The 43,538-nt window shown below is 45.7% G+C and carries 35 protein-coding genes, 12 tRNA genes, 1 rRNA gene and 2 riboswitches (1 of these 50 only partly in view); of the genes, 37 read left to right on the top strand and 11 right to left on the bottom strand.

Translation table 11 applies throughout. The features are described from left to right. The 24 genes from rrf to AC58QM_RS15100 all read left to right on the top strand — a co-directional run. A 5S ribosomal RNA gene (rrf, locus tag AC58QM_RS15215) occupies positions 1 to 111 on the top strand; the annotation flags it as partial. A gap of 5 nt (positions 112 to 116) precedes the next feature. Then, positions 117 to 192: transfer RNA gene (locus AC58QM_RS15210), tRNA-Asn, on the top strand. Positions 193 to 221: 29 nt separating this feature from the next. Beyond that, positions 222 to 313: transfer RNA gene (locus AC58QM_RS15205), tRNA-Ser, on the top strand. Positions 314 to 347: 34 nt separating this feature from the next. Next, a tRNA-Glu gene (locus tag AC58QM_RS15200) sits at positions 348 to 422 on the top strand. Positions 423 to 439: 17 nt separating this feature from the next. Next, positions 440 to 515: transfer RNA gene (locus tag AC58QM_RS15195), tRNA-Val, on the top strand. Between the two features lie 71 nt (positions 516 to 586). After that, a tRNA-Met gene (locus AC58QM_RS15190) sits at positions 587 to 663 on the top strand. A 31-nt stretch (positions 664 to 694) separates the two neighbouring features. Beyond that, positions 695 to 771 (top strand) — tRNA-Asp (locus AC58QM_RS15185). 19 nt (positions 772 to 790) lie between these two features. Next, positions 791 to 866: transfer RNA gene (locus AC58QM_RS15180), tRNA-Lys, on the top strand. Between the two features lie 19 nt (positions 867 to 885). Then, positions 886 to 965, top strand: a tRNA-Leu gene (locus tag AC58QM_RS15175). 154 nt (positions 966 to 1,119) lie between these two features. Next, positions 1,120 to 1,371, top strand: a complete 252-nt coding sequence (locus AC58QM_RS15170; RefSeq protein WP_497285286.1) for a DUF1450 domain-containing protein — start codon at positions 1,120 to 1,122, stop codon at positions 1,369 to 1,371. A 113-nt stretch (positions 1,372 to 1,484) separates the two neighbouring features. Then, positions 1,485 to 1,994, top strand: coding sequence for a ferritin (locus tag AC58QM_RS15165; RefSeq protein ID WP_056620645.1), 510 nt, complete (start codon positions 1,485 to 1,487; stop codon positions 1,992 to 1,994). 135 nt (positions 1,995 to 2,129) lie between these two features. Further along, positions 2,130 to 2,756: a GyrI-like domain-containing protein gene (locus AC58QM_RS15160; protein WP_497285283.1), complete on the top strand. Its 627-nt coding sequence runs from the start codon at positions 2,130 to 2,132 to the stop codon at positions 2,754 to 2,756. 51 nt (positions 2,757 to 2,807) lie between these two features. Further along, positions 2,808 to 3,263 carry an SH3 domain-containing protein gene (locus AC58QM_RS15155; RefSeq protein WP_497285281.1) on the top strand — a complete coding sequence of 152 codons (456 nt, stop codon included), beginning with the start codon at positions 2,808 to 2,810 and terminating at the stop codon, positions 3,261 to 3,263. A 26-nt stretch (positions 3,264 to 3,289) separates the two neighbouring features. Continuing rightward, a complete protein-coding gene (locus AC58QM_RS15150; protein ID WP_497285279.1) occupies positions 3,290 to 3,988 on the top strand; it encodes an AIM24 family protein in 699 nt (232 codons plus the stop codon). Between the two features lie 102 nt (positions 3,989 to 4,090). Further along, positions 4,091 to 4,165 (top strand) — tRNA-Gly (locus AC58QM_RS15145). Positions 4,166 to 4,171: 6 nt separating this feature from the next. Continuing rightward, a tRNA-Arg gene (locus AC58QM_RS15140) sits at positions 4,172 to 4,248 on the top strand. Positions 4,249 to 4,268: 20 nt separating this feature from the next. Further along, positions 4,269 to 4,345, top strand: a tRNA-Pro gene (locus tag AC58QM_RS15135). 18 nt (positions 4,346 to 4,363) lie between these two features. Further along, positions 4,364 to 4,434, top strand: a tRNA-Gly gene (locus tag AC58QM_RS15130). Between the two features lie 552 nt (positions 4,435 to 4,986). Further along, on the top strand, positions 4,987 to 5,931 hold the full coding sequence (locus tag AC58QM_RS15125; RefSeq protein WP_497285277.1) for an acetylxylan esterase: 945 nt from the start codon (positions 4,987 to 4,989) through the stop codon (positions 5,929 to 5,931). 178 nt (positions 5,932 to 6,109) lie between these two features. After that, a complete protein-coding gene (locus AC58QM_RS15120; RefSeq protein WP_497285275.1) occupies positions 6,110 to 6,631 on the top strand; it encodes a GNAT family N-acetyltransferase in 522 nt (173 codons plus the stop codon). A gap of 121 nt (positions 6,632 to 6,752) precedes the next feature. Continuing rightward, positions 6,753 to 6,920: riboswitch (cyclic di-AMP (ydaO/yuaA leader) on the top strand. A gap of 3 nt (positions 6,921 to 6,923) precedes the next feature. Then, positions 6,924 to 7,817 (top strand): C40 family peptidase, encoded by an 894-nt coding sequence (locus AC58QM_RS15115; RefSeq protein WP_497285274.1) that lies wholly within the window; start codon positions 6,924 to 6,926, stop codon positions 7,815 to 7,817. A gap of 185 nt (positions 7,818 to 8,002) precedes the next feature. Further along, positions 8,003 to 8,662 carry a hypothetical protein gene (locus tag AC58QM_RS15110; RefSeq protein ID WP_497285272.1) on the top strand — a complete coding sequence of 220 codons (660 nt, stop codon included), beginning with the start codon at positions 8,003 to 8,005 and terminating at the stop codon, positions 8,660 to 8,662. A 178-nt stretch (positions 8,663 to 8,840) separates the two neighbouring features. Next, the gene (yyaC, locus tag AC58QM_RS15105) at positions 8,841 to 9,374 is read left to right on the top strand and encodes a spore protease YyaC (protein WP_497285270.1); all 534 of its coding nucleotides are present in this window, start codon (positions 8,841 to 8,843) and stop codon (positions 9,372 to 9,374) included. A 68-nt stretch (positions 9,375 to 9,442) separates the two neighbouring features. Further along, positions 9,443 to 11,470: an ABC transporter ATP-binding protein gene (locus AC58QM_RS15100; RefSeq protein WP_497285268.1), complete on the top strand. Its 2,028-nt coding sequence runs from the start codon at positions 9,443 to 9,445 to the stop codon at positions 11,468 to 11,470. Between the two features lie 177 nt (positions 11,471 to 11,647). Here AC58QM_RS15100 and AC58QM_RS15095 read toward each other — a convergent pair whose 3' ends face one another. After that, positions 11,648 to 12,313 carry a CcdC protein domain-containing protein gene (locus AC58QM_RS15095; protein ID WP_497285266.1) on the bottom strand — a complete coding sequence of 222 codons (666 nt, stop codon included), beginning with the start codon at positions 12,311 to 12,313 and terminating at the stop codon, positions 11,648 to 11,650. A gap of 66 nt (positions 12,314 to 12,379) precedes the next feature. Here AC58QM_RS15095 and AC58QM_RS15090 point away from each other — a divergent pair, with 66 nt between their 5' ends. The 4 genes from AC58QM_RS15090 (at position 12,380) to AC58QM_RS15075 (ending at position 14,365) form a co-directional block, all read left to right on the top strand. After that, positions 12,380 to 12,676, top strand: a complete 297-nt coding sequence (locus AC58QM_RS15090; RefSeq protein WP_497285264.1) for a hypothetical protein — start codon at positions 12,380 to 12,382, stop codon at positions 12,674 to 12,676. Next, positions 12,670 to 13,305: an HAD-IA family hydrolase gene (locus AC58QM_RS15085; protein WP_310499540.1), complete on the top strand. Its 636-nt coding sequence runs from the start codon at positions 12,670 to 12,672 to the stop codon at positions 13,303 to 13,305. The genes AC58QM_RS15090 and AC58QM_RS15085 overlap by 7 nt, the downstream gene beginning before the upstream one ends. A 152-nt stretch (positions 13,306 to 13,457) precedes the next feature. Continuing rightward, entirely contained in the window at positions 13,458 to 13,934 is a 477-nt protein-coding gene (lspA, locus tag AC58QM_RS15080; RefSeq protein WP_497285262.1) for a signal peptidase II, read from the top strand. Between the two features lie 95 nt (positions 13,935 to 14,029). Next, positions 14,030 to 14,365, top strand: coding sequence for a hypothetical protein (locus AC58QM_RS15075; RefSeq protein ID WP_497285260.1), 336 nt, complete (start codon positions 14,030 to 14,032; stop codon positions 14,363 to 14,365). Between the two features lie 139 nt (positions 14,366 to 14,504). Here the strand turns inward: AC58QM_RS15075 and AC58QM_RS15070 are convergent, their stop codons facing one another. Then, positions 14,505 to 16,655, bottom strand: coding sequence for a DNA topoisomerase III (locus AC58QM_RS15070; RefSeq protein ID WP_497285258.1), 2,151 nt, complete (start codon positions 16,653 to 16,655; stop codon positions 14,505 to 14,507). 175 nt (positions 16,656 to 16,830) lie between these two features. On the opposite strand from AC58QM_RS15070, the gene AC58QM_RS15065 reads away from it, so the two are divergent. From AC58QM_RS15065 to AC58QM_RS15050, 4 genes are all read left to right on the top strand, one after another. Further along, a complete protein-coding gene (locus tag AC58QM_RS15065) occupies positions 16,831 to 18,453 on the top strand; it encodes a sensor domain-containing diguanylate cyclase (protein WP_497285256.1) in 1,623 nt (540 codons plus the stop codon). Positions 18,454 to 18,474: 21 nt separating this feature from the next. Further along, positions 18,475 to 19,158, top strand: coding sequence for an NAD(P)H-binding protein (locus tag AC58QM_RS15060; protein WP_497285254.1), 684 nt, complete (start codon positions 18,475 to 18,477; stop codon positions 19,156 to 19,158). Between the two features lie 160 nt (positions 19,159 to 19,318). Then, complete coding sequence (locus AC58QM_RS15055; RefSeq protein WP_497285252.1) at positions 19,319 to 19,612, top strand: Dabb family protein; 294 nt, start codon at positions 19,319 to 19,321, stop codon at positions 19,610 to 19,612. Between the two features lie 119 nt (positions 19,613 to 19,731). After that, a complete protein-coding gene (locus AC58QM_RS15050) occupies positions 19,732 to 21,303 on the top strand; it encodes a choice-of-anchor I domain-containing protein (RefSeq protein WP_497285250.1) in 1,572 nt (523 codons plus the stop codon). 65 nt (positions 21,304 to 21,368) lie between these two features. On the opposite strand, the gene AC58QM_RS15045 is transcribed toward AC58QM_RS15050, so the two are convergent. After that, complete coding sequence (locus AC58QM_RS15045) at positions 21,369 to 22,235, bottom strand: AraC family transcriptional regulator (protein ID WP_497285248.1); 867 nt, start codon at positions 22,233 to 22,235, stop codon at positions 21,369 to 21,371. Positions 22,236 to 22,380: 145 nt separating this feature from the next. Here AC58QM_RS15045 and AC58QM_RS15040 point away from each other — a divergent pair, with 145 nt between their 5' ends. After that, positions 22,381 to 23,679 (top strand): alpha-glucosidase/alpha-galactosidase, encoded by a 1,299-nt coding sequence (locus AC58QM_RS15040; protein ID WP_497285246.1) that lies wholly within the window; start codon positions 22,381 to 22,383, stop codon positions 23,677 to 23,679. A gap of 505 nt (positions 23,680 to 24,184) precedes the next feature. Here AC58QM_RS15040 and AC58QM_RS15035 read toward each other — a convergent pair. From AC58QM_RS15035 to AC58QM_RS15015, 5 genes are all read right to left on the bottom strand, one after another. After that, positions 24,185 to 24,502, bottom strand: a complete 318-nt coding sequence (locus AC58QM_RS15035) for a dehydrogenase (protein ID WP_310499531.1) — start codon at positions 24,500 to 24,502, stop codon at positions 24,185 to 24,187. Between the two features lie 71 nt (positions 24,503 to 24,573). Continuing rightward, positions 24,574 to 26,763 (bottom strand): MMPL family transporter, encoded by a 2,190-nt coding sequence (locus AC58QM_RS15030; protein ID WP_497285244.1) that lies wholly within the window; start codon positions 26,761 to 26,763, stop codon positions 24,574 to 24,576. Positions 26,764 to 26,836: 73 nt separating this feature from the next. Next, a complete protein-coding gene (locus AC58QM_RS15025; RefSeq protein ID WP_497285242.1) occupies positions 26,837 to 28,216 on the bottom strand; it encodes a sensor histidine kinase in 1,380 nt (459 codons plus the stop codon). After that, positions 28,213 to 28,893: a response regulator transcription factor gene (locus AC58QM_RS15020; RefSeq protein WP_497285240.1), complete on the bottom strand. Its 681-nt coding sequence runs from the start codon at positions 28,891 to 28,893 to the stop codon at positions 28,213 to 28,215. Before AC58QM_RS15020 ends, AC58QM_RS15025 begins: the two co-directional genes overlap by 4 nt. A 151-nt stretch (positions 28,894 to 29,044) precedes the next feature. Continuing rightward, on the bottom strand, positions 29,045 to 29,491 hold the full coding sequence (locus AC58QM_RS15015; RefSeq protein ID WP_497285239.1) for a cupredoxin domain-containing protein: 447 nt from the start codon (positions 29,489 to 29,491) through the stop codon (positions 29,045 to 29,047). Positions 29,492 to 29,805: 314 nt separating this feature from the next. Here AC58QM_RS15015 and uptA point away from each other — a divergent pair, with 314 nt between their 5' ends. The 4 genes from uptA (at position 29,806) to AC58QM_RS14995 (ending at position 39,339) form a co-directional block, all read left to right on the top strand. Further along, complete coding sequence (uptA, locus tag AC58QM_RS15010; RefSeq protein ID WP_497285237.1) at positions 29,806 to 30,405, top strand: undecaprenyl phosphate transporter UptA; 600 nt, start codon at positions 29,806 to 29,808, stop codon at positions 30,403 to 30,405. 78 nt (positions 30,406 to 30,483) lie between these two features. Then, positions 30,484 to 31,050 carry a thioredoxin family protein gene (locus AC58QM_RS15005; protein ID WP_056618420.1) on the top strand — a complete coding sequence of 189 codons (567 nt, stop codon included), beginning with the start codon at positions 30,484 to 30,486 and terminating at the stop codon, positions 31,048 to 31,050. Between the two features lie 21 nt (positions 31,051 to 31,071). After that, on the top strand, positions 31,072 to 31,695 hold the full coding sequence (locus AC58QM_RS15000) for an MBL fold metallo-hydrolase (protein WP_497285235.1): 624 nt from the start codon (positions 31,072 to 31,074) through the stop codon (positions 31,693 to 31,695). A 733-nt stretch (positions 31,696 to 32,428) separates the two neighbouring features. Further along, positions 32,429 to 32,631: riboswitch (cobalamin riboswitch) on the top strand. A gap of 162 nt (positions 32,632 to 32,793) precedes the next feature. Continuing rightward, a complete protein-coding gene (locus tag AC58QM_RS14995; protein ID WP_497285233.1) occupies positions 32,794 to 39,339 on the top strand; it encodes a DUF4430 domain-containing protein in 6,546 nt (2,181 codons plus the stop codon). Between the two features lie 57 nt (positions 39,340 to 39,396). Here AC58QM_RS14995 and AC58QM_RS14990 read toward each other — a convergent pair whose 3' ends face one another. The 3 genes in view from AC58QM_RS14990 to AC58QM_RS14980 are tightly spaced (each overlapping or abutting the next) and all read right to left on the bottom strand, a layout consistent with a single transcriptional unit that may run on beyond the window. After that, entirely contained in the window at positions 39,397 to 41,877 is a 2,481-nt protein-coding gene (locus AC58QM_RS14990; RefSeq protein WP_497285231.1) for an ATP-binding cassette domain-containing protein, read from the bottom strand. Further along, positions 41,850 to 42,740 (bottom strand): energy-coupling factor transporter transmembrane component T, encoded by an 891-nt coding sequence (locus AC58QM_RS14985; protein WP_497285229.1) that lies wholly within the window; start codon positions 42,738 to 42,740, stop codon positions 41,850 to 41,852. The genes AC58QM_RS14990 and AC58QM_RS14985 overlap by 28 nt, the downstream gene beginning before the upstream one ends. Further along, on the bottom strand, positions 42,737 to 43,538 hold the 3' portion of the coding sequence (locus tag AC58QM_RS14980) for a DUF4430 domain-containing protein (protein WP_497285228.1). The gene runs 113 nt beyond the window's last position; 802 of the gene's 915 nt are visible here — the last part of the coding sequence; its start codon lies beyond the right edge, outside the window — the gene reads right to left on this strand; its stop codon occupies positions 42,737 to 42,739. Before AC58QM_RS14980 ends, AC58QM_RS14985 begins: the two co-directional genes overlap by 4 nt.

The raw sequence follows: 43,538 nt of genomic DNA, 5'->3' as shown, positions 1-43,538 counted from the left end.
GATGATGGCGGAAGGGATCCACGCGTTCCCATCTCGAACACGACCGTTAAGCCTTCCAGCGTCGATGGTACTTGAACCGCAGGGTTCTGGGAGAGTAGAACGTTGCCAAGCATTGTTCCCTGATAGCTCAGTTGGTAGAGCACTCGACTGTTAATCGAGTTGTCACAGGTTCGAGTCCTGTTCGGGGAGCCATTTATTTTTCAAAAACCAGGCCTTTTTATGGAGAGGTGTCCGAGCTGGCCGAAGGAGCACGATTGGAAATCGTGTAGGCGTCACAAGCGTCTCGAGGGTTCGAATCCCTCTCTCTCCGCCATAAGAACTTTCATTGTAGAATTGCCTGTTTACGAGGCCCGTTGGTCAAGTGGTTAAGACACCTCCCTTTCACGGAGGTAACAGGGGTTCGAGTCCCCTACGGGTCACCATTTATTCTTAATCCCATGGAGGCTTAGCTCAGCTGGGAGAGCATCTGCCTTACAAGCAGAGGGTCGGCGGTTCGATCCCGTCAGCCTCCACCATTTATTTTATCAGATGAGATTCGGATGTCTTGAGTTTCTCTGGGAATAATAAAATATCATGCTAGTAACGTCGCGGGGTGGAGCAGCCCGGTAGCTCGTCGGGCTCATAACCCGAAGGCCGCAGGTTCAAATCCTGCCCCCGCAACCAACCTCTTACCAAGAGGAGTATTACATAGTGTGGAGCTGTGGTGTAGTGGCCTAACATGCCTGCCTGTCACGCAGGAGATCGCGGGTTCGAATCCCGTCAGCTCCGCCATTTTTTTATTACAAGCCATGAGTCATTAGCTCAGTTGGTAGAGCACCTGACTTTTAATCAGGGTGTCGTAGGTTCGAATCCTACATGACTCACCATTTGCCTTATTTACAGCATGCGCGTATGGCGGAATTGGCAGACGCACTAGACTTAGGATCTAGCGGGCGACCGTGGGGGTTCAAGTCCCTCTACGCGCATCCAAACAAAAAGAGCTTTCTTTTATCCTTTAACGAGGATCGAAGAAAGCTCTTTTTTTCGTACAAAGATGTCTAATTTTTGGTTGACATTGATTATTATTATCACTAATATCAAGAGTAGTGATATACGCGAAATGGCGGGAGGAGATCGCATTTGAAAACGATTAAATACTGCTGCAGAAATGAGAAATTCGGATCCAAACAAATATATAAATCCATAAAGAATGAATTTCCTGATTTGAAGCAGAAGAAGAAAGACTGCCTTGGCAATTGCAGACATTGCAAGAAAGAGTGTATTGCGATGATCGGGAAGAAGAAACTACTTTGCGCGGAGTCACCTGATCATTTGTATGCTCAGTTAAAGGAAATCATCTCGGCATCTAAAGCCAAAAGCGTGATGGCTTGAACATAGATCTATTAAAATTATTACTTCCGTTTGTATTTCTATGCACAATTCTGGTAATCTTGTATGTATGGGGAATACGCAAGAGATAACCATACAGAAAGGTGTGTGCACAGATGTTAAACGATACACTAACAGAAGCGCTAAACGAACAGATGAATTATGAGTTTTACTCCGCGCATGTCTACTTGGCTATTGCTGGTTATTGCGCTGCGGAAAGCTTGGATGGGTTTTCGAACTTTTTTAAAGTACAAGCAGAAGAAGAGAAATTCCATGCAATGAAAATTTTCAAGTTTATTAATGACCGTGGGAAAAAGGTCAGCTTTGCTGGCATGAATACACCGGTGAACCAGTACGAATCGATTTTGGATGCATTTGAGCATGCTTATCTGCATGAGCAAGAAGTAACGAAACGTATCTATCACCTGTCTGACTTAGCGTTGAACGATCGAGAGCATGCGACGATGCAGTTTTTGAAATGGTTCATTGATGAGCAGGTAGAGGAAGAAGCGATGTTCGACAGCATTATTAATAAATTGAAACGCATTGACAAAGATAGCAATGCCTTCTATATGTTGGATGCCGAATTTGCACAACGCTCGTTTACCCCACCAGCTGCGGAATAATTACATATCCTTTTCAAGAGACAAAAACTTACCTGTTTCGCATATTGTTGCGAGAGGTAAGTTTTTTCTGTTTGTTGACATAGAGGTGTCAGGGTTTATTAAGTATACTAAAAAGAAAAAGAGAGGAAGTTCATCATGGATAAATTAGATTTAGCTAAAACCTATAAAACTTACTATACGGCTCCGACCAAGCCTCAAGTTGTTGAATTTGAACCTATTTCTTATGTCACGATCGTAGGGAAAGGGGACCCCAATGGTACGGCCTTCGCTAGCGCAACAGAAGCGCTTTATACGGTCGCTTATGGTGTTAAGGGCTATTGTAAGAAGGCTGAGCAAGATTTTACTGTACCGAAGTTAGAAGGGCAGTGGTGGGTGGATGGTGATCCTAGAACAGCATTAGAGGTGCCAAGAGAGGATTGGCATTGGAAGCTGTTGATTCGGATGCCTGTGTTTGTAACGGCGGAGCTCGTGGAAGAAGCACGTAGTGCTGCATTAGCGAAGAAGAAGGAGCTTAAGGTTATTGCGGATGTAAGATATGAAACTTTGCATGAGGGACTCTGTGTCCAGATGCTGCACGTAGGCCCGTATGCGACAGAACCAGAAACACTGGCACAGATGGAGCATTTCATTTCACAAGAGCATCTCAGCTACCGTGGACTCCATCATGAGATTTACTTATCAGATCCGAGGAAGATTGATCCTGCCAAAATGAAAACGATATTACGGTATCCAGTTCAAGCGATAGAAGTGGTGAAGGGGTGATTTTTGCTGTAAAATAGAAGATAATGTCGAGAACGGTGGGAGTGAGTACGGATGCGCATACGTAAAATGGCTGCAATTGGACAAGCTGTGGTTGTCCTCGTGATCTTATTAGGTTTGCTGTATCCGGCACCTGCCGCCCACGCTTCTTGGTTAGATCGGATCAAAGATATTTATCAATTACCAAGCAACGTAGAGCAGATTCAGAAGGATTACGACGCTACGAAGCAGCAATTAGAAGAACAGAAGGACAAGCTATCGGAGGCTGTCAGACAATCTAAAGAAATTGAAGAACGACTTTTGAGCCAGAATGAAGCGCTTAAGAAGGACAACGAGCAATTGCAGGAACGCTTGAAGGCCATGGAACAAGTTGCCTTAGACAAAGATAAGCGTAATCGTAAAATTACCTACATGGTCATTACGGCAGCGGCATTAGTAGTAGGCTATTTCTTGATTGGACGTGTATTTCGTTTCTTCGTATGGCAGAGAAGGAAGCGTGGCATGCGCTAGCAGGAGCGGCAAGGGGGTTGTGTGGTTTGGAGATTATCTATGAAAATGCAAGCTCACAAGCCAGGATGGCTACGCTGCAGCTTATAAAGGGAGAGGCTGTGCATATTCTGCACCCGAACCAAATTGTTGCATTTCAGGGTAGGCCAGAGCAGCGTGAGGATGCACTAATGAAGCTTCCTAGCATGTATAGGAAGAAGCGGTTAATCCAATCACGCATACTCGGTCCTGGGCGTGTGCTAATGGGGTTGCCAGAAGCGTATAGTTTGGCTGTTGTACCTTTGGAAGCGGATGACGATCTATTGTTTGAATTTCGACATGTGCTGTTCTATACGGAAGGTGTGACGTTTACAACGCATCTACAGAGTGTGAAGAACACGTTGATCACGCAAGATTTAGTTAAAATGCAGTTTCACGGCCCTGGTAATCTAGGTTTACTAACAGCTGGCCCTATCCATCACATGGCCCTAGATCCTGTTGAGCCCTTGTATGTTGATGTCCATTGTCTTGTAGCCTACCCGCGGCAGGCTAAGCTGCGCCTCTGTGTATACGGCAACACACTGGCGAGCCAACATATGAATTATCACTGGGAGATAACGGGGCATGGTCACGTACTCATGCAGCCTTGTAAGCCTGATCCCAAATTGGATGAGCATATGAAATCAGATAGTTTGCTGCGGCGCATAGCGCGAGAAGTTCTACCATTTGGCGGCGTTTTCATAAAATAATAAAAAAATATTAAAAATAGTTGCATTTGTTTTGAATACCTGATATATTATTCCTTGTCGCCTCAGAGAAACACTTGTTGAGCGAAAGAGAAATGATACCGTGCGGAAGTGGCTCAGCGGTAGAGCATCGCCTTGCCAAGGCGAGGGTCGCGGGTTCGATCCCCGTCTTCCGCTCCAATATTTGCGCCCTTAGCTCAGCTGGATAGAGTATTTGACTACGAATCAAAAGGTCGGGAGTTCGAATCTCTCAGGGCGCGCCATTTATACTTTATTCACACTTCGGGACGTAGCTCAGCTTGGTAGAGCACCTGCTTTGGGAGCAGGGGGTCGCATGTTCAAATCGTGTCGTCCCGACCACTTCGTTATTTTTAATATGCGGGCGTAGTTTAATGGTAGAACTTCAGCCTTCCAAGCTGATCGCGCGGGTTCGATTCCCGCCGCCCGCTTACGAGCAAGAGAAAAGGCCACCTTCGGGTGGTCTTTTTTTGTTTATATGAATTTTCGAGTAGCGAAGTATTCCCTTTTTAATGATTACACGTGGGTTATGGCGTGAGGTGTTGCTCCTTGCGCTGGTGCAGGCACAAGCATCGGAGTTAGCCATAGGAATTCCTGCCCAATAGATTAACTGGATTTTCTGCAGCTAATTCAAGTGAAATCATCTCATTTTGCAAATTAACTGGATTTCCTCCCGTTATTTCAGGCGAAATTCGCCTAATGGGACATTCCTAACAAAATTAGATGTAGATAATCCAGTTAATCTCCACAAGGGCTAGTTTTACACGGATATAGATGTAGATAATCCAGTTAATCCCCAAGAGCTACCCAATCTGGGAACTCAAGAATCGAGGCACGCCACCGTGCAAGAATGAAGGCGCAGACGGGTAGAGCGCGCAGGGGTTCGAATATCAACGAAGGAAGAACTAATCTTCAAATTTCCGATAGTCATACTCGTATATCTAGGTTAAAATGGGAAAAACATGAAAAGGGGACTTACCGAAATGAACGCAATTGAAAATCGTATTCAAGGGCTACATAATTATCATTCGGAGTTAACGGCGCCCACTGATCTGGCTGCATTCTGGGAGCGCGCTTACGCGGAAGCTACAGAAGGAGCGTCGTATACAAGAGAGTCGGTGCCATCAAATTTTGTACAAGCAGAAGTGAATAAGATCGTTTTGCGAGGTGCTGCGGAAACACCGATCCATGCTTGGTTGTTACTGCCTGCAGAGAGCAAGTCTAAGAAGGTGCCTTGTATTGTTACATTCCCGGGCTATACAGGCTCCAAGGGAAGACCAGAGGATCATGCAGCCTGGTTGCTTATGGGCTATGCGGTACTTGCGGTTGATGTACGCGGGCAAGGCGGCGATAGTGGTAATCTGCTGCCACAGGAGACAGGCATGACGAAGGGATGGATTTCACAGGGGATTCTCGATGCGGAGACGAGCTATTATCGAGCGGTTGCGATCGATTCCTTACGTGCTGTGCAATGTGCGTTAGAGCAGCCAGAGATCGACAGTGAGCGAGTATTCGTAAATGGTGGAAGCCAAGGCGGAGGGATTGCCTTACTCGTTACTGCGCTTGAGAAGCGCATTCGGGCAACCATTGCCCATGTACCGAATCATTGTCACATGGATCTAGGCTTGTTGAATTCGGTTAGCTCACTCAGCGAAGCGGCTGATCTGGTTACCCGGTTCCCAGAATATCTGCCTAATGTACTGAAAACGGTTTCTTACTTCGATATCATGAACCTAGGTGATCGTATTATGCAGCCTGTTCACATTTCGGTAGGATTGAAGGATACGTGTTGCTTACCAGAAGCGATATTTGCTGCCTATAACCGAATTGAATCCCCAAACAAATCGATTAAAGTGTATCCCTTCATGGGGCATGCGACACCTCCTGGGTCCCATGCAGCGGCACATGCCTTTTTCTCAAAATGGTAAGGACTGAAACAAGTGTCGAGTAAAGATGACTATACCCTACCTTTTCCGAGATCTTATTGATCCGAAAGGTAGGGTTTTTGTCCATGTGAACTGAGGTGTCGTTCATCTAGCTCCATAGGGAAGTAAGAAACGGCCCAGTTGGATAACCTAAAACCAACATGAAGGGAGGTGCTGACAGATGGTCAATGAGGATTCGTTTGAAGAGGTATTCGAGCTGATGAATGCCGCTTTTCCAGAAACGGAAATAAGAACGTATGAGGGTCAGCGGGCGCTTTTACCTCATCCTAGTTACAGAATCGATGTTGAGAGAGATGCCCAGGGGCAATTGCTCGGCTTTTTGGCCAGTTGGAACTTTAGCACATTTCGATTTGTAGAACATATTGCTGTCAATGTTGCCATAAGAGGTGGTGGGATTGGTAAGCGAATGCTGATGAAGTACATAAGTAGTGCAAGCACGCCAATTGTACTTGAAGTAGAGCTTCCAACTACCTCAGATGCGACGCGGAGAATTGAATTCTATAAGCGCTGTGGTTTTCATTTGAACCTTTTTTCTTATGCACAGCCTCCACTGCGAGAAGGGCAAGCCATGCTTCCTCTCAACATCATGAGTTATCCGAGTCCTTTAACTGAAAGTGAGTTTAATCCCTGTAAGGAGATCCTGTTTACAGAGGTGTACAGGCAGCCAGTAGGCTACGTCTGAAGCATTTTGAAGACAGTTACTCTGAAAAGAGTAGCTGTTTTTTGTGCTTTTCGGCCTAAAAGGAAACACTTACCATCGTGCAAAAGTTGTCAAGCTAAAACGAACTGTGCTAGTCTAACATAGACAAAAAATGCCGAATCTCGGAGCATCGAAAGCTCCGGTACGGGGGACTTCTTTATTTGGGGTGAATGAATGCTCAGTTAGTCTAGTTTTAGGCTAATGGGGCTTACTAGGGAAAACCTCTTCCCGAACCCGTCAACTAACCTCGGAGGCTTCAAGGAGGCACAACGTTTTGAAACTTTTTACTAAAAGCTTTATTTGTTCATGCGCTATTTTAGGCGCAGCCATTACACTGTTCGCCGCGCCATCCGCGCATGCGGCAACGGATTCTTCTTCGGTGAAGGTTCAAGTTAACGATGACTTGGTGCAGTTCCCAGAAGTACAGCCTTTTATTGATAAGGCAGGTACACTCCAAGTGCCACTTCGCGTGTTGTCGGAGAAGTTAGGTTATCAAGTGGATTGGGCGAAGCAAGGCGATGAAGTTGTCGTCACACTCATGAACAAAGAGCAATCCATTCAACTTACTACTGACGAAGAGAAAGCGATCGTGAACAGTAAGTTAGTTGAACTAGAGAGCAGTCCTACGTTGCTTGAGGGAAGTACCTATGTTCCACTACGTTTCATTACAGAGACGTTTGGCTCTGAGATTGCGTGGAACGATGCGAATAAAATCGCCATCGTAGAACAAGACGGTAAAACTCATAAGCCAGCATGGATTGCACCCCCACCCGCAGCCCTAGCAGCTCCAGTGGCCAAGGTCGTTCAGTCATCCGTTTCAGCTCAAATTATTCAAGCTGCAACGACTTTTAAGGGGACGCCTTATCGATGGGGAGGAACGACACCCAAGGGCTTCGATTGCTCTGGATTCGTTCGTTATGTATACGAGGCCAAAGGCATTGAGCTGCCACGCACCTCCGTGCAAATGTACGATCAAGCAGGGACAAGAGTGACGGATTTGAAAGCGGGAGATCTTGTTTTCTTTGCTTCAGGTATTGTCAATCATGTGGGCATTTACATCGGAAATAATCAATTCATTTCCTCAACAACATCCGTTGGTGTGACGGTTGATAGTCTCGCTAGCTCCTATTGGGGCTCAAGATATGTAGGTGCAAAACGCGTACTATAAGACAGTTACTCAATATGGTATATGCAGGGTGAATAAGAGCGTATGTTCGCTGTGTCTTTCGCAAATGAAAGCATAGCGGCGGATGCTCTTTTTTTTGCGCGAAAATCTGCGATTTTTATCGAAATTTTGAGGATTATAGCCTATAATGAGAAAATGGTTGGAAGAAAGTAGGTGACGCGTACGACATGCAAGTTAGTGTCTGGAAAAGCTGGTTTCATAAAATTAAAATGTCGGGTCGAACAGATCGCATGTACAACGTGGAAACAGGTCCTGCCATTCCGGAAGACATTCGGGTCGTGATTAAGCAATTTTTTCATACGTATAACCATTTCAAAGGGGCAAGGCAATTCCAAACGGATACTTTTATTAAAGAAGTATTCTATGCAACGAAACAAGATCCGAAGGATCACCGCTCGATAGATGAGATGGAAAATTATATCCAGAGCAAGAACGTCAACCGTTTACGACTGAAATCGTATGTGATTGATGAATATCTGCGAATTGGTGAAAAGGTATGTATGATTGGTGTGACGCGGGAATTTAGCAATGCGCATCGAAATCGTGTGCTTTATTTTATCGTACAGGAAGAAGGCGCTTGGCGGTTTCATCATATCGTGAGATCACATCATGGGAAAATTATCGAGAAGTTTCAGGTGAAAGAACAGGTTGGATTTGTAGTTGGGGATGATAAGGTAGCGTTGCTCTTTCTAACACATGCAGATTCAGCGGATGCTTCCACGTTTATGTTGGGGGATTATGTACATACGGAAGGCTATTTGGAAGTGGAACAAGAGGTAAGCGGTCAGCTCTATTATCGGATTGTTCGGATGAATCGCGTACATTAAGAAGGTATAAGTCAGGATACAAGCGGCATGAATAGGCTTTGCTCTGTCGAGTAACGCTTATTTGGTGTGCGTGCAATTGGCGGTAGGCAAGTGGACAGGGTGCATCACCTTATGAAACAATAGAACTATCATTCATCAGGTAAAGATTATGTGCAACATGCTTGGAAGGGAGGCAAAGATGGAGAATGAACCATTGGAACTGCAGGCGCAGTTTTGGAAAAAGGTTAATGGTGAACAGTTAGGGCAGCTTCTGCAACAGATCGCGTTGAGCACGGAGTTGAAGCCAAGTGAGTTGGCTTTTGTGTGTATCGGGACCGATCGTTCAACTGGCGATTCACTAGGTCCACTCGTTGGCAGCAAGCTTGCAGAGCTAGGTTATCCGCATGTTATTGGTACGTTAGCGGCACCGTGTGATGCCAGTAACTTGGCAATTCGCTTGCAGGAAATTCCACCGAATGTCGTGGTGATTGCAATAGATGCTTGTTTGGGACAAAAATTAAGTGTGGGCTTATACCAGTTGTCGAACCAGCCGTTGGCACCGGGGAAATCAGTTGGTAAGGTGTTACCAGCTATTGGTGACTATACGATTGCTGCGATCGTGAATGTCGATGGACCAAGGCAGTATAATGTGCTGCAAACGACTTCGTTATATCATGTATTGCGAATGGCAGATGAAGTAGTTCGTGCAATAGCCTATGCAATTCCTTTGTAGCTGAGGGCAGCAAAGAGGAGAAAGATCGGAGTGATATGTGAGTGATAGGACCAGGAGGACCAGGGGGAATGGGGCGGCTGTCCGACCGGAATCGACCCAAGGCCAAGTTGAAGGATGTATCGATACGAAGGATTTTGCTATTGTTCAAAAGGTATTGGGGACAAATTATGGTGATTATTGGCTTGGCGCTGCTTGCGGCAGTGATTGGGCTTATTCCACCACTCGTTATGAAAGAAATTATTGATACAGCGATCCCGCAAGGGCGTGTAAAACTGCTGTCGGTTATGGCACTGCTGATGATTCTGTTGCCTGTGCTTAGCGGTGTGCTTGGCGTATGGCAAAACCATCTGAATACCAAAGTAACCCAAGGGGTTATTCGGGATTTAGGACAGTCTTTGTTTGTTAATTTGCAGCGGCAGTCGATGGCGTTCTTCACAGACGCGCGCTCAGGCGAAATTGTGCAGCGGATCACTGGCGATGTGCAATCGGTACAGAGTGTGGTGACATCCATTGTGGTCTCCTCCATCACGCAGATTGTTATCGTATTCACGACGATAGGCATTTTGTTTGCGCTAGATTGGAAGTTGGCGATCATTTCGGTATTGATATTGCCGCTTTTTGTGCTGCCTGTAAAAAAGGTTTCCCAGGTAAGGAAAGTTTTGCGGCTTGAAACGCAAAAAGTGCGCTCGGAAATCACCTCGCAGCTGAATGAGAACTTCGGTATTTCGGGTGCGTTGTTGACGCGGATTTTTGGCAGAGAAAAGCAGCAAGAGCAAGAATTTACGAAGATGAATCAAAAGGTGATGGACCTCGAGCTGCGCCTCAATTTAGTCGGCCGTTGGTTTGGGATGGCTACGAATACGCTTGGGCCGTTAGGCACGGCCATTATCTATATCTATGGCGGATACTCCGTTATCAACGGGGATATGACCTTAGGATCGATCGTCGCGTTTACGGCGTATTTGGGAAGGTTGTACATGCCTGTAGGCACACTGCTGAATCTGCAAGTTGAGGTCGCGACGGCACTTGGTGTATTTCAACGGATCTTTGAGTATCAGGACATGGTGCCTGATGTCATGGATGCCGAGGGAGCACGCCAGTTAGGAACGGTTGCAGGGCGCGTGAGTTATAAGCAGGTGTCTTTTGCTTATAAGTCGGGGGAACCGCGTGGTAAGGGAAGTGTGGGGGAGCTAGAAGTAGGGAAGCGTAGGAAGCCGGCGGAAGTTGGCGAGCAGGGTAGAGCGGAAGAATTCGCAGTCGGGCTCAGCGAGAAAGTGGAGGAGAGAAGAGCAGAGCAGAAGGGAAGATTGGAAGAGCGAAGTGCAGAGATGAGAGGAAGGGCCGTGGAGCTGGGCGGAGTTGGCGAGAGAGGGAAGTCGGTGCAGTATGCACTGCGCGACGTCACCTTTGAGGCGCAGCCTGGTGAGATGGTCGCGCTCGTGGGACCAAGCGGCGCTGGGAAGTCGACGCTGATCGGAATGATCGCGCGGCTGTACGACCCGACAGCCGGCGTTGTCGAGGTCGACGGCGTCAACGTCCGCGACGTGGGGTTAGCGTCGCTGCGCGCGCAGATCGCGTATGTGACGCAGGAGTCTTTTCTGTTCCACGCGACGATTGGCGACAACCTGCGCTTTGCGCGGGAGGACGCTACGCGTGAAGAGATGGAGGCCGCTTGTCGGCAGGCCTACATCCACGATTTCATCGTGTCGCTCCCCGAAGGGTACGACACGATGGTCGGAGAGCGCGGCCACCGGCTCTCCGGTGGCGAGCGTCAGCGGATCGCGATTGCTCGCGCGATCCTGAAGCGCCCGCGCATCCTCATCCTCGATGAGGCGACGTCGCACTTGGACTCGGAATCCGAGTCCTATGTGCAGGCGGCGCTCGAGGAGCTGATGCAAGGGCGCACGACGCTCGTGATCGCGCACCGGCTCTCCACGGTGCTGGCCGCCGATCACATTCTGGTGATCGAAGCGGGCAGTGTCGTGGAGCGAGGCACGCATAGCGAGCTGCTCGCACTGGAAGGGCTGTACGCACGGCTGTACAGCACGCAGTTCGCCAAGGCTGCCGAGGAGGCAGCGAAGGGCGGCTTAGCGTAGTCGCGGAAACGTAGGGAATAAGGCCCGAAAGGGACCTTATTCCAGTGCAAACCACGCACAGCGTGGAAATAGCGCCCCAAAAGGGCGCTAAAACCGAGCGCCGCCCGCTGAACGGGCGACTACACAAAAAAGGGATATTCCCCGGTCAATGGACCAGAGGGAATATCCCTTTCTTTGTTACTCCACCCGAACGTTCACCTGAGGAGCGGGAGCTCCCGTGGGTTCCGCCAACGCTGCGGGATCCAGTTTGGTTTCCTCGCGCAGTAAGTAGCCGAAAAACAAAACGTAGTAGGACACGATGATGAAGAAAACGCCAGCGGTGACAGGGTCCTTTGTAAACTGAGAGAAATCAGCGGGTGTAAAGGTAGTCGTTGAACCTGTCGACAGGGCAACAGCTGCGTAGCGGTACGCGATGCGGCCTAGGAAGAGAACGAGCACGGTGACTTCAACCCAGAGATGGGTGCGATAATACCAGCCATCGCTCCGATGCTCGAAGCGGGTATGGCGGATTGCCGTCCGCCCAAGCAACGCACCGCCAGCAAGTCCGATCAGATAGCCGATGAAATGGATGGGGTGCACGAAGCCCAAGAGGAAAATGATAACCCCGAGGAGGCTAAACAAGGACAGACGAAAGATGAGTCTGCCACGGGAAAGCTTTTGAAAGCCAATGGTGCGCTTCGCCCGTCGATAAATAAAAAAACCAAAGATAAGAAACGGAATCACATAATGCAAAGAGTCCTGCAGGGGAAGCACCTCCAAACCTGTCATTGTATATGTCCATATTGTAGCAAATTTGGACGGCCCATCGTGAGAAATGTTATTCCGTTTACAAAATGTTGTCATACACTTAATAGTAGTTCGATAAACTTACTATTACACACTCTAAGTGCCGCAAGGAGTTGACGGTAAATGGCTCTGATCACTCATGTTAATGTATGTAACGCAGTTAATGAAATTTACTGTTGTCTTCGTAATAAAATCGTGAAACTGGACGCACAGCAAAAGGAGCAATTTTGCAGTGGTTGTAAAATGTTCGCAGGTGGTGCAGCGGGCTACGAGCTAGGCGTTTCTTGTGTGTGGGAGGACATGCGAACCGTAAGTAATCCGCATGTGGTCTTAGATCCCGCCCAAGAGTTTAAACATAATCAAATTCGCCAAGTGCCGCCCGAGGGTCCGGCCTTATTTGTATATACACCCAGATGGTAAAACATATCCTATTTGATTTTGACGGGACACTTGTCGATTCTAGGGCGCTTTTGGTTAAGCTTTACAATGAAATGGCCATCCAACATCGTTTTCGCCCAATCCGCGAACAGGACTTAGGCCCTTTACGCTCGATGTCGATTTCTGAACGCGTAGATCGCTTAGGGGTGCCTGTGCTCCAAATTCCTAAGCTGATGGTGGCAGGGCGACAACTGTATCACGAGAATATTCGATCCCTGCAGATTGTTCCTGGTATGAAAGAGGTTGTTGCGAAGCTTTCCGCACAAGGCGTCAAGAGCTCGATTCTTTCTTCCAATTCAGAAGCAAATATCCGGCTGTTTTTGCGAAAGAATAAGCTGGAGGGTGCATTTAAGGAGATCATTTCAGCGAAGCATATTTTCGGCAAGCATCACTCCATTCGCAAAGTAATGAAGCAGTGGGGAACCACGCCTACGCGCATGATTTATGTTGGCGATGAAATACGAGATATTGAATCCTGTAAGAAGTTAGGTGTGCCAATCGTAGCTGTGACATGGGGATATGATTCTCCTCAGCTGCTGCACAGCGGAAATCCAGACTATATGGCCAACACGCCTGGGGAGCTATACCGCACGTTAATGAGTCTAACTTGAGGGACAACAGTATCGATAGGCAGGGGGCCGCCACAGGATGACTGGGGGGGCTTTTTATGTTGACCTTAAGGGGGAAAACGTAGAATTAACAGTTGTCCGTTCTTTTCAAGTAAAATAAGAGAGCAAGGCGAAGGAAGGAATGGGGGTTTAGCATGTTATTTTATTCAATTATTATAGTAATTACAGCCGTCGATCAATTGTCTAAGTATTGGATACGCTCCGTGATGACGGTGGGTGAATCTATGCCATTTTATAAAGATATAATCACATTTACGTATTATCAAAATAGCGGGGCAGCTGGCAGTTCGCTGCAGGGGTGGGCTCCTATACTCGGCGTTCTGGCCGTTCTCATTGTCGCAGGAATTTGGTGGTATCGTAAAAAAGGGGGCTTTCCAGGCTCGTTAAAACAAAGTGCAGCTGCCTTTCTTGTTGGTGGAGCCATTGGTAACGGAATTGAACGTCTGCTATTCGGGAAAGTCACCGACTTCATCGTTTTTCACTCCGGAAATGGCATTATGAATCTAGCTGATCTTGCCATTAATTTGGGTGTTGTGCTGTATGTGGTGGATATGCTTTGGGCACAGCGGGGCAAATGGAAGGGGAATCGGAAGAATCCGCAAATTTCATAGGTATTTATACCCTTGTATGTAAGGGTTGATATGGAACTTAAGAACTATTTGTGGTATCCTTCAAGAAGAAGTATGTTATTTGGAGGGATGGTCACATGAAACCGGATCGACAACTACTTGTTGATGAGTTTTTTGCGATGATTCGAAAGTTGAACCGAACGGGTTCCGATATTATGCATGTGAGAGAATTTTTCTGGCGATCGTCTGAAATTCGCGGGCTCATTCCGCCAACTGTTGAGTTTATGACGGTTCTCAAAGCATATAATGCGGTGCTTTTTCACGAGTTTCGTAAATCATTAGTGCCCCATACAAGCATGCATATCTTAGCCAATGTACATATGGAAGCAGGAGATGCGCTGGTTAGCTTGGGGATCACAACATTAGAAGATCTTGAATTAGCGGTTAAAGGCAAGATATTAACCAAAACTTAACATAGTTACAAACATGCCGATACCGGTGCTTAGAGGAAACATAATTTTAGAACTCAGTCGCTCATCCTCGAAGTACGCAATAGAAGCATTCTCATAGTGCAAAAGCCCAAGCGAAGTCGCTTGGGCTTTATGCTTGGTATTAGTCGTCTTTCTTCTGCTGAAGGGCTGCAAGCAGCTTGTCTGCGAGTGAGTTCCCAACGCCGGCAGAATCGGAGAATTGCTCGATCAACTGGCGATTGGCCTTGGCTGTAGCCTTGCGACCGCCGCCTCCCTTAGAATCGCCATCAATTTTCTCAACGACATTGCAGGGACGGCATTGAAAATATTTGCCTGCTTTACCCGTGTGAATTTCCATCTTCTTATGGCACTGTGGGCATCTATGATTCGTTAATTGTCCGTCAGCTTCACGCTTATAGGAGCATTCCCGACTGGAGCAAACCAGATAACGTCCTCGTTTGCTTTTGACTTCCTGAAGGAACTCACCGCAGTCGGGGCATTTGCTGCCGGTCAAATTATGCGGCTTGTACGCAGCCGAGCTGTGTTTGACCTCGTCGACCAGCTCGGCTGCTTTCTTGCGAATGCCGCTGAGAAAGGCTTCCATGCTCCCTTTGCCTTTGGAGATGCGTTCAAGTTCCTGTTCCCAGCGTGCCGTAAGCTCAGGTGAACGCAGCTCTTCGGAAGCAAGCTCGATGAGCTGTGTGCCTTTGCCAGTAGGAATGAGCAAGGAACCTTGGCGCTCGATCGTATCAGAGGACACAAGTTTCTCAATGATGTCTGCGCGAGTCGCAGGTGTACCGAGACCGAATTTTTCCATCTGCGATAGCAGAGAAGCTTCATTATGGCGAGAAGGCGGCTTCGTTTGGCGGCTAACTTGGCGAACGTTGCGAGCGGTAACGGTGTCTTTCTCAGAAGCTTCTGGCAGCAATTGTCCGGAATCTTCCTCGGAATCATTGTCTTCGCGATCAGGATCGCTGAAATCGGTGGCACCATAAACCTCTTTCCAGCCTGCTTGTTTAACGACCTTGCCTGAAGCGTAGAGCTTCTCACCAGCGATATCGATGGTTAATTTCGTTTCATCGTAGCGACAAGGACCGCTGAATAAGGCTAAGAAGCGGCGAAGAATCAAATCATAGAGTCGACGTTCATCTGCACTTAGCGTTGCAAGTGAAATGGCTTCACCTGTTGGGATAATGGCATGGTGATCGCTGACTTTGGAGTCGTCGACAATCCGTTTCGTGATGGTTAGTGGCTTACGGATAAAAGGTGCCGCAAGCGCCGCATAAGGACCGATAGCAGCACCTTTCAAACGGCCGAGCAAAGTTGGAACCATATCTGAGGTCAGATAACGCGAATCAGTCCTCGGATAGGTAACTAGCTTATATTGCTCGTAAAGCCGTTGTAGAACATTGGACGTCTGTTTAGCAGAGAAGCCAAATTTTCGGTTCGCATCACGCTGCAGCTCTGTCAGATCATAAGCCAGCGGATGAGGGATCTGCTTCTCGGTTTTATTTATCTGCACGATGCGGCCGTTGTGGCCTTGCAGCTTGGCTTTCAAGCTATCTGCGCGCTCGCGGTCCCATATGCGCGAGTCGCCGGTCTTCGGGTCCCGCCACTGGGCGCGGAAGGACCCGAGTTCGGCTTCGATCAACCAGTAGTCGACGGACCGGAAATCTCGGATTTCCGCCTCACGGTTGATCATCATGGCGAGCGTGGGCGTCTGCACACGCCCAGCGGATAACGACGCGCCGAACTTGCTGGTCAGCGCGCGGGTTACGTTGAGGCCGATCAGCCAATCGGCCTCGGAACGACAGACGGCTGCTTGATACAGCCGATTATAGTCGGTGCCAGGCTTCAGCTGCGCGAAGCCTTCGCGAATGGCCTGATCCGTCTGCGACGAGATCCAAAGCCGTTTGAACGGCTTCTTCCAGCGGATCAGCTCCATAATCCAGCGCGCGACGAGTTCACCTTCGCGCCCCGCATCCGTTGCGATGACCAGCTCCGACAGGTCACCTCGACGGCTGAGATGCTCGATGGCACGAAACTGCTGCGAAGTTTCTTTCATGACTTTGAGCTTCATTTTGCCAGGGATAATGGGTAGATCTTCAAGGTTCCACGTCTTGTATTTGGGATCGTAATCATCGGGTTCAGCGAGGGTAACAAGGTGGCCGAGTGCCCACGTGACAACATATTTGGGGCCTTCGAAATGGTGTTTCTGATTCTGGTTACAGCCCAGCACGCGAGCAATTTCTTTGGCTACACTTGGTTTTTCGGTCAGTACGAGAATTTTCATTGGGCGAATTACCTCTTTTCTACATACAAAATAGCATAAGCGATTGAGAAGTACTTTTCAAACTAGAGGTTTTTCGAAGTATTCGTACGATTTTACTGGGAATTAGCGAAATTTGTCTGTTTTTGTCCTCGTATAAGGTATAATGCAGATATATAGAATAGAGGGGGAAACCTCAATGGGGCACATGTTTTCTCTTTTTACCAATCATACCATTAAAATAAGACTGCAACTCTGGATCAGCGGTATCATATTGGTGCTGGCGTTCTCGATCATTATTCCTTTTTACTTTATAGAGAAGGGCAATCGAATCGAGGAGGCTGGGGTTCAACTTAACCAAGTGATCGCTGTGCAGAGTTTATATATTGAAAGTTGGAATCAGGAAAAGCTGGATACCATTAAACGCTTCGCACTTTCAGATAACGCCAAGTTCCATCGCATCGGTGATTTGAAACGGGAATTTCAGGATTATGCGAAAGTGAAATCTGAATTTTATTCGATTACCTTTGTGGAACCTGACGGCTATATACGTTCAAACTCGACACAGATCTATGTAGGTGATCGGGAATATTACGCGCGCGGCAAGGAAAAGAAGAGTTTTGTTTCAGGTGTTGTCATGTCCAAAGAAAATGGTACACCTATGATTACATACTCATCCCCCGTGCTAGGCGATCATGGTGAATTCAAAGGAATTGTACTTGGTGTTGTCACGCTAGAAATGCTGAATAAATTGATGTCACGGCTCAGCTTCGGGGATACGGGGGAAGTCTATGTGCTTGACGGGAAGGGCAATATTGTAACAGCCTCCAAGCGTATGGAGAATCATCCCCTCCCCCAAGGAATTACATCGGTAATTTATCAACGTGCCTTGACGAATCGTACGGTGGATAATGCGTATATTGGCTTCCGAGGTGAGAGTGTCTATGGAGAATATCGTTGGTCGCAAGAGAAGAACTGGCTTGTTGTTGGGGAAATTACGAAGAAAGAAATTTTTCAGAAGCTAAATGAATTAAGCGTGACGATTATTGTCAGCTCGTTGATTGCCCTACTGCTTAGCGTAGCAGCTGCGGTGCTGATTGCATCTAAGATAGAAAGGCCGATCCGTTATTTGTTGCGTGCTACGAAAGTTATTCAAAAAGGGAATTACGATTACCAGATCAACGCGGATAAGATAAAAAGAGCACCTGTGGAGCTGCGTCAATTAGTCGTGACATTTAACCTTATGTCCGATCGTTTAAAATCATATATTTCGTTATTAGAGCATTCGGCATGGATGGATCAATTAACAGAGGTTCATAATCGACGTTATATGATGCTTGAAGGAAACAAGCAACTGCAGACGTGCATTTACTCAGGACAGACTTGTTCCGTCTTAATGATGGATATTGATCATTTTAAGAAAATTAATGATACGAATGGTCACTTGGTTGGCGATGGCGTTCTGCATCATGTTGCGAGTATTTTGAAACGGTATGCGGGAGAGGATGCGATTGTAGCAAGGTATGGCGGTGAAGAGTTTATTCTTTTGTTATTGCGAAAGGATGCGCAGGAGAGTGCTGCTTTAGCTGAAGAAATACGTGAGGTTTTAAAAGAGGAACCCTACAGAAAAGAGTCGCTAACTGTCAAAATAACGGCAAGCATTGGAGTCGCAGAATACTCACCGACCTTGGAATACGGAACGATGGTGCTGGAAGATATGGTTTCTAGAGCAGACCATGCGTTATATCGTGCAAAGGCAAGAGGAAGAAATCGTGTCGTAGTGGATAGCAAAAGGTTGTATGATGAAGATGATCATGTATAAATATGACGCTGGAGGCGCGCTATGAAAGGGAGAACGGCGATTGTTGCAGGAGGAACGGGCTTAGTCGGCAAGGAACTGATCAAACAGCTACTGAACGATCCAGACTATGAGAAGGTTATTGCCTTAGTGCGTAAGAAGATGGATGTGGAGCAAACGGGTGGACAAAGTAAACTAGAGCAGCGAGTGATTGATTTCGCTAAACTAAGTGAGAATCTGAAGTCATCGGAGTTTGCGCATGCCCATGTCTTCTGTACCTTAGGAACGACGATTAAAAAGGCAGGCTCAAAACAGCAATTCCGCAGAGTGGATCGCGACTATCCCCTTATGTTGGCTGAAGTGGCAAGCAAGGGACAAGCAGATAGCTTCGCCATTGTGACAGCGATGGGTGCCGATCGTACCTCTTCCTTTTTCTACAACCAGGTAAAGGGGGAAGTGGAAGATAAGCTGCGAGGAATGCGGCTTCGTGCACTTCACATGCTTCGTCCTTCACTCATTCTTGGCAACCGAGGGGAGTTCCGACTGGGCGAGAAGATTGGGAGCATCCTGTCGATAGCGGTAACGCCACTGATGACGGGACGCCTTCGTAAGTATCGCCCCATTCATGCGCATACGATTGCAACGGGCTTAATTCGAGCCGCGAAGTCGGGGAAAACGGGTGCTCAGGTGCTGAATTCCGATCGGATTGCCGCAATAGCTGGAAAGTGATCCGCGAGCGCTTGAGAACAAGCCTACAGAGCCAATTAAGCTAGAAAGGTCGTCTATCCTCCCAATTTGAATCGGGAGTGGTACTCGGCCTCTCTTTTTGATAAGATTAATGTCGTTCATTATTGATGTTCTAAATGATTATAGAAAGAAGGTTCACACCATGATTGATCATATTGTCCTTGTAAAATTTGGTGAAACAACAACGCAAGAGCAGCTGCAAGAGGTTGTTGATCGTTTTAAAGCACTACGTCCACATCTAACCGGTATCGTTGATATCCAAGCAGGTCTTAATTTTTCTGAGAAAAATCAAGGTTTTCAAGTCGTACTATCCGTTCGCTTTGAAGATAAAGCAGCCTTGGCTGCATACGGGCCAAACCCTGAGCATCAAGCTGTAGCAGCGTATATCCGTGAAGTTGGACGTGTAGACAGTCTGATTGTGGATATCGAGATTTAAGTGTAAACGTTAAACCGATTCCAAATGTTTGGCATTTACAAAATATTTAAATATTCATAGCTTTAAATTAACACTACTCCTCTATGCTGGAAGAGCATATTCCAATAAGAGGGGTGTTTGTGTTGAAAAAAATGATGAAAACTGTGGTTGGCGGGGCAATGGCTGGCTTACTACTCGTAGCAGGATTAACGCCTACTTACGCATTGGCAGAAACAACGGATCTTCCATTACGTAAGACGATTGAAGGAATGGAAGGCAAAGTGACTTGGAATGACAAGGATCGTTCTGTTCAAATTCAAGTTGGCGGCGTACAAGCATTAGTGAAACTGGATTCCACTGAGGCTACTTTTCAAGGGAAATCCATTCAATTGGATAAAAAGCCGTACCTGATCGATGGTTCTGCACAAATAAGCAAAGATGCATTCAAAACAATTCAGAATGAAGTTATTAAACTTCAAAATAAAACAGGTTTGGAATTGCTCACAACGTATCAAATGCCGAATAAAAAGGCTGAGATCTCAACGTCTACGCCTGATGGTAAAACGTTAATCGTTACCCAGGCAGATTTGGGCAGCATCGCATTGGTATCCATTGAGAACCTAGCAGCCGTGTCGGTTAAGAAAGAGATTAGCTTTTTGGATCTTTCCAAAGAAGCTGAAGTGACGAGTGTCGTGAGTACACCTGATGGCAAGTACGTACTTGTAGGTGTTCGCGCTGGCGACAACGTAAATGTAGCAAATAAAGGTTACTTAGCTGTTGTGGATATTGAGAAACAAGCGACAGTTAAGACCTATGAAATCGGCGTAGGCCCAGATTCCGTTACCATCTCTAGCGATGGTAAATACGCTGTGGTGTGTAATGAGGATGAAGAGATCGATCCTGCTACAGGTGAAATTGATATGAAGAGCGTCAAGCGTCCAGGTTCGATATCCATTATCGAGTTCCCGAATGGTGACGTCTTGAAAGGTGTACATACGGAGCTGAAGATTGATTTAACGCAAGTAGGTGGCGGCGTGACTTATCCGAAAGATCCGCAACCGGAGTATGTAGCGATCAGCCCGGATAACTCAAAAGCTGCAATTACCCTGCAAGAGAATAATGCGATCACTATCGTTGATTTAGCTTCCAAAAAAATTATCAATACGTTCGGTTTAGGGGTAACAAAGCATAAAGCTGATTTGAAGAGCAATGGTGAAGTATCGATTACCGAAGATATGACGGCGCGCCCTGAAGCGGACGGGATTGTATGGTCTTTGGATGGGAAGTATGTGATTACAGCCAACGAGGGCGATTTAGGTAAGGATGAGTTTAAAGACGGCGTTAAAGCGGGCGGACGCAATATTATGGTGTGGGATTTACAAGGTAAAGCCATCTATGACAGCATGGAGCTCATTGATCGAATGGCAGCTCAAGTCGGTGTGTATCCCGATAGCAGAAGTGCTAACAAAGGCAGCGAAGTGGAGAACTTAACTATTGGACTTATCAATGGTAAGCCGATGCTCGCAGTAGCCTCTGAGCGTGCGAGTGCCATCTTGTTTTTTGACGTTACAGATGTAACAAAGCCAAATTACTTGGGCTTATTGCCATCCGGCGGCGAGTCACCAGAGGGTATCCTTAAAGTAAGCGGAAAGAACTTATTTGTAAGTTCAGATGAAGTATCTGGAACGCTTAGTTTCTATGGCGTGAAGTAATAAAGTGTTGAGAGAGCCTATGCCAAGATGTTGGCATAGGCTCTTCGACATGTCATGAGGGAATGTCACTCTGACTGATTGCCTCTAAGTTCCTTACGATAGACCGAAGGCGCAGAACCGCTCCATTTGTGAAACTGCTTGGAGAAGTAGAGCGCATCGTTAAAGCCCACGGACGAGGCAACCTGATCGATCGTCATGGCTGTTCGTAACAGCTGCTTAGCTCTTTCCATACGGATGTTGAATAAATACTGCATAGGGGACAAGCCGGTAGATTGTTTGAACATTTTGCATAAATAGGTTCGATGATAACCCAGGTTGCGAGCGAGATGCTCGATAGAAACAGCTTGGGTGTATTGCAGCTCTAAGTAGCGGATGGCTTGGCCAATTTGGCGCTTAATATCGGTTTCTGCCGTATGTTTAACGGAAATATGGTGTGTATTCACACGGCCAAGTTCACGTAGAAGCAAGCGCAGCCAGCCTTCGGCTTCCAATTCATCCAACTGGGGGAAATCGCTTTGGCGAAAGGAGGAGCGAATATGGCGATAGTAGTGCCTAATTGTTCGTGGCGTGCTGCCAGATATAACAGCTTGCTCGGGTGACATGCCGATTTGTGCAAGTGTTGTGCTTGCGGCACGGCCGGTAAAAGCAACCCATGTATAGTGCCAAGGCGTATTGGCATCTGCGGTGTAGGTGAACAGCTCACCTGGATAAATTATGAAGGTATCCCCTGCCTGGCAGTCATAGGTTTGTCCACACATTTCAAAAGTACCCTTTCCCGCATGTACGGTATGAATCAAAAAATAATCATGAACAGCGGGTCCCGTTTTGTGGAGCGGGAAAGGTCTGCCTTCACCGCTAAAAAGCACGGACAGTTCAAGGTTACTATGAAGGGGGTTAATACTTACTGAGAAATAGGTGTGCTCTGGAATCATAGAAGCCTCGCTGTGTTTTTATTTTGAGCGTACCCTATTAAACTACAAATGTCCATATTGGAGTTGTTTCAATCCATATTTTTCAAACCGAGCATGCGCTATAGTAAAGATATGAAATAGATGAACTATTGGAGGAGAATCTCACATGTCCAAAATTACTTTTTTAGGTGCAGGAAGCACGGTTTTTGCGAAAAATGTACTCGGTGATTGTTTGCTTACACCCGCATTACAAGGCTTTGAAATCGCTCTCTTTGATATTGATCATGAACGGTTGCAAGACTCGGCAAATATGTTGAATAACATCAAGAAGACGAGTGGAAGCACATCCATTATTAAATCGTATACAGACCGCAAAGAAGCGCTTAACGGTGCTAAATATGTGGTAAATGCGATCCAAGTAGGTGGTTATGATCCATGTACGATTACGGATTTTGAAATTCCGAAAAAATATGGTTTGCGTCAAACGATTGCCGATACGGTTGGTATTGGTGGTATTTTCCGCAACTTGAGAACGATTCCAGTGATGCTGGATTTTGCTGCGGATATTCGTGAGGTGTGTCCGGATGCTTTGTTCCTTAACTACACGAACCCAATGGCTGTATTGACGAATGTGATGAATACGTATGGCGGTGTGCGTACAGTAGGTCTATGTCACAGTGTGCAGGCTTGCGTGCCGGAGTTGTTTAAGCATTTGGAAATTGATCAAACAGGTGTGAAAGCGAAAATCGCGGGTATTAACCATATGGCATGGTTGCTCGAGGTATCCAAAGATGGCGTTGATCTCTATCCGGAGATTAAGAAGCGTGCAGCTGAGAAGCAAAAAGAGAAGCACAAGGATATGGTTCGCTATGAAATGATGTTGAAATTCGGTCACTATATTACGGAATCTTCCGAGCATAATGCTGAGTATCACCCGTATTTCATTAAACGGAGCTACCCGGAGTTGGTGGATCGTTTCAACATTCCGCTGGATGAGTATCCGCGTCGTTGTGTCAATCAAATCAGCAAATGGAAACAAATGCGCGAGGATCTTGTGAACGATGCGAACCTGACGCATGTGCGTTCACATGAGTATGCTTCGTACATTTTCGAGGCGATTGAGACAGATGTTCCGTTCAAGATCGGTGGTAACGTGATGAACACCGGCTTAATCACGAACTTACCGCGCGAAGCGTGTGTCGAAGTGCCGTGCTTGGTAGATCGCAATGGCGTTACACCTACCTATGTAGGCGATCTGCCTCCGCAGCTAGCGGCGTTGAACCGTACGAACATCAACACGCAGTTGTTGACGATTGAAGCTGCGATTACACATAAACGTGAGCATATTTATCATGCTGCGATGCTAGATCCGCACACAGCTGCTGAGCTGTCGATGGATGATATCGTCGCGATGTGTGACGAGATGATTGAGGCGCATGGCACATGGCTGCCTGAGTTTAAATAATGGTTGAGGTCGCGGGGGCGGTTGTGCCCCGCGGCTTTTTTTGTGGGTAAGGGTGGGGAGAGGATAGGAAGGATAGATTGAGTAGAAAGAGTAGGAAGGACTCGTCCCGCCACAAACCGCCCCAACTTTCCCATCGTCAAAAAACGCCCAACCTAACAATCCAAACTCTACAAAACTGCAAAAGTGCAGCTTTTGCGGAGTTTTTTCGTGAAATATCAGGAAAAACTGCGATTATACATCTTTTTGGGGTCATTTGAGGACGGAGTCGGAAATAAAGGTGAAATTGATGTATTTTTGCATCAAATCACCGAATTAGAGTTGGAAGTAGCTGAAAAAGCTGTATTATTGCATCTTTTTAAAAACTTGCAGGAGTGGAGGAGCAGAAGTAGCAGAAGTAGCAGAAGTAGTAGAAGTAGCAGAAAGAGCAGAAAGAGCAGAAATAGCAGAAAGAGCAAGGCAGAGGAATAGCAAAAAGGCCCGGAATCACTCCGGGCCTTTCGTGATATTAACCGCCGAATGCGTCGCGGAACGCCTCCGTTAAGCTTTCCAGCTCGACATTCCATATAGGGGCGATCTCTGGTCCTACGTGTTCGGCGAACCAGTCGGCTAGTAAGCGACGGTTGCTGCCGTTATCGACGATGAAGGGGAGATTCAGTATCACTTTTTTCACATAGATGGTCTCAGCGGACTTGATTTGTTCGGGGGTCAGCCAAATTTTGAGCCGCTTAATGGTTCGATATAATTCCTTGTTACATGCTCTCCGAATAGCACGAGCGTTAGGGTATTGCTGTTTGTGACGTTCACTTTGATTCTGATACACCATACAGGGATCTACGCTCCTCTCTCTGATATGTGTATGCACAGAGAGGGCGGAGAGCGACTCGTGACAAGGACCTAGCGCGCCCAAGTTCGTGAAGAAAGCTTCGCTGTATCCACACGCTGCTCCATATTAGTCATCAGTGCTGGAAGCAGTATGCCTCGTACGAGAAAGGTATCGATAAGAATACCAGCAGCCATCGCGAAGCCAAACAGCAGCAGCTCCTGTAAAGGCTGCGTCATTAAGACGCAGAAGGTCGCCGCCAGCACGATGCCAGCTGAAGAAATGACGCCACCAGTTAATGCAGCACCACGTTGCACGGCTACTTGCCATGGATGGCGCTGAGCTTCTTCTTGCACGCGAGATACCAAAATGATGTTATAGTCCACACCTAACGAGATGAGAAAGATAAACGTGTACACAGGTAGACGGTAGCTGAAGGCATCGTGACCAAATCCGAAATGAAACACACTCCACACGATTCCCATTGTAGCTGCGTAGGACAGCAGCATGGTGGCCATCATGGTGAGCGCCAGTCGAATTGAACGGGACTGCCAGATGAGCATACCTGTAATCAATACCGTAATGAGTGAGAAAATAACGAGCGTATCACGCTTATTCATAGTACGAACATCAAGCTGTTCCGCAGTCTGGCCAGCATAATGCAGGGTGAACTGGCCAGGCTCGAAGCCACTCTGCTCAAGCATGGCAGCACTATCCATACGTAAGCCGGAGACCACCTCAAGCGCGGCTTGATCATAGGGATTCATCTTTAAAATTAGTTGAAACTTCACCGTATGCTTGGGTGAAATGGCATTGTCAGAATCGAGCGCCATTGTAAGCGAACTAATCCCCTCACGCTCTTGAATAATTCCGGTCAGTGTATTCATTTTGCTAATAAACGCATCATCCCGTACCACTGCTTTCTCCGACTCCAAAAGGACAGTGACTGGCGCCAATTCCCCTTGTGGGAATCGTGCCTCCAGAATTTCAAAACCTTGTCTGGAAGAAATATCGCTAGGGAAGGATTTCATGAGATTAAACGAGTAGCGCATGCCTAGTGTAGATAGCGCAGGTGCCAACAGTACGATTATGAGCACAAGTGCGGTTATCCGTGGCTTTGTGGTCACGCGAGTACTAATCCACGCCCAGAAGCCGCGAGGCTCCTCCTTCACAAGTGCCGCTTCCTCACGTGGAATAAACGGCCAAAAAGCTCTCCGCCCAATCAAGGCAAACATAGAAGGAATTAAAGTCAGTCCACCGAGCAAAATGACCACCATCGCGATGGCAAACACAGGAGCAAAGCTATGATAGGGCTTAAACACAGCAGTGAATAAAGTGAGCATGGCGATTAGCACGGTGCCGCCGCTAAAGAAAATCGGTTCAGCTACATTGGAGAAAGCCTTCGACATCGCATCGTACTTGGAATCCGTTGTCCGCAGGGCGGAACGGTAGCGCGCTATGATAAATAAGCAGTAATCCGTCAACACGGCAAAAAGTAAGATCATCATGATGGAGAGGGATTGCTTCTCGACGAATATCCAGCCCATTTTGCCCGCTAAGCCTATGACTCTATCGACGACTGCATACACCATGCCTGCGATAACCAAGGGTAACAAGGCTAGCAACGGGGATCGATAGATGACGATTAAAATAACGAGAATAATTCCAAGTGTGGCGAGCATTAACACAATATCGGCCTTTTTGAAGAGCATGATGGTATCGGATGAGATGCCCGCAGGACCAGTAATTTCAAGCTTCATAGTCCCCATGCCTTGTTGCTCCGACGTATGACGAATCTGTTCAAGGGTATCGTAGACAGGACCAGATGCCAGATCCTTCTGTAGGGAGAGTGTTAACAAGAGCGTTGTGCGATCTGCGGATAATAAAAGCTCTTGCTTCGCGGCAGGCATTTGATGAAAGGGGAGAGAACGCGTTACGTAAGGCGGCTTCTGATCAGAAGCTAGCCACGCACTAATGCTCGTTATGGCACCACGTTCGGTATCCGTAATGGGTTTCTCGGAATGGAACACCAGGATGGCGGTTAAGCCGTCTTGGGAAGGGTAGGCCTCTTGCAATAGCTGTTTAGCTGTTTCAGACAGTGTATGGCTACCAAGGCTGCCTTCACCACCACTTTGAGCGACTTCTTTGGAAGATGGCGCAAATGCGCTTAATAAAAGGATGGCAGCTAGCCAGCTAATGAGTACGATTCGGACACCTTTGGCACTGCTTACGAACTTGGCAAGACGTGATAAAGTAGGTTTCATGCAGGTTCATTCCCCTCTCCTAAATCTATTTCAAATAGTAGGAGAGGAATATGAACGGATGATGAATGGGAGATTACATTCGAGGGAGCCTAACAGTGAAAGTAGTTCCTTTACCGAGTTCACTCTGTACATGAATACTGCCACCGTGCAGCTCGATGATTTTCTGAACAATGGATAAACCAAGGCCCGTGCCGGCACTGGCACGGTTTCGAGAGCGATCCGCTTTGTAGAAGCGGGTGAAAATATGAGGCAGCTCCGCCTCCGACATGCCCTTCCCTGTGTCGCTTACCGTAACGGTGACTTCCGTCTCTGATGACAGAATCGCGAGGTGTAAGGAATCATGAGGGCGTGCGTATTTAATACCGTTCGTAATAAGGTTAAGCCAAACCTGATGCATCAATTGATGGTCTGCCGAGACGTCAGTTTCCGGTAAATTCAGCTCAATCGCTAGGTCTTTATCAGACAATTGCCACTCGGTATTAATGAGAATTTGACGAATTTGTTCGTCCAGCCTGTACAGAGTTCGCTTAACTACATGACTCTCTTTATCTAACGAGGCTAGTGTTAGGAGTTGTTTGCTGAGCGAGGACAACCTCTTGCTTTCGTCTAAAATGATATGAAGATAACGATCTTTCTCTTCTTCGGAGGTTGTCTGATCCAGTATGGATTGGGCAAAGCCTTGAATAGAGGTCAATGGAGACTGAATTTCATGGGAGACGTTACCCACGAATTCCTGCCGCATATCCTCAACTTGTTTGAGCGATTGCGCCATGTAGGTGAAATCTCGTGCAAGCTCTCCGATCTCGTCCTGCCGGGAAACGTCCATCGTTATTTCATAGCTGCCTCCAACGATTCGCTTTGTGGCTTCTCGTAATTTTTTGATAGGCTTTACGATAAGTTGGGAGAGAATGATGATGAGGACGATGCTGAAAAGGAAGGTAAGTCCGAGTAGAAAAGCCATCAGGACGCGAACGCCGCCGATCTGCTGTTCCAGAGCAGGCCGAACAAACAAGGCATACCTTTTCCCCTGCACCTGAACAGGAACACCGACACTGTTGTGCAGACTATTTTCAAAAAAGCCAATCACCATCAGCACATGACGCTCTTGTAGAATTCCGCGGTACGTTTCTCCTGCTAAAACACGCTGAATTTGTTCTGGATCGAACTGCGTATGTTTATATGGCATTCCATAGAAGGTCCCAGCCATCTGCTCATTCACAACGTAAAGCTGGAAGCCCATATTTGCGATATGGGTGAAATAGGTTGAGGGCTCTACACCCGGCATTTCCTCGTATAGTGTGCGAATTTCCGTTGTAATTTTCCAAATCTGCTCCTCGTTCTGATCTCTTAATTTCGTTAGATAATACCAATTCGAAAGAAAGAGTGCGAGCACGGAGCTGACCATTGCGATGAGAATAAACGTAACAACGATGCGAAAATATAAAGTTTTCACCTTTCTGTCACCTCAAGCTTGTAACCAAGTCCTCTCACCGTCGTAATTATAAAGTCACTAGTTTTCTCGTAAAAACGCTCCCTCAGTCGCTTGATATGAACATCGATGGTTCGACTGTCACCCTCATAATCTGTGCCCCACAGCATGTGAATCAGTTGCTCTCGCGTAAAAATGCGCCCTGGATGGCTCGCCAATTGCGCAAGCAGCTGGAATTCTTTGAGCGGTAGAAGCAGCGTTTCACCTGCGATCGTGACTTCATAGCTTTTGCGATTGATGACCGTGTGGCCAAGTGTAATCATTTCCGAGGAAACGAGCTGGTATCGCCGTAATAAGGCGCGCGCTCGGAAGAGCAGTTCCTTCGGCTCGAACGGTTTTACTACGTAATCATCGGTGCCTGAGGCAAAGCCTCGCTCTTTATCTTCAATCTCTCCTTTGGCCGTTACAAGAAGAACTGGAATGTCGTAGTGTTCGCGGATTTCAGCACACAGCTCCAAACCGTCACGAAGCGGCATCATGACATCAACAACAGCGAGATGGATTTGTTCCATTTCCAGCAGTCGCGAGGCTTGTTCACCATCACTTGCTTCAAAGACGGCATAACCTTCTTTGGAAAATAGGAAGCGCATCAATTCGCGTATATGGGCATCGTCATCGACCACGAGTACATGAGTTTTCAAAAAGGGAAGCACCTTCTTCGTTGGGATTCAATTGAGCTTGGCATCAGTGTAAACGAAAAAAAACCTTAATGCCACTTCTGATGTCGAGTCGCCTGTTGATGACGATTCGAGTTCGCAGAAGGATGGTTTAAGGTTTCGCTGGAGAGGCCATTTAATACACCTCGATATAACCGACCATCGGGCCATTATGAGCCATATCAGTATGCGTCATACAGATGAGGCGATACGTCCCTGCTTGATTGGCGGTAAAATGTACGATGGTTTCTTTGCCTTTTTTGATCTCACCACTGATATTGAGCCCTTCGATGAAAAAGGGGTGACTCTCACCATTGATGCCAAGGATGCTGAGCTTGATGTGTTCACCCTTCTTAACGGGAATGGAGCCAGGGTCCCAGCGGTAAGCCTCGATGGTTTTGCCATCAGCGGTAGTGGATTTGAACTCCCCAACAACCAAGTGAATAGTGCGTTCTGCCGTTGGTTCGGCTAATGTGGGCAGGATGGTATCGCGATTTACATACAGCCATCCAATGAGAAGGAGTAGAAGCGCGGCTGCTAGTTGAATGACATGCTTGCGTTTGATAATCCATACTCGGGACATAGGGTACGCCTCCTGTACAAGGGTCTTGTACATCTTATGCGGGGGCTTGTCAGCGCATGAATCGGATTATTGGGCTTATAGCAGCACTGACCGGAAAGAGCGAATCTGACTCAACATGGGGTGGTGTGCCAACATCAATTGGTGTATTTTAACGATGAGTTGCATACAAGTAGAGGATAAGAGCCTGTCTATGATAGAATGTGGATGAGATTAGAAAAGCAGAATGTCAGAATAGTCAACACAGTCAGCACAGATATATGAGCCCATGGGGGCAGGTTTTAAGGCAAAAGTAAGAAGCGAAGAGAGGGTTACGCATGCATGATTTGATTCAAAGTGTTTTGGTATATTTGGAAGGCTTGGGGTATTGGGGGATTTTCCTTGGACTTATGCTAGAAGTCATTCCGAACGAATTACTTTTAGCCTACGCTGGGTATCTTGTATCCAAAGGTCAAATTAACTTCGTAGGTGGCATGTTATGTGCGGTCGTCGGGGGGACGCTGGCTCAAGTTGTTTTGTATTGGATCGGACGTTACGGCGGTAGACCTTTCCTAGAAAGGTATGGGAAATATCTATTGATCAGTAAGCATCATATCGATGTAGCGGAAAGCTGGTTTAACCGGTATGGTACGGGGATGATTTTTACAGCGAGATTTATTCCAATTGTTCGTCATGCGATCTCATTGCCAGGCGGAATGGCCAAAATGCCATTAGGTAAGTTCACCTTGTATACGGGATTAGCCTTGATTCCTTACTCGTTTTTGTATATTTATTTGGGGATGAAATTGAAAGATAACTGGGAGACGATCGGCGAATACGCAGGGCCTTATATTAAACCATTGATTATCGCTGCGGTCGTCCTGACGATCTTGTATGCGGGCTATCAATTTTATCTCAAAAGAAAAACGAAAGCATAGCAACATATTGATTTGGCGGTTTCGTTTGCTTTTGATACAATGAATGAGAATATGGACGATCTAGGGAGGATGAAAACGATGGGTGCGAATCTTGCTAGTAAGTTAGGTACAGGCCTAAAGCCGAAACAGTTTATCGAGAGTATGGAGAAAAATAAAGAGCAATTTTTGGCGTATTACGATGGTTTTGCCTGGGATAATGAAGAGGACAAAGAATATTTTGAATCGTTGAATAATCGCGATGATCTTCGTTGCTTGATTATTGCTGCTGACTGGTGTGGCGATGTTGTTCGCAATGTGCCGGTAGTTTTCAAGGCTTTGGAAGATAGCGGTATTCCTACGGAAGTTCTTATCATTGAGCAAAACTATGATGTTATTGATCAGTTCCTGACAGGCGGCGGACGTGGGATTCCAATCGTCGTGTTCACGGATACTGGCGGCTTCTCGCTTGGACACTGGGGACCTCGTCCGAAGAACGTGCAAGCGGTGATGACGCAGTTCAAGAAAGAGAATCCAGATCGCGATGCGGCCGATTATAACGAAAAAATTCAAGTAGCCAGAGCCGAAATGGGCCGTCAATATGGCGAAGGTAACGGATATCATGCTGTTATTGTGAAGGAACTTCGTTCATTGATCGAATCGTTCTAAAAAGGTGAAGGTGGCATCACGATGATTAACATTCAATCCTTCGTCCTGGGTCCGGTTCAGACGAACGCGTACTTACTGTCGAATCCAGAGACGAATCAAGGTATTATTATCGATCCAGGCATGAATCCCAAGTCGTTGATTAAGAAAATTGCTGACATGGATATCGTGGCGATTCTGCTGACGCATGCGCATTTCGATCATATGGGTGGCGTGGATGAGATTCGTAAGCTCAAGGGGTGTCCGGTGTATCTTCATGACCTGGAAGCCGATTGGCTAACGAATCCGAAGAAAAACGGCTCCGCTCGCTGGCCTGATCTCGGTGCTCCAGTTGTGACGGATCCAGCAGAATTTTCTTTGGATGAGGGACAAGTGCTGGAGTTCCTGGGCATTAAGCTCAAAGTGTTCCACACCCCTGGTCATTCGCCAGGCAGTGTGAGCTTCCTGTATGACAATCACCTTTTCAGTGGTGATGTATTATTTAAATTATCGGTCGGTCGTACCGACCTACTTGGTGGAAACAACAATACCCTGTTGGATTCCATTCAGGATAAACTGTTCCTGCTGGATGACGATGTCATCGTCTATTCCGGGCATGGTGCGAAAACAACGATCGGCTTCGAACGTGAGAATAACCCATATGTGTAAAGAGAATAGGACTGCTCCCTCTGATGAGGTGGCGGTCCTTTTTTTTGTTTTGGAGGGGGAGAGAAGATAGTCGAAATCATCGAGTTAGGGGAAAGGAAGGCGGAGAAATGTCTGCTATATGCTCGTTCGCCCATGACACCCACCCAATTTATTCAGTAACTGGGTGTTTACCGTGTGCAACGTAGGTGCTTCCCCATAGACTGATGTTGTAAGCTATTCACCCAACTTCAACAATAACCTTCGAGTTAAACCGTAAGCTTGTGTAAGTCCCTTAAGGGAAAATATGAAGGAGGTGCTCTTCCATGGAATATGTTAAAGTTCCGAATTACCCAATGCAACCAATGCCAATGCCAATGCCAACTCCTATGCCGATGCCTACACCGCTTCCAGCGCCAGCGCCAATTATGCAACAACCGATCCACCTGCACGCGTCTTACCAACAAACTGAATATGTTTTCCCTAAACCAGTGACTACTCACGCAGTAGCTCCATGTCCACCAAAAAACAATTCAGCTGCTAGCATCCTAGTATTGTTCATTCTATTGGTTATCATTACACGCTGTATTTGTAGATACTAATTTCTGGAAGTGAAGGTATGGAAGAGGAAGGTAATCCCGCGGGACGAATGTCTACGTGGGGTTGCCTTTTTCTTTTTGAATGTGTTCGAGGATTTATCAATCTAGCAAACTACTAGACAAAAAAAGGATTACCCGCTAGTATGAAGCCATATAACTACATAAATTGCGAGTAAGGTGTACTTTTGATGCTTCAGTCGAAGGTACTTAAAAGGGAAGTCAGGTGTAAAACCTGCGCGGTCCCGCCACTGTAAATGCGGAGTTGCTTTTCTATCAGGCCACTGTCTCCTTGGGAGATGGGAAGGCGAAAAGTTAACGATGATGCATGAGCCAGGATACCTGCCTTATTTCGTTGTTGCTCTGATTCTCCGGGGGGTGGGAATTCAGTTAGCGTTTCTGTAGCCATTATGGCGCACGTATGTTTGTTTTTTTATGAATTAAGAAGGCCACCCCGCCTGAGGGATGGTCTTTTTTGTTTTGGCGTGCGATTAATCTAACCGATGTAAGGAGAGAAATCGAAAACATGTTTACGAAGTTACAACGCAAAATGATGTCGTCAATCCTAGCTATGATTATGGTACTCTCTGTGGTATTGACTACGATAGTGCCGACGAATCATGCATTCGCTGCAAGTCAGGATCCCGTTTCCGTCGCACTTCGCGTCGAAGGACCGCAAGGTCTCATCAAAGAGGAGAGCGGTGTAGGGTCGACTGCATTAGAAGTATTGCAATCTAAATTCCTGCCAGCCAATTTAATTGTCACTAGTTCGCAATATGGTCGCTATGTCTCTAGCATCAATGAGATACAAGAGGGACAATATGGACAATATAGCGGTTGGAATTTTGCCATTAAACGTCAAGGGCAGTGGATCATTCCTGATGTTGGGATAGATCAGTATCCATTAGAAAGTAATGATCAAGTTCTGGTTTATTATGGAGACCTCAATACGCAACTGTTGAAGTCAATCTCCATTTCAACTGCACCTGTTAGTGCGGATACCCCCTTTTCCGTAACTGTTACGAAATCAACCTATGACTGGGGAAACAACACAGGGTTTATAGATTCACCAGCTAATGGTATTAAGGTAAAAGTCGGTGCAGTTGATGCGATTACGAATGCAAATGGTGTAGCTGTATTTGACCATGGTGTAGCCGCAGGGAATTATTCTGTGGAAGCTACCGATTATCGTTCTGGTGCAGCTCCTGGCGTAGTAAGAGGTACGCAACCATTGATTGTGGAAGCGAAGCAAGAGCCTACCCCCATTGGCCATGTAACACTCTCTGTTGAGAAATTTACGATAGGGCAGGGTTATTATAAAGAACCTGTAAACGTACCTTTTTATACTGGAGATAGTGGTGCTTCCTTAATCGCACGTGAATTAGGTGCGGGGAATTATCGAAATGCAGGAGAAATTAATAATTCTTTCTATTTATCAAAGGTTAAGGATAATACGACGGTTATACAAGTACCTTCATTTATCCAGGAACAAATTGCATTAAATGGAGATCAGATTGGTACAAAAAACGATGTCAATTGGCTGGGCGAATTTGATTATACATCGATGTCTGGATGGATGTATGCTGTTAATAATGTTTTACCAGATGTAGGATTATCTGAGTATATCCCCCATGATGGGGATGTCATTCGCACGCAATTTTCCCTGTATGGATGGGGAGCTGATCTTGGAGTTAACGAGTGGAGTTATCTGCCAAACCCAGCAAACAAAGATGCGTTAGTTTCAAGAGTAGCTTTAATTAACAGCGACCCGAATAAATCAACTATTTTAGCGGATACAGCTGTTCGATTAGCATATGAGCACGCGTATACTGTGCTTACAAACTTGGAGAGTACGCAAGCAAGTGTAAATAGTGCGCTAGTTAATCTGAATAAGTCATTTGAAGATACGGAAAAGCCGAGCATTACGGTTACGGGTATTTCGAATAACCAAGAAGTAACTCAGGCCAACCTAAGTTTCAGCGTGGTCGTGACGGACAATCGTCCTGAGGCTATTGTATCCGTTGTTAAGTTGAATGGAACGGTGATAACGAAGCTAAACGAAACTTATTCAGTTGTTCTAGTTCCTGGCACGAATACGATTGCCATTTCTGCTACAGATGCAGCTGGAAATACTGCCGAGCAAACATATATAGTTATATATAAAGCTAGTATGGCTACGACTGCTAAAAACCATTTGAATAAGACTTTAGCTTATATGCTAAGAACAATTACTAGTCCGGGGTATGGAACAGGTAATGGTGAATGGTCGATTCTTTCTTTGGCAAGAGCTAACTACACAGTACCAGAAGGGTACTATCAATCGTATTACACGAAAGTAGTTACCGAAGTTGATCGCCGAATGACTTTGAATAATGGTTTATTGGATACAAATTATGGTACAGAGAACTCAAGAGTAATTCTTGGACTTAGTTCAATTGGAAAAGATATATCCAAAGTAGGGAACTATGATCTGAGATCAGCGCTTGCTGATTACGATTATGTCATTAAACAAGGATTTAATGGACCGGTCTTCGCTCTACTTGCATTTGATAGTCGGAACTATGTTATTGCCAAAGTAGGAGCAGGTAAAACACAAACAACGAGAGAGAATTTGATTTCCTATATTTTAGGCAAAGAAGTGAAAAAAGGTACGACAGACGCAGGCGGTTGGGGTTTCTCTACATCGAGCGCGTATGTCGACTATACTGCGATGGCCTTGCAGGCTCTCGCTCCCTACTATCAGTCTCAACCAGACGTGAAAAGTGCTGGAGACCGTGCCATTGCGTGGTTGTCAAAAACACAAGATAGCGAGGGTGGATTTGGATCGAGTAGCGAAAGCATTGCGCAGGTTATTACTGCATTAACAGCGTTAGGAATTGATCCAAGTACAGATGCAAGATTTATCAAGAATGGTAAGTCTGCAATGGATGCTATACTCACATTTGCTGAAGCTGATGGTGGTTTCAAACATCTTAGAACAGGACGTATTGATGGTCTCGCTACCGATCAAGGTGCCTATGCACTTGTTGCTTATGACAGGTTCGTAAATGGTAGCAAACGACTTTATGATATGACGGATGTAACGGTTGAAGATACCGAGAAACCTATTATGACAGTAACCGGGTTAATAAATAATGGGGAAGTATCTCAGCCTCAATTAAGCTTTAGTGTTGTGGTGACAGATAATTTACCAGCAGGAATAATCCCGGAAGTGAAGCTGAACGGTACCGCGATTACCCAAGTGAATGGACAATACACGATTGTTCTAAACGCTGGAGAAAACACGGTTACTGTAACTGCAAAGGATTTAACAGGTAATACGACAGAACAAGCTTTTACGATTACCTATAAAGTACCCGACACTGAGAAGCCTGTAATAACAGTAACCGGGGCTTCAGATAATCAGGAAGTAACGCAGCCTGAGTTAATTGTGGGCGTTGAGGTAACTGACAATTCCTCTTCAAGCATAACTAAGGTCGTAAAGTTGAATGGAACGATCATTTCCGAGGAGAATGGGAGCTATCATCTTGTCCTTCTTGAAGGAACAAATACGATTAACGTAACTGCAACTGACGAATCAGGCAATATAGCTGAACGTGCCATAACTGTTATCTATAGTGAGCCAGATCTCGGTGAGGTAACAATTTCTGTTATCGGAGATGCGGTGAAGGGCACCATTATTTCCGGGAAAACTGTAAAACTTAAAGCAGAAGATACCGTCTTTTCAGTTTTGCATAGAGAGCTAGGAGACAAGGTAAGTTTTGGTACTACTACAGGGTCGAGAATTCATGTAATAGGAATTGATGGACTTTCCGAATTTGATCGAGGTCCACAAAGTGCATGGATGTACGCTGTCAACGATATCTTTCCTAGTGTAGATCCAGGAAGTTATGTGCTTCATAATAGCGACAAAATTTCATGGCGATATACTTTAAATTTAGGAGAAGATCTGAAGTCAAACTCTCCAAAAGAACAATTGGATAAAAATTTAGCTTATATTTTAAAAACTGTCACTAATCCCACATTCGGAACAAGTGATGGCGAATGGTCAGTGCTTTCACTGGCAAGGGCTAAATATGATGTGCCAGAAGGCTATTATCAAGGGTATTACAACAATGTAGTAAAAAAAGTAAAAGAATTCATGGATAAGAATCAAGGTGTTCTTGATACAAACAAAGGAACTGAGCATTCAAGAGCCATTCTTGGACTTACGTCTATTGGTAAAGACCCAAGGAACGTGGGAGGATACGACCTTACTTCAGCTCTCGCGAACTATGATTATGTGAATAGACAAGGAATTAATGGTCCTATTTATGCTTTGCTAGCATTTGATAGTCACAACTATGCTATCCCTACCGTACAGGCGGAGAAGAAGCAAGCAGCGAGAGACAATTTAATCGAATACATTATAGGGAAAGAAATTAAAAAAGGAACGATTGATGCTGGTGGTTGGGGCCTCGGAACACTGAATGCCGATGTCGATTTGACTGCGATGGCGCTCCAAGCTCTTGCTCCTTATTATCAAACTTACCCTGATGTAAAAAGCGCTGGAGACCGAGCAGTTGCTTGGTTGGCGAAGACACAAGATGAATATGGCGGTTTTGGTACAAGCAGTGAAAGCATTGCACAGGTCGTTACTGCCCTATCGATATTAGGAATTAACCCGAATACGGATGAAAGATTTATTAAGAATGGCAAGTCGGCACTTAATGCTTTACTTTCCTTCGCTATAGCGGATGGAGGATTTCAGCATGTGAAGTCAGGGCCAGGATCTGGTGTCGATTCAATGGCTACGGATCAAGGAACTTATGCGCTTGTAGCCTATGACAGATTTGTAAATAAAAATAAATCGCTGTACGACATGACGGATGTAACGTTAGAGATACCGCTTCCAGGGGGGAATGAGATCCTTTTACCGGACGGGGATAAACCGGAAATAGTGATTCCTTCCGATAATAAGGATTACACGGTTACTGTAACGACTGCCGATACAAATAAAGAAATTACAATTGAAATTCTTAAGGATAACAATGCGAAAATTCAAGTTAAATTGCCATTTAACAGCAGTTTGCCGCAAATAAAGGCTGTAAAAGGCGATGTGTCATTGGCTATTCCAAAGGGCGCGCGGATTACCAATGGTGACTCATCAGCGATCGAGTTAATAACTTCTATAGATACGACGACATCCTCGTTGATTAATAAAGTTAACACGATTATTGCCAATGGAAAGAAATTGGATTCGGTTAACCAAGCGATCACACTTGGCGGTAACAATGGGATCGAGTTTGATCAATTCATCACGCTAACATTTACGGGTATGAAAGGGAAGCAAGCTGCCTATATCCAGAATGGCTCCATTCACGTTATTCAAAGTTATGCTAGCGATGCTGAAGGCTTAGCTGGCGGAAAACTTGAATATGCCTACGATAACGGTAATGATCTTATTGTTAAAACGAAGCATTTTACTGACTTTCTAGCTTACACGTCTAGTGTGGTCCAAACCCCTGGTGGTGGAATCCCTCCAACTTCCAAACGTGTAACACTATCCGTAGATAAGCTGACAATTGATAAAGGTTATGTTGTACCCAAATTAAGTGTTGAGTTGCAAAGCGGGGATTCTGTATGGAGTATTCTGAAGAGAGAACTTGATAAGCTTGGAATAACCTACGTATTGGGGCCAGAGAAATATGATAGTGTTTATGTAGCATCAATTGATGGTGATGGTGAATTTAATCATGGACCAGGTAGCGGCTGGATGTACAATGTCAATGGGAACTATCCTAAAGTTGGAGCAAGCAAAATATTCCCTAACAACGAAGATTCTATTGAATGGCGGTATACGACAAATCTCGGGGAAGATCTTGGGCAAAAGATACCAACAGGAGCACTGCCAATCAACAATCCAAACGATAAAAAACCAATCATTGATGTTCCATCTGATATCAAAGCAGATTATCCAGTAAACATCACGACAGACATGAAAGACAAAGAATTAATCACCATCAATATTCCTAATGTCACGTCTAAAGTGATCCTTAACCTAGAAGAAGTGAAAGGTAGCATTCCTATGATTTCCGCTGTGAAAGGCGACATTTCATTTGCCATCGATAAGGGAACCATTCTAAAATCGGGGAATGCAAATATCGAGTTACTCACTTCCTTGAATACAAACGATACAACACTTCAAGATTTGGTGAAGAAGGGTCTAAGCGAAGAGATTGCGAAACAGCTCAAGCTTGGTCAAGCTTTTGCAATGGGGAACGCGAAGGAATCCGTACTTTTCGATAGACCAGTAACCCTTGTTCTGAAAGGTGCGAAAGGGCAGCAAGTCGGATTTATCGAAGGCGACACGTTTACGCCAATCGAAGTTTATTCAACAGAAGCCGAAGGAATTGAGGCTACAAAAGGTAAGGAGAGAATCACTTACGCGTTTGTAAAAGACAATGATTTGATCATAAAAACGAATCATTTCACGAGCTTTGTTTCGTATACGAGTACCGAAAAAGCGCCTGAGGCATTCGATTTATATAAGGTGTACTCGGACGTGAACACGATCTCCCCTTGGGCTCTTGAAGCGATCAGCGAAGCGACAGAGAAAGCTCTTGTCGAAGGCAGCGATGGTAAATTTAGTCCGCAAACGACGGTTACACGAGCTGAGTTTACGAAAATGTTAGTAGGCGTTCTGGGGCTGGATGTGAAAATCACTAAGGCCATTAACTTTAACGACGTTACACAAGGCGATTGGTTCTATCCTTTCGTGAACGCTGCGTATCAAGCTGGATTTATTACAGGAACGAGCGCAGACCAGTTTAGTCCAAATGAAAAGCTGACGCGTGAGCAAATGGCGGTCATTATGGTTAATGCGCTTAAGCTTTCAAAAGTGGAACAAGCGATAGCGATTGACGATTTGGAACAAGTATCCGTTTGGGCTAAAGCGAGTGTGCAGAGTGTAATTGCGCAGGGGCTAATCTCAGGATGGGATAACCAATTCCACCCGAGCGATGAAGTAACCCGTGAGATGGCAATAGTTGTTGCGATGAGAGCTTATCATTCAATAAATAATCCGAAGTAGGAAGTAAAAAACAGCACCCCAATGGTTAGCTACTAACCCATGAGGTGCTGTTTTTATTTATGAAACTAACCCATACTTCTCCTTAATCCTATCTAATTTAGTAAGCATAGGTTTTGCAAGGACAGACAAGAATATCACCGTTGCAGCTGCATGAATCAAATCAAAGGGTACACCTCGGATGCATGCAAGCAGCAGCACGCTAATTGTAGGTTGAGTCTGTGTCATCACGACTGAGGAAAAGTTCATGATGATACCATAAATGATAAATGTAGCTATACCACCAAACATACAGAGAGCCATTCTATTTCTTCGTAAAATTCCCTTTTTAAAAAGTGCTCCAGCAAGAAAACCAATGATCCCGAAAGCGAACATTTGCCATGGTGTCCAAGGTCCTTGTCCAAAAAAGTAATTTGATACAAATCCTGTGACTGCACCAACTAGAAAGCCGGTTTCAGCTCCAAAGGCGATACCAGAAATAATAACAATGGCAACGACGGGTTTAAATTGCGGAACCATGAAAAAGGCCATCCTGCCAAAGACTCCTATTGCACATAGGACCGCTATGACCACAAGCTCTCTTGCCTGCGGCTTTCGTCCTTCAAAAATCAATGTAAACGGAAGCATGGTTTCGACTATGACTAGCATGCTAATAAAGTAATATTTTCTATCGTCAAGATAATAAATGCCGAACCAAATGGTTAACGGGATTAATAAAATGATCATCAGCATGGCAGTCCATGTACGTTTGGAAAGACTTCTTTGTTCCACAGGTGTTTGCTCTTTAGGGTCTGCTAGGCTTGTATGAGCAATCTGTTTATCCATGGAAAGCGGTAATTTTAATAGTGGTTTTGGTTCAAAATGAATAGATTCTTCCCTGCCATTAAAGGCCTTTATGATGTCATTGGTCGTAATGGCCTTTGGAATCAAATCTCTGGCCATTCGGCTTGCAGACGTCGTATAAAAGCTATTCCCAGCAAAGAATTCCCGAGGCTTGCCCTCCGATACGATCGCCCCATCAAAGAACAAAGCACATCTGTCGGCAAAGCTAGCGCAAAACTCGATATCATGACTGACCATAACAATGGTTGTACCTTGTAGCTTTAAATTGTTCAGAATCTCGGCAAACATCAATTTGTAATGTGCATCTAACCCTTTGGTCGGCTCGTCCAGCAGAAGAATAGAAGGCTGTAGAAGTAATATCTTAGCTAGAGCCGCTCGTTGTTGCTCGCCTCCAGACAGATCATAAGGGTGACGATCGAGAAGGTCCTGTAACATACACAACTCCGCAACCTCATGAATGGATTGTTGCACAGCATCCTTGCCCAACTTGCTGTCAGACAGCATCTCAAGGAGATCAGCCCTCACTGTTTTGTGTACAAAAAGCGCTTGTGGATTCTGAGGGAGAACGCCAAGGAGTCCATTGAACTTCTCACTGTCTGAATACTTGTCAATGGGTTTTCCGTTCATATGAACAGTTCCACGGTAGTGTTTGCGAAGTCCAGATATAAGGGAGAGGGTGGTTGTTTTGCCTGTTCCATTCCCACCTACAATCGTATAGAGTTCACCTGGATAGGCACGAAGGCTAAGCCCTTTCACAACATCAGCGGAATTCTTTTCATATTTAAACCATACTTCGTTTAACTCAAGTGTTGGTTCATTTGTTCGCTTTGGATTATCCTGAGCTTGAATGTCTTTCGTGTATGCTTGCTGCTGTGCAAGTATATGTAAGAATTCTCTTCCCTCACGAACCGTAAGGGGGCAAGAAAGCTGGTTTTCAATTCCCGCATAAACACGTATAGGTGCTGGCATCGCATAAAACATGTCGTGCTGTATATCCCGAAGTTGTTCACCGACCTTCTTTGGTGTGCCTGAATAGAGGATTTCCCCTCGATCCATCACGATAACGCGATCAGATAGTGGCATAACTTCCTCGAGCCGATGCTCAGAAATAAGAATAGTGACACCAAGTTCTCGATTAATTTTACCAATAGCAGCTAGAAATTCAGATGCAGCGATAGGATCAAGCTGGCTTGTGGGTTCATCCAGAATTAATACCTTGGGTTGCATGACCATAATTGAAGCAAGGTTCAGAAGCTGCTTCTGGCCGCCGGACAATTCACTCACTTGTTTATGAAACCATTCTTGTATTCCGAAAAAGCTTGCCATTTCAGCAACACGTCGACGAATTTCTAGCGTACTGTAACCAAGACTTTCAAGTCCAAAGGCAAGCTCATGCCAGACCTTGTCTGTCACAATTTGATTGTCAGGAGATTGCAGGACATAGCCTATTTGAGCGACTTGTATACGTCTTTCTAGCTCTTCTAGAGGCATCCCATCAAATGAAATCTCACCGCTCCGTGATCCATGAGGTGTAAGATCTGTTTTCATATGTCGCAAAAGGGTTGATTTACCGCATCCTGACTTTCCACAGATGGTTATAAACTCGCCTTGATTTATGCTTAACGATACATTAGTTAACGCGTTCTCTAAAGAATTAGGATAGGAGAACGTCAAATATTGGATTGTAAAGATTTCCACTTGTAGTCCTCCCAAACGTTGATGGATAGCGGTATTGCACAAAGAACGGCATAAGAAACAAAAACACTTATACTGAACACGGAGAGCTCTACACTCCGCATGGATGGGAAATATCGGAAATATAGTGCCTTTGTACATGCGCCAATGATGAGATAACCCCCAGTTAATACAATGGCTATAAGTGCTGCTTTATCGCGGCTATCGAATTTAAATATTGAAAACGCGGTTCTTCCTTGCAACCCGTAGCCTCTGCTTTTCATGGAATCAGCCGTTTCGATGGCATTCTCAAGCATCCAGGTCACCATGATAGACAATATTCGTATCCCATGCATGATTCTACGGATCACACTGCCGTTGGATATGTCTCTTCCGATACATCGTTGTGCATGGGAAACGATAGTAAGCTGCGCCTTGAATTTGGGTACAAATCGCAGCACCATGGAAAAAATAAGTGACATGGCAGGAATGATTCGACCAAACAAATAAATGAATTTATCCGAAGTCATAATGGCGTTATAGCAGGAGAACCAACAAATGACCGTTACGAACATGGTTGCTGCTGCTATACCATATGTAATGGATTCCAGTGTCAGGGGATTGCCATTATGTAAATAGGTTAAAATGGTAACCCCTTCATGATTAAAGGCAGGGTTGATTAATGCTGTCATGACAAGCAAAGGAAGCATGTACAGAAAATTAAATTTTAATGCTTTTCTCCCGTTAAGATAGATGGAATATGAGAAAGCAAAGGTAATGGAAATTGCTAGACATATCGGATGCATAAAAACCATGGAGAACAAGATAACCAATGTAAAATACAGAAAATTAACGATCGGGTGGAAGCTGGAAAAAGAATCTTTCATTGCTTCTTACCACCGCCTGCTGAATTATAGGTGTCCCCGACGTCACGTCCCAAATCACAGGTATATACCCATTCAATGACGTCACCTTGTTTAAGTTGATAACGACTTGCGCCATAATTAGGGAACCAACCATTTACCTTGTACATCCAACCAGAAAGCTCTCCACAATCGAATTCGTACAGATTATGAATGCCTTCAATGTAAGCGGAATTGTACATCGGTGTATTCACAAATTCCATATGAATTTTGTTTTTCTTCATCTCTCTTTGGAGCACATTAAATACCGATTCACCCTCATAAAATGTAACTTGTTGGGCTTTGTAAATAATGCCGTCTTTCGGTACAAGATCAATCTTTTCAGGATCTAGTAATTTCATGTTGCGCAGAATTGTTAGACAGCTTACGGAAAGCGTGACTGTCATTTGCTTGTCGGAAATTTTCGTATTCTGCGGCTCAATGGGAAGTGGCTTTCCCTCCGGCACAGGCTCAGTCAGGTAGGGGTCCTTACCCGTTGTTGGGTCAATCTCCATGGTTTTGGTTGGAGTAGGTTTCGCTTCCTCAGACTTATCTGTCTTTGGCGTTCCCTTGTTCAACGATGCAGCATCTGGAGTCGCAACAGGAACGGTTTTTTCCGTTGCTACTGGCTCGGATTTCTGGTCTGTTTCCGTCTTTCGATCTTCCACTGCTGGAGTTGAAGACGGTTGAGCAACTATGGGAGTGCTTGACGTCATTACGGCTGCATCAGATGATTTCGTATCCTTCGGCTCTAAAGGAGATGCCGTTAGCTCCGTAGATAAT

This window comes from Paenibacillus sp. J22P165 (genome assembly GCF_059692015.1).
Note: the sequence above shows the minus strand (reverse complement) of the source record. Positions and strands in the feature narration are given on the sequence as shown.

Coding starts and splice junctions, on each gene's coding strand:
- lspA (WP_497285262.1), top strand. CDS start 13,458: ATGTTATTTTATTCAATTATTATAGTAATTACAGCCGTCGATCAATTG.
- AC58QM_RS15100 (WP_497285268.1), top strand. CDS start 9,443: ATGGGGCGGCTGTCCGACCGGAATCGACCCAAGGCCAAGTTGAAGGAT.
- AC58QM_RS15095 (WP_497285266.1), bottom strand. CDS start 12,313: ATGACAACATTTTGTAAACGGAATAACATTTCTCACGATGGGCCGTCC.
- AC58QM_RS15110 (WP_497285272.1), top strand. CDS start 8,003: ATGCAAGTTAGTGTCTGGAAAAGCTGGTTTCATAAAATTAAAATGTCG.
- AC58QM_RS15090 (WP_497285264.1), top strand. CDS start 12,380: ATGGCTCTGATCACTCATGTTAATGTATGTAACGCAGTTAATGAAATT.
- AC58QM_RS15125 (WP_497285277.1), top strand. CDS start 4,987: ATGAACGCAATTGAAAATCGTATTCAAGGGCTACATAATTATCATTCG.
- yyaC (WP_497285270.1), top strand. CDS start 8,841: ATGGAGAATGAACCATTGGAACTGCAGGCGCAGTTTTGGAAAAAGGTT.
- AC58QM_RS15005 (WP_056618420.1), top strand. CDS start 30,484: ATGGGTGCGAATCTTGCTAGTAAGTTAGGTACAGGCCTAAAGCCGAAA.
- AC58QM_RS14995 (WP_497285233.1), top strand. CDS start 32,794: ATGTTTACGAAGTTACAACGCAAAATGATGTCGTCAATCCTAGCTATG.
- AC58QM_RS15085 (WP_310499540.1), top strand. CDS start 12,670: ATGGTAAAACATATCCTATTTGATTTTGACGGGACACTTGTCGATTCT.
- AC58QM_RS15000 (WP_497285235.1), top strand. CDS start 31,072: ATGATTAACATTCAATCCTTCGTCCTGGGTCCGGTTCAGACGAACGCG.
- AC58QM_RS15055 (WP_497285252.1), top strand. CDS start 19,319: ATGATTGATCATATTGTCCTTGTAAAATTTGGTGAAACAACAACGCAA.
- uptA (WP_497285237.1), top strand. CDS start 29,806: ATGCATGATTTGATTCAAAGTGTTTTGGTATATTTGGAAGGCTTGGGG.
- AC58QM_RS15120 (WP_497285275.1), top strand. CDS start 6,110: ATGGTCAATGAGGATTCGTTTGAAGAGGTATTCGAGCTGATGAATGCC.
- AC58QM_RS14985 (WP_497285229.1), bottom strand. CDS start 42,740: ATGAAAGATTCTTTTTCCAGCTTCCACCCGATCGTTAATTTTCTGTAT.
- AC58QM_RS15155 (WP_497285281.1), top strand. CDS start 2,808: ATGCGCATACGTAAAATGGCTGCAATTGGACAAGCTGTGGTTGTCCTC.
- AC58QM_RS15070 (WP_497285258.1), bottom strand. CDS start 16,655: ATGAAAATTCTCGTACTGACCGAAAAACCAAGTGTAGCCAAAGAAATT.
- AC58QM_RS15075 (WP_497285260.1), top strand. CDS start 14,030: ATGAAACCGGATCGACAACTACTTGTTGATGAGTTTTTTGCGATGATT.
- AC58QM_RS15045 (WP_497285248.1), bottom strand. CDS start 22,235: ATGATTCCAGAGCACACCTATTTCTCAGTAAGTATTAACCCCCTTCAT.
- AC58QM_RS15040 (WP_497285246.1), top strand. CDS start 22,381: ATGTCCAAAATTACTTTTTTAGGTGCAGGAAGCACGGTTTTTGCGAAA.
- AC58QM_RS15160 (WP_497285283.1), top strand. CDS start 2,130: ATGGATAAATTAGATTTAGCTAAAACCTATAAAACTTACTATACGGCT.
- AC58QM_RS15030 (WP_497285244.1), bottom strand. CDS start 26,763: ATGAAACCTACTTTATCACGTCTTGCCAAGTTCGTAAGCAGTGCCAAA.
- AC58QM_RS15035 (WP_310499531.1), bottom strand. CDS start 24,502: ATGGTGTATCAGAATCAAAGTGAACGTCACAAACAGCAATACCCTAAC.
- AC58QM_RS15015 (WP_497285239.1), bottom strand. CDS start 29,491: ATGTCCCGAGTATGGATTATCAAACGCAAGCATGTCATTCAACTAGCA.
- AC58QM_RS15165 (WP_056620645.1), top strand. CDS start 1,485: ATGTTAAACGATACACTAACAGAAGCGCTAAACGAACAGATGAATTAT.
- AC58QM_RS15065 (WP_497285256.1), top strand. CDS start 16,831: ATGGGGCACATGTTTTCTCTTTTTACCAATCATACCATTAAAATAAGA.
- AC58QM_RS15060 (WP_497285254.1), top strand. CDS start 18,475: ATGAAAGGGAGAACGGCGATTGTTGCAGGAGGAACGGGCTTAGTCGGC.